This is a genomic window from Stenotrophomonas sp. 2YAF26, from assembly GCF_052114625.1.
Taxonomy (GTDB): domain Bacteria; phylum Pseudomonadota; class Gammaproteobacteria; order Xanthomonadales; family Xanthomonadaceae; genus Stenotrophomonas; species Stenotrophomonas indicatrix.
This window is the reverse complement of the sequence record NZ_JBFRFC010000001.1, coordinates 230,687-286,280: the sequence shown is the minus strand read 5'-3', so window position 1 is coordinate 286,280 and position 55,594 is coordinate 230,687. Positions and strand designations below refer to the sequence as shown.

At 64.2% G+C, this 55,594-nt stretch carries 56 protein-coding genes (2 of these 56 cut by a window edge); 38 read left to right on the top strand and 18 right to left on the bottom strand.

What is annotated here, in order from left to right:
- From AB4Y98_RS01265 to AB4Y98_RS01250, 4 genes are all read right to left on the bottom strand, one after another.
- A protein-coding gene (locus tag AB4Y98_RS01265; RefSeq protein WP_442243579.1) for an alkene reductase crosses the window boundary here: on the bottom strand, positions 1-799 show its 5' portion. 314 nt of this gene lie to the left of the window's left edge; 799 of the gene's 1,113 nt are visible here — the first part of the coding sequence; it begins with the start codon at positions 797-799; its stop codon lies beyond the left edge, outside the window.
- A 41-nt stretch (positions 800-840) separates the two neighbouring features.
- Entirely contained in the window at positions 841-1,425 is a 585-nt protein-coding gene (locus AB4Y98_RS01260) for a TetR/AcrR family transcriptional regulator (RefSeq protein WP_442243578.1), read from the bottom strand.
- Between the two features lie 128 nt (positions 1,426-1,553).
- Positions 1,554-2,240 (bottom strand): gamma-glutamylcyclotransferase, encoded by a 687-nt coding sequence (locus AB4Y98_RS01255; protein WP_442243577.1) that lies wholly within the window; start codon positions 2,238-2,240, stop codon positions 1,554-1,556.
- Positions 2,241-2,286: 46 nt separating this feature from the next.
- A complete protein-coding gene (locus AB4Y98_RS01250) occupies positions 2,287-2,934 on the bottom strand; it encodes a TetR/AcrR family transcriptional regulator (protein WP_442243576.1) in 648 nt (215 codons plus the stop codon).
- A 153-nt stretch (positions 2,935-3,087) separates the two neighbouring features.
- On the opposite strand from AB4Y98_RS01250, the gene AB4Y98_RS01245 reads away from it, so the two are divergent.
- From AB4Y98_RS01245 to AB4Y98_RS01210, 8 genes are all read left to right on the top strand, one after another.
- Entirely contained in the window at positions 3,088-3,738 is a 651-nt protein-coding gene (locus tag AB4Y98_RS01245; RefSeq protein WP_442243575.1) for a TVP38/TMEM64 family protein, read from the top strand.
- Positions 3,722-4,879 carry an NADH:flavin oxidoreductase/NADH oxidase gene (locus AB4Y98_RS01240; RefSeq protein ID WP_442243574.1) on the top strand — a complete coding sequence of 386 codons (1,158 nt, stop codon included), beginning with the start codon at positions 3,722-3,724 and terminating at the stop codon, positions 4,877-4,879. The genes AB4Y98_RS01245 and AB4Y98_RS01240 overlap by 17 nt, the downstream gene beginning before the upstream one ends.
- A 71-nt stretch (positions 4,880-4,950) precedes the next feature.
- Positions 4,951-5,334, top strand: coding sequence for a nuclear transport factor 2 family protein (locus AB4Y98_RS01235; protein WP_442243573.1), 384 nt, complete (start codon positions 4,951-4,953; stop codon positions 5,332-5,334).
- A 74-nt stretch (positions 5,335-5,408) separates the two neighbouring features.
- Positions 5,409-5,795, top strand: a complete 387-nt coding sequence (locus tag AB4Y98_RS01230) for a nuclear transport factor 2 family protein (protein ID WP_442243572.1) — start codon at positions 5,409-5,411, stop codon at positions 5,793-5,795.
- Between the two features lie 57 nt (positions 5,796-5,852).
- Entirely contained in the window at positions 5,853-6,539 is a 687-nt protein-coding gene (locus tag AB4Y98_RS01225; protein WP_442243571.1) for an NAD(P)-binding oxidoreductase, read from the top strand.
- 81 nt (positions 6,540-6,620) lie between these two features.
- Positions 6,621-7,166 carry an NAD-dependent dehydratase gene (locus tag AB4Y98_RS01220; protein WP_442243570.1) on the top strand — a complete coding sequence of 182 codons (546 nt, stop codon included), beginning with the start codon at positions 6,621-6,623 and terminating at the stop codon, positions 7,164-7,166.
- A 59-nt stretch (positions 7,167-7,225) separates the two neighbouring features.
- Positions 7,226-7,717 (top strand): SRPBCC family protein, encoded by a 492-nt coding sequence (locus AB4Y98_RS01215; protein WP_442243569.1) that lies wholly within the window; start codon positions 7,226-7,228, stop codon positions 7,715-7,717.
- 10 nt (positions 7,718-7,727) lie between these two features.
- Positions 7,728-8,351, top strand: coding sequence for a flavin reductase family protein (locus tag AB4Y98_RS01210; RefSeq protein WP_442243568.1), 624 nt, complete (start codon positions 7,728-7,730; stop codon positions 8,349-8,351).
- Positions 8,352-8,604: 253 nt separating this feature from the next.
- On the opposite strand, the gene AB4Y98_RS01205 is transcribed toward AB4Y98_RS01210, so the two are convergent.
- Positions 8,605-9,570, bottom strand: a complete 966-nt coding sequence (locus AB4Y98_RS01205) for an AraC family transcriptional regulator (RefSeq protein ID WP_442243567.1) — start codon at positions 9,568-9,570, stop codon at positions 8,605-8,607.
- A 104-nt stretch (positions 9,571-9,674) separates the two neighbouring features.
- On the opposite strand from AB4Y98_RS01205, the gene AB4Y98_RS01200 reads away from it, so the two are divergent.
- On the top strand, positions 9,675-10,919 hold the full coding sequence (locus AB4Y98_RS01200; RefSeq protein ID WP_442243566.1) for an MFS transporter: 1,245 nt from the start codon (positions 9,675-9,677) through the stop codon (positions 10,917-10,919).
- Between the two features lie 63 nt (positions 10,920-10,982).
- Positions 10,983-11,687, top strand: coding sequence for a thermonuclease family protein (locus tag AB4Y98_RS01195; protein ID WP_442243565.1), 705 nt, complete (start codon positions 10,983-10,985; stop codon positions 11,685-11,687).
- A gap of 4 nt (positions 11,688-11,691) precedes the next feature.
- Here the strand turns inward: AB4Y98_RS01195 and AB4Y98_RS01190 are convergent, their stop codons facing one another.
- The 4 genes from AB4Y98_RS01190 to AB4Y98_RS01175 all read right to left on the bottom strand — a co-directional run bounded on the left by AB4Y98_RS01190 (position 11,692) and on the right by AB4Y98_RS01175 (position 15,172).
- Positions 11,692-12,054: a hypothetical protein gene (locus AB4Y98_RS01190; RefSeq protein WP_442243564.1), complete on the bottom strand. Its 363-nt coding sequence runs from the start codon at positions 12,052-12,054 to the stop codon at positions 11,692-11,694.
- Positions 12,055-12,235: 181 nt separating this feature from the next.
- Positions 12,236-13,234 carry an NADP-dependent oxidoreductase gene (locus AB4Y98_RS01185; RefSeq protein WP_442243563.1) on the bottom strand — a complete coding sequence of 333 codons (999 nt, stop codon included), beginning with the start codon at positions 13,232-13,234 and terminating at the stop codon, positions 12,236-12,238.
- On the bottom strand, positions 13,231-14,013 hold the full coding sequence (locus AB4Y98_RS01180) for an SDR family NAD(P)-dependent oxidoreductase (protein WP_442243562.1): 783 nt from the start codon (positions 14,011-14,013) through the stop codon (positions 13,231-13,233). Before AB4Y98_RS01180 ends, AB4Y98_RS01185 begins: the two co-directional genes overlap by 4 nt.
- Before the next feature lie 61 nt (positions 14,014-14,074).
- On the bottom strand, positions 14,075-15,172 hold the full coding sequence (locus AB4Y98_RS01175; protein WP_229978848.1) for an alkene reductase: 1,098 nt from the start codon (positions 15,170-15,172) through the stop codon (positions 14,075-14,077).
- A 133-nt stretch (positions 15,173-15,305) separates the two neighbouring features.
- Between AB4Y98_RS01175 and AB4Y98_RS01170 the strand changes: the two genes are divergently transcribed.
- Positions 15,306-15,887, top strand: a complete 582-nt coding sequence (locus AB4Y98_RS01170; RefSeq protein ID WP_229978847.1) for a TetR/AcrR family transcriptional regulator — start codon at positions 15,306-15,308, stop codon at positions 15,885-15,887.
- 90 nt (positions 15,888-15,977) lie between these two features.
- Here AB4Y98_RS01170 and AB4Y98_RS01165 read toward each other — a convergent pair whose 3' ends face one another.
- Positions 15,978-16,871, bottom strand: a complete 894-nt coding sequence (locus AB4Y98_RS01165) for a LysR family transcriptional regulator (RefSeq protein WP_180167112.1) — start codon at positions 16,869-16,871, stop codon at positions 15,978-15,980.
- A 109-nt stretch (positions 16,872-16,980) separates the two neighbouring features.
- On the opposite strand from AB4Y98_RS01165, the gene AB4Y98_RS01160 reads away from it, so the two are divergent.
- From AB4Y98_RS01160 to AB4Y98_RS01110, 11 genes are all read left to right on the top strand, one after another.
- Positions 16,981-18,039: an alpha/beta hydrolase gene (locus AB4Y98_RS01160; protein WP_442243561.1), complete on the top strand. Its 1,059-nt coding sequence runs from the start codon at positions 16,981-16,983 to the stop codon at positions 18,037-18,039.
- Positions 18,036-19,238 carry an MFS transporter gene (locus AB4Y98_RS01155; protein WP_442243560.1) on the top strand — a complete coding sequence of 401 codons (1,203 nt, stop codon included), beginning with the start codon at positions 18,036-18,038 and terminating at the stop codon, positions 19,236-19,238. The genes AB4Y98_RS01160 and AB4Y98_RS01155 overlap by 4 nt, the downstream gene beginning before the upstream one ends.
- Before the next feature lie 5 nt (positions 19,239-19,243).
- Complete coding sequence (locus AB4Y98_RS01150; protein ID WP_442243559.1) at positions 19,244-19,729, top strand: cyclophilin-like fold protein; 486 nt, start codon at positions 19,244-19,246, stop codon at positions 19,727-19,729.
- 37 nt (positions 19,730-19,766) lie between these two features.
- Entirely contained in the window at positions 19,767-20,435 is a 669-nt protein-coding gene (locus AB4Y98_RS01145; protein ID WP_442243558.1) for a carboxymuconolactone decarboxylase family protein, read from the top strand.
- Positions 20,436-20,483: 48 nt separating this feature from the next.
- Positions 20,484-20,861 carry a putative quinol monooxygenase gene (locus tag AB4Y98_RS01140; protein ID WP_442243557.1) on the top strand — a complete coding sequence of 126 codons (378 nt, stop codon included), beginning with the start codon at positions 20,484-20,486 and terminating at the stop codon, positions 20,859-20,861.
- Positions 20,862-20,932: 71 nt separating this feature from the next.
- Positions 20,933-21,559, top strand: a complete 627-nt coding sequence (locus AB4Y98_RS01135; protein WP_312106675.1) for a TetR/AcrR family transcriptional regulator — start codon at positions 20,933-20,935, stop codon at positions 21,557-21,559.
- Positions 21,560-21,624: 65 nt separating this feature from the next.
- On the top strand, positions 21,625-22,737 hold the full coding sequence (locus AB4Y98_RS01130; RefSeq protein WP_363733304.1) for an efflux RND transporter periplasmic adaptor subunit: 1,113 nt from the start codon (positions 21,625-21,627) through the stop codon (positions 22,735-22,737).
- The gene (locus tag AB4Y98_RS01125; RefSeq protein ID WP_442243556.1) at positions 22,734-25,799 is read left to right on the top strand and encodes an efflux RND transporter permease subunit; all 3,066 of its coding nucleotides are present in this window, start codon (positions 22,734-22,736) and stop codon (positions 25,797-25,799) included. The genes AB4Y98_RS01130 and AB4Y98_RS01125 overlap by 4 nt, the downstream gene beginning before the upstream one ends.
- A gap of 36 nt (positions 25,800-25,835) precedes the next feature.
- Positions 25,836-27,113, top strand: a complete 1,278-nt coding sequence (gene fabF / locus AB4Y98_RS01120; RefSeq protein WP_442243555.1) for a beta-ketoacyl-ACP synthase II — start codon at positions 25,836-25,838, stop codon at positions 27,111-27,113.
- A 62-nt stretch (positions 27,114-27,175) separates the two neighbouring features.
- A complete protein-coding gene (locus tag AB4Y98_RS01115) occupies positions 27,176-27,751 on the top strand; it encodes a TetR/AcrR family transcriptional regulator (protein ID WP_312106683.1) in 576 nt (191 codons plus the stop codon).
- A gap of 85 nt (positions 27,752-27,836) precedes the next feature.
- Positions 27,837-29,024, top strand: a complete 1,188-nt coding sequence (locus AB4Y98_RS01110) for a serine hydrolase domain-containing protein (protein ID WP_312106685.1) — start codon at positions 27,837-27,839, stop codon at positions 29,022-29,024.
- Positions 29,025-29,036: 12 nt separating this feature from the next.
- Here the strand turns inward: AB4Y98_RS01110 and AB4Y98_RS01105 are convergent, their stop codons facing one another.
- The 4 genes from AB4Y98_RS01105 to AB4Y98_RS01090 form a co-directional block, all read right to left on the bottom strand.
- Complete coding sequence (locus AB4Y98_RS01105) at positions 29,037-30,632, bottom strand: phosphoethanolamine transferase (protein ID WP_442243691.1); 1,596 nt, start codon at positions 30,630-30,632, stop codon at positions 29,037-29,039.
- A 118-nt stretch (positions 30,633-30,750) separates the two neighbouring features.
- On the bottom strand, positions 30,751-31,143 hold the full coding sequence (locus AB4Y98_RS01100; RefSeq protein ID WP_312106689.1) for a diacylglycerol kinase: 393 nt from the start codon (positions 31,141-31,143) through the stop codon (positions 30,751-30,753).
- Positions 31,144-31,203: 60 nt separating this feature from the next.
- Positions 31,204-32,460, bottom strand: a complete 1,257-nt coding sequence (locus AB4Y98_RS01095; protein WP_442243554.1) for a HAMP domain-containing sensor histidine kinase — start codon at positions 32,458-32,460, stop codon at positions 31,204-31,206.
- 9 nt (positions 32,461-32,469) lie between these two features.
- Positions 32,470-33,165: a response regulator transcription factor gene (locus AB4Y98_RS01090; RefSeq protein ID WP_180167100.1), complete on the bottom strand. Its 696-nt coding sequence runs from the start codon at positions 33,163-33,165 to the stop codon at positions 32,470-32,472.
- A 123-nt stretch (positions 33,166-33,288) separates the two neighbouring features.
- On the opposite strand from AB4Y98_RS01090, the gene AB4Y98_RS01085 reads away from it, so the two are divergent.
- Positions 33,289-33,828 carry an NADPH-dependent FMN reductase gene (locus tag AB4Y98_RS01085; protein ID WP_442243553.1) on the top strand — a complete coding sequence of 180 codons (540 nt, stop codon included), beginning with the start codon at positions 33,289-33,291 and terminating at the stop codon, positions 33,826-33,828.
- 41 nt (positions 33,829-33,869) lie between these two features.
- Here AB4Y98_RS01085 and AB4Y98_RS01080 read toward each other — a convergent pair whose 3' ends face one another.
- Positions 33,870-34,325 carry a hypothetical protein gene (locus AB4Y98_RS01080; RefSeq protein ID WP_442243552.1) on the bottom strand — a complete coding sequence of 152 codons (456 nt, stop codon included), beginning with the start codon at positions 34,323-34,325 and terminating at the stop codon, positions 33,870-33,872.
- 94 nt (positions 34,326-34,419) lie between these two features.
- Between AB4Y98_RS01080 and AB4Y98_RS01075 the strand changes: the two genes are divergently transcribed.
- Positions 34,420-35,382 carry a GlxA family transcriptional regulator gene (locus AB4Y98_RS01075; RefSeq protein ID WP_428704533.1) on the top strand — a complete coding sequence of 321 codons (963 nt, stop codon included), beginning with the start codon at positions 34,420-34,422 and terminating at the stop codon, positions 35,380-35,382.
- A gap of 133 nt (positions 35,383-35,515) precedes the next feature.
- Positions 35,516-35,863 carry an RcnB family protein gene (locus AB4Y98_RS01070; protein ID WP_442243551.1) on the top strand — a complete coding sequence of 116 codons (348 nt, stop codon included), beginning with the start codon at positions 35,516-35,518 and terminating at the stop codon, positions 35,861-35,863.
- Between the two features lie 78 nt (positions 35,864-35,941).
- Here AB4Y98_RS01070 and AB4Y98_RS01065 read toward each other — a convergent pair whose 3' ends face one another.
- Complete coding sequence (locus AB4Y98_RS01065; protein ID WP_442243550.1) at positions 35,942-36,220, bottom strand: hypothetical protein; 279 nt, start codon at positions 36,218-36,220, stop codon at positions 35,942-35,944.
- Between the two features lie 142 nt (positions 36,221-36,362).
- Between AB4Y98_RS01065 and AB4Y98_RS01060 the strand changes: the two genes are divergently transcribed.
- The 3 genes from AB4Y98_RS01060 to arsN2 are packed head-to-tail and all read left to right on the top strand — an operon-like array spanning position 36,363 to position 37,956.
- The gene (locus AB4Y98_RS01060; RefSeq protein WP_442243549.1) at positions 36,363-37,013 is read left to right on the top strand and encodes a hypothetical protein; all 651 of its coding nucleotides are present in this window, start codon (positions 36,363-36,365) and stop codon (positions 37,011-37,013) included.
- Positions 37,014-37,064: 51 nt separating this feature from the next.
- Positions 37,065-37,478 (top strand): Rap1a/Tai family immunity protein, encoded by a 414-nt coding sequence (locus AB4Y98_RS01055; protein ID WP_442243548.1) that lies wholly within the window; start codon positions 37,065-37,067, stop codon positions 37,476-37,478.
- A 52-nt stretch (positions 37,479-37,530) separates the two neighbouring features.
- Complete coding sequence (gene arsN2 / locus AB4Y98_RS01050; RefSeq protein WP_442243547.1) at positions 37,531-37,956, top strand: arsenic resistance N-acetyltransferase ArsN2; 426 nt, start codon at positions 37,531-37,533, stop codon at positions 37,954-37,956.
- 24 nt (positions 37,957-37,980) lie between these two features.
- Here the strand turns inward: arsN2 and AB4Y98_RS01045 are convergent, their stop codons facing one another.
- Entirely contained in the window at positions 37,981-39,018 is a 1,038-nt protein-coding gene (locus tag AB4Y98_RS01045) for a LacI family DNA-binding transcriptional regulator (RefSeq protein WP_051501588.1), read from the bottom strand.
- Between the two features lie 15 nt (positions 39,019-39,033).
- Here AB4Y98_RS01045 and AB4Y98_RS01040 point away from each other — a divergent pair, with 15 nt between their 5' ends.
- The 9 genes from AB4Y98_RS01040 (at position 39,034) to AB4Y98_RS01000 (ending at position 52,899) form a co-directional block, all read left to right on the top strand.
- The gene (locus AB4Y98_RS01040; RefSeq protein WP_258954267.1) at positions 39,034-39,156 is read left to right on the top strand and encodes a hypothetical protein; all 123 of its coding nucleotides are present in this window, start codon (positions 39,034-39,036) and stop codon (positions 39,154-39,156) included.
- Positions 39,157-39,423: 267 nt separating this feature from the next.
- Positions 39,424-42,555 (top strand): TonB-dependent receptor, encoded by a 3,132-nt coding sequence (locus tag AB4Y98_RS01035; protein WP_301908437.1) that lies wholly within the window; start codon positions 39,424-39,426, stop codon positions 42,553-42,555.
- A gap of 65 nt (positions 42,556-42,620) precedes the next feature.
- On the top strand, positions 42,621-43,379 hold the full coding sequence (locus AB4Y98_RS01030) for a SapC family protein (RefSeq protein ID WP_025877142.1): 759 nt from the start codon (positions 42,621-42,623) through the stop codon (positions 43,377-43,379).
- A gap of 21 nt (positions 43,380-43,400) precedes the next feature.
- Complete coding sequence (locus AB4Y98_RS01025) at positions 43,401-44,402, top strand: cupin-like domain-containing protein (RefSeq protein ID WP_414716103.1); 1,002 nt, start codon at positions 43,401-43,403, stop codon at positions 44,400-44,402.
- Between the two features lie 13 nt (positions 44,403-44,415).
- On the top strand, positions 44,416-45,945 hold the full coding sequence (locus AB4Y98_RS01020; protein ID WP_442243546.1) for a tryptophan halogenase family protein: 1,530 nt from the start codon (positions 44,416-44,418) through the stop codon (positions 45,943-45,945).
- A 64-nt stretch (positions 45,946-46,009) separates the two neighbouring features.
- The gene (gene xylB / locus AB4Y98_RS01015; protein ID WP_442243545.1) at positions 46,010-47,503 is read left to right on the top strand and encodes a xylulokinase; all 1,494 of its coding nucleotides are present in this window, start codon (positions 46,010-46,012) and stop codon (positions 47,501-47,503) included.
- A 43-nt stretch (positions 47,504-47,546) separates the two neighbouring features.
- Positions 47,547-48,881, top strand: coding sequence for a xylose isomerase (gene xylA / locus AB4Y98_RS01010; protein ID WP_025877150.1), 1,335 nt, complete (start codon positions 47,547-47,549; stop codon positions 48,879-48,881).
- 47 nt (positions 48,882-48,928) lie between these two features.
- Positions 48,929-50,338: a sugar porter family MFS transporter gene (locus AB4Y98_RS01005; RefSeq protein ID WP_442243544.1), complete on the top strand. Its 1,410-nt coding sequence runs from the start codon at positions 48,929-48,931 to the stop codon at positions 50,336-50,338.
- A gap of 5 nt (positions 50,339-50,343) precedes the next feature.
- Positions 50,344-52,899: a glycoside hydrolase family 3 N-terminal domain-containing protein gene (locus tag AB4Y98_RS01000; RefSeq protein ID WP_442243543.1), complete on the top strand. Its 2,556-nt coding sequence runs from the start codon at positions 50,344-50,346 to the stop codon at positions 52,897-52,899.
- A gap of 20 nt (positions 52,900-52,919) precedes the next feature.
- On the opposite strand, the gene AB4Y98_RS00995 is transcribed toward AB4Y98_RS01000, so the two are convergent.
- Entirely contained in the window at positions 52,920-53,978 is a 1,059-nt protein-coding gene (locus AB4Y98_RS00995) for a LacI family DNA-binding transcriptional regulator (RefSeq protein ID WP_442243542.1), read from the bottom strand.
- Positions 53,979-54,089: 111 nt separating this feature from the next.
- On the opposite strand from AB4Y98_RS00995, the gene AB4Y98_RS00990 reads away from it, so the two are divergent.
- Positions 54,090-55,594, top strand: partial view of an alpha-glucuronidase family glycosyl hydrolase gene (locus tag AB4Y98_RS00990; protein ID WP_442243541.1) — the 5' portion only. It continues 610 nt past the right edge of the window; 1,505 of the gene's 2,115 nt are visible here — the first part of the coding sequence; the start codon lies at positions 54,090-54,092; its stop codon lies beyond the right edge, outside the window.

The following is a 55,594-nucleotide window of genomic DNA, read 5'->3' as shown; positions in this document are numbered from 1 at the left end:
TGAAAGCATTGAGCTTTTCGATGAGGTAGCCGTGCAGAGCCATGACATTGCTGTCCGGCCGAGTATTGCCGGCATCGGGGGTTACCGGAGAGAGGCGGATGCCCACGCGGTCACTGCCCCAGATCTTGACGATCTCCTCGGTGACTTCCAGCGTCAAGCGTGCGCGATTTTCGATGGATCCACCGTAGCGGTCCGTACGCTGATTGGTGGAGTCGCGCAGGAACTGGTCAAGCAGATAGCTGTTGGCCGAATGGACTTCCACGCCATCAAAGCCGGCGCGCTTGGCATTCTCCGCAGCCTTCTTGTACTGCTCGATGATGCCGGGGATCTCGTCGGTCTTCAGGGCGCGCGGCATGGAGACCGGGACGAAGCCTTCCGTCGTGTAGGTGTTGCCCTCTGCCTTGATCGCCGAAGGCGCAACCGGCGCGGCACCATCAGGCTGCAGTTCAACACTGGAGAAACGGCCAACGTGCCACAGCTGGCTCACGATCTTGCCGCCCGCGGCATGCACCGCATCGGTAACCTTTTTCCAGCCGGCAACTTGCTGCTCACTCCAGATGCCGGGGGTTGCAGCATAGCCGCGCCCTTGGGCAGAGATGTTGGTCGCCTCCGCAACGATCATGCCGGCACTGGCTCGCTGGGCGTAGTAGGTGGCATGGAGTTCGTTGGGGATGCCGTCTTCTTCATAGCGGCTGCGGGTAACCGGGGCCATGACGATGCGGTTCTTCAGTTCAATGCTGCCCACGCTGACCGCGTCGAAGAGGTCTGTGCGCTTGCCATTATCGATGGTGATGTTCATATAGTTGACCGGTCGTCTATAAAAATGGGAAAAAAATGGGGTTAGCTCAGCAGCTTGAGGGAAGAGGACAGGGCTCCCTCGAACGGAGATGCAGTGTGGGTGACCTTGGCCATCAAGGAAGCCCCCAGCCAAAGCTGATAGAGCCCTTCGGCTGTGGTTTGCGCCTGGACGGTAGCTGCAATGGAACCGTCGGCATGGCCCTGCTCGATACAGCGAACCAGCCTGCTGACAATGGCGCTTGTGCCCCTTTCAAGCACGCCACGCATGTCTTCAGAAAGGTCACAGACCTCCGGTCCAAGCTTCACTACCAGGCACTTTCCTTCGGGCAGAACCGAACCCTGTGTCTGGCTCCAGTACTCAAAGTAGGCAATCAGTCGTTCGCGAGCAGGGGACGCTGAGCCCAAGATCCCGTCAACACGGCCGAGGTACTCCGAGAAATACTCATCCAGAAGTGCCTGTCCAAATTCTTCCTTGGACTTGAAGTAGTAGTAGAAGGACCCTTTGGGAACGCCCGCGGCCGCGACCACCTCTGCCAGGCCCACTGCCGTATAGCCTTTGGCAGTCATGAGGGTGCGAGCGACATCCAGGATGTGCTGACGCGTATCGGTGGCTGGCTTCTTGGGCATGGGCGCTAGTGTGAGGCAAATACTGACCGGTCGTCTACTAACTATGTCCGGCCTGTTCAGTTCTCGGAGGGCTTTGTGGTGGGGTGCCTGTGGGCTTTACCAGTTCTGCCGGGTACCTGAGACGGCTACTACGCGCAGGCGCTTTCATCCAGCGCCTCATGCTCCCTGCCGGGCAGCAAGGCCAGGACTCGATTGACGTAGTCGTCGTTGAATCCTTCGCTGACCAACGCCGTGGCCAGAAGTCGAACGTAGTCGACGTTGGTACCTAGCGGGCCTGCCGCAGCTCCGATGGATGACGCTACAGCTTCGGGGCTTGAGTCGGGACACCAGTGCTGCGGCTGCGTGCTGGCGGTGAAAACAACTGCAGGCTGGATACGCCCGTCGTCCAGTTCTATATCCAGCCACTGTGGGACGTACGCACCGGTGATCATCTCCCGAAGCCAGATGGCTGCCAGCTCATCGTCACTGGCGTCCCGCGGTAGTCGATAGGCGATGCCCTCGACGTACCCGCCTGGTTCAAGAGAAAGCATGCGGCCGGGCTGCTCGAGCGTGGCGCGCCCCGCGATCAGATGCATACAGAAGCTTCGATGCCAGCCGCGGAGTTTGCCCTTGGCCCGCTCTTCAAACTGCAGGGTCGGGTTCCAGATGAGTGATCCATAGGCGAACAGCCAGATGTCCGCTGCCGACGCTGGACGGGCGGCCAGGAAAGCCTCTCTGGAAACAGCCAGCTCTTTGCCACTCCAGACCGCATCTGGTGGCAATGCCTTGAAGTGATCCAGATAGAGCCAGGAAACGAGCTCATCGCGCTTCAACATGCGAACGATCCGAGCCGGGCGGAAACTTCGGGCAGCAACGCCGGCATCATGCAACTCCGCCGCTCTCTGTGCGGTCCGGTAGCAAGCGAGCCGCCAGCGCCCCGATGGCGCGCATCTGCGCCAGTGACAACCCGTCTCTGGCTTGGATGGACATGCCCTCAAGCATGGTGTTCAGCCCGCCAGCCAGCGCCGTGCAGTCAGCGTCCAGGGGAAGCTGACCTTCCTTGACGGCACGCTCAAGTCGCGTGGCGAAGGCGAGCTTTCCTTCCAGGCGCAGAGCATCGATCGCGGACCGCACCTCTACCGATTCCTCAGAGACGTTGGTGGCTGCCAACGCGACCAGGCAGCCGCAAGGCGCCTGCGGGGAGAGCAGGATGTGTGCGGCCTCGTCAAAGAACTCGGCAATGCCCAGATGGATCTCCTGGCAGGTCTCCAAGCGCTGCCACGTCGCATCCCAATAGCGCGCCTCGTAGAAATCGACGGCTTCAAGGAACAGCTTCGCCTTGTTCCCGAATGCCGAGTAGAGGCTAGGGGGATTGATGCCCATAACCGCACACAGATCAGCCACCGAGGCCAATTCGTAGCCCCGGCGCCAAAACACATCCAGCGCCTGATTCAGCGCCTGATCTCGATCGAAGGCACGCGGACGGCCCTTTGTACGCGGGGGGAGGGCGGGAGATTTTTCACCGTTCATCGGGTGCTTCACCTGAGGGTCAATGGCCCACTTGACATCATCTGTAGCGGCCACTATACAATATCGCCATTGTGTAGTGGTCACTAACATATTGATGCAGGTGGTCCGTAGGGGCTGATCTACCGCCCCCCGCCAGCGCATAGGAATCGATAGGTGATTGAGTCTGTTTCCAACGAAGTGAGCCAGATAGTCGACGGGCTGCGCGGCCAAGGGCTTGTCGGTGCGGTCGCGTTTGGGCTGGTCTTCGTCCTGGCCGCGGCCGCACTGGTACCGGCTTCGCCGCTGACGGCGATCGCCGGCTATCTGTACGGACCGATCTGGGGGGCATTTTTGATCTCACCGGCAGGCATCGCATCGGCCGCGCTTGCCTTCTTGATCGGTCGGCACCTCGCTCGCCCTTGGGTGCGTCGGCGCCTGCACCGGAGTAGGCAGCTCAGCGCTGTAGATAAGGCGGTGGCAGGCCAAGGGCTCCGGCTGGTCCTCTTGCTGCGGCTTGCTTTGATCGTGCCCTTTGCGCCGCTGAGCTACGCCTTGGGCGCAAGTCGTGTCTCCAGCAAGGATTTCCTCTGGGCCTCTTGGCTGGGCCTTCTGCCCGGAACGTTCCTCTACGCCTACCTCGGCTCCCTTGCATCCAACGTGGAGCAAATCCTCCGGGGACGAGCGGGTCCGCCCTCCGAAATGCAGTGGCTGACCTGGCTGGGATTCGGCGCCGCGCTTGTGGCGATCGTTGTCGTGGCAGGTCTGGCGCGCCACGCAATCAGTAAATCAATCGAAGAAGAGATGAATGATGAGCAAGCTGTTTGAGCCCCTGACCCTACGCGGGGTAACGCTGCGAAACCGACTGGCACTGAGTCCAATGTGCCAATACACCGCAAAAGACGGCTTCGCCAATGACTATCACACCGTCCACTATGGTCGGTTTGCCCTCGGCGGCTTTGGCCTGGTGATGCTTGAGGCCACCGCTGTGCTGCCGGAAGGCCGCATCACCCATGGCGACCTGGGTATCTGGAGCGACGATCATGTGGAGGGCCTGAAGCGGATTGCAGATTTCGCCAAGTCCCACGGTGCTGTGTCGGGTATTCAGATAGGCCACGCCGGTCCCAAGGCCAGCATGCAGCGCGCCTTCCAGGGGAACGGCCCCATGGACGAAGGCGATGCGGCGCGTGGGGAGTATCCCTGGCCCGTTGTCTCACCCACCGATCGTCCGGTTGCTGATGGCTGGCTGACGCCCACGCCGCTGGATGCCAATGGAATCCAGCGGGTGAAGGACAGCTTCGTCAGTGCAGCCAAGCGCGCTGTAGAGGCAGGCTTCGAGGTGCTGGAGCTGCACTACGCACACGGCTTCCTGGTCAACGCGTTCATGTCTCCGCTCACCAACGATCGCAATGATTCGTACGGCGGATCCTATGAGAACCGGACGCGGCTTCCACTGGAGATCGCGCGCGAGGTCCGCGAGGTATGGCCGTCAGACAAACCCCTGTTTGTCCGGCTCTCGGCCGTGGACGGAAGTCGCCAGGGCTGGACCATTGAAGACAGCGTCGAGCTGGGCAAGCAGCTCAAGCATCTGGGCGTGGATGTCATTGACTGTTCTTCCGGCGGCTTCGGTATCTTCGAGTATCCCAACGGGTACGGCTTCCAGGCGCCATTCTCCGAGCGTATCCGTCACGACGCGGGCATGGAAACCATGGCCGTCGGCCTGATCGTTGACTGGCATCAAGCTGAAGATCTAATCGTCTCTGGACAAGCCGACATCGTCGCCATCGGGCGCGAAGCGCTGCGTAATCCCAGCTTCGCTCATCACGCGAAAAGGGCGTTGGGAGCAGTCGATCCGGAGCTTCCCTATTCCCACTGGCATGTCCAGGCGGGCTGGTGGCTCAACGGCCGAGAGGCCCGGCTTCGCCAGCTGGGACCGCGACAACCCGACGCGCAGACAGCAGCGGCCTGATCGCTTCATAGAAGTACCTCGGGCCGTAGTGGCCCTCACCCATCCCCATCGCATCCATCCAGGAGAAAGCAATGAGCAAGCCCACCTATGTGCAGGAATACCAGGCCATCGTCGAGGTGCTGAACAAGTACAACGAGGGTGGTAAGCAGGCCAAGAGCAGCGTCATGAAGCCCGCCTTCAGTGAGCAAGCCACCATCTTTGGCGTCGATGTCGAAAGCAAGCTGGTCGGTGGACCCATCCAGGGTCTGTTCGACACGATTGACACGGCCTTCCGGCCGTCGCCGGAAGCGCAGGGCGTGATCGTCAACATCGACATCGTCGGCACGGCTGCAAGTGCCCGCATCGATACCAATGACATCTCCGGCTTCTGCTTCACCGATTTCTTCAACCTGCTGAAGGTTGAAGGTCAATGGACTGTGGTCAGCAAGATCTACCACACCCACGTCGCTCCCTAATCACACCCGGCGCCACGAAGAACATCGTGGCGCCATCCACTCAAGTGCTTCGCACCGAAACATTGGAGAAGATCATGAGCAAGAACATCAAGGCTGTACCGACCAGCGAATACAACGCCGTCATCGCGGTCGCCCAGAAGTACGTTGACGGACTGCGTATTGGCAGCACTGAAGCGGTTGCCGAGGCATTCCACAAGAACGCAGTGATGTACGGCTTCACCAATGGCGAACTGCTGGGTGGGCCGATCTCCAACCTGTACGCCTTCGTTGAGAAGAATGGTCGGGCGCCCGACATCACCACTCGCTTGGACGTGCTTGCGATTACGCCAACCACTGCAGTTGTGCGCGTAGACATGGAGAAAGACGCTATCGGCGCTGACTACAACGACTATCTGACCCTGATCCGTATGGATGGGCAATGGCAGGTCATTGCAAAGGTCTATCACCAGTTCGAAGCCTGATTCGGCTCTACAGGGTTGATCTGCGCATTGCCCACTACCAGATGACGGAAGACGAAAATGACACGAGCATTCATTATCGGCGGCGCGGGAAAGGTCGGGCGTCGCCTGGCCCGCCAGCTAAGCACGCGTGGGCACGAGGTACTTTCACTGATCCGACATGTGGAGCAGGCAGCTGACTTGGAGCGGTTGGGCGCCAAGGCGGTACTGGGGAGTCTTACCGAGCTGAACGTCGCAGCCCTTTCTAAAATGATGGCGGGCAGCGATGTTGTGGTGTTCACTGCGGGGGCCGGTGGTCAAGGCGGGGCGGAGATGACCAACGCCATTGATGGCCGAGGGCTGGAGCTTGCGGTTGCCGCAGCCAAGCAGGCCGGCGTGATGCGCTTCATCCTCGTCTCCGCATTTCCGGAATCGTTCCGCGGCAAGGACGTATCGGAGACGTTCGAGAACTACATGGCGGTCAAAAAACTGGCTGACGTCCACCTTGCTGAGAGCGCACTGGACTGGGTAATCCTTCGCCCTGGCACGCTGCTTGACTCGCCGGGAACCGGCAAAGTCCGCACTGGCTTGGCTATCCCGTACGGGGATGTCAGTCGTGACGACGTTGCAGCGACGCTGCTGGAAATTATCGAGAACCCTTCGGTGTCGCGCATCATCATCGAGCTCACCCAGGGTTCGACACCCGTGGCCGAATCCGTCCGTCGTCTTGCCAACGAACGAACGGGCACGAACGCTCTGGGGGCGTGATGCGCCTGCTGTTGCTCGGCGCCACCGGGCACGTCGGCCGGCATGTGCTGCAGCAGGCACTGTCCGATCCCCGCATTGGACGTGTCGTCGCGCCCGTCAGGCGCGCCATTCCCCCACAAGTTGATCGCGCCAACTATCACCAACTTTGACGCGCTCGATGAGAAGGCCAGCTGGTGGGAAGTCGACGCAGTGATCTGTGCGTTGGGTACGACGATTCGTGCTGCGGGATCAAAGGCCGAGTTTCGAAAGGTTGATCACCACTATCCACTGAGCGTCGCGCGGTTCGCACGCGCGCACGGTGCGCCGGCATTCGTGCTCACCTCGGCAACAGGAGCCAACCGCAGGTCTCGCTTCTTCTACAACCGGGTGAAGGCTGAGCTGGAGCATGACCTGTCCACGTTGGGATTTGAGTCGCTCACCTATGTTCGGCCTGGAGTGATCGGCGGAGATCGCGAGGCATTTCGTTTGATCGAACGAGCCCTGGTGATGGCCTTGAAGCTTATCGGCCTAATTCTGCCCAAACGCCTGCGCCTGAATCTGCCACAGGCGATCGCAGCACAGCTGCTCAATGCAGCAGTAGGTCAGGTCCCGGGCACTCACATTGTCACTTCCGAGCAGATGATCTGAAGTCATCCGCTCAACCCAAACATTGCTGCAGGTGAGCCCTGTGCCACCAGGAGAAAAGAATGCCTCAGGTTCAATACAACGCCATTATCAACAGCAATTCGGATTCCGTCTGGAGTGTGCTCAAGCGCTTTGGTGCGATCAGTGATTGGCACCCCGCCATCCCCAGCAGTGAAATAGAGGGCGACGGGCCGGATGGGGTGGTCGGATGCATTCGCCGCCTGGTTCTGGCCGACGGGGCGATGCTTCGGGAGCAGCTTCTCATGATGGACGAGCGTCAGCAGAGCTTTTCCTATCGTTTCCTGGAGGCGCCGCTTGCAGTGGATAACTATGTGGCACATGTGAAGATCATTCCGCTGCACGGTCAGGAAAAGTCGGTGGTCCAGTGGACCGCCAGCTTTGAGAACCAGCAGCAAGATCCCCACGGCATGCAGACGGAGGCCATTCGTTCTCTTATTGTGGGTGGCCACGAAAGCCTGGCGGCGTTTCTGAGCGACCAAGGTGAGGCGGCCCCGATCCGCGCAATGCGTGCAGATACGTTGGAACGACAATAGGAGCATCGCGATGAGCACCGACATACGGCCAGTGCCGCTGGATAAGGCCTATAGACTGATCAATCACGGCCCGACTGTCCTGGTATCCGCTCGGCACGACGCCGTGGACAACGTCATGGCCGCAGCATGGGCCTGCGCCTTGGACTATGACCCGCCCAAGCTTACGGTTGTCCTGGACAAGATCGCGAAGACCCGGGAACTAGTCGAGCTCAGCGGCCGACTGGTCGTTCAGGTTCCCACGGTCGCTCAGGTAGAGCTGACCTACCAGGTCGGACATATGAGCCTGACGGAAGATCCGGATAAGTTGGCACGCTGCGGAGTTGAGCTGATGAACCTGGACGGACGAGACATGCCGTTCGTGTCCGGATGTGCTGCCTGGCTCGAATGTCGACTGATTCCGGAGCCGCAGATGCAGGGCCGCCACGATCTTTTCGTGGCGGAGGTAGTCGGAGCATGGGCTGATGCACGCGTGTTTGCAGAGGGCCATTGGCACTTTGCCGAAGCTCCCGACGATCTCAGAAGCGTCCACTACATTGCGGGTGCGCACTTCTACGCGATCGGCGAAGAGCACGTTGCGACCAAACGCAAACGCGTCAACCCCGCTAAAGAAGGGGACGGATCACCGGCCGACTGAGCAAAGGCTTGTGGTGACAGCCGTGAGAACTTCAGATTGTGCTTAGCCAAGGAGCGCATCACGGCCGCTGGATGTGGCTGGGATAGCCCACTCTAGTGCCATGTTTGGAGCTGCCAAAGACAATTGAACGCCGGTGACCTCACGGCACGCCCCATGGATGCAGCCGAGAGAGGTTGTTGATTCGACGGCAGCTCAGAAGATTAGGGATGTTCATCGCGGGTAGCGCTGATGTCCACTTCTGGCCGTGAGTGGACTATGGCGAGGCCAAGGGGCGCCCGCGCCGAGTCGCCCCAGGAGAGTGCCCCATGACGCGCTTGTAGGCGCGACTGAAGGCTGCCTGCGACGCGTAGCCGAGACGCTCTGCCACTACCTCGATGGAGAGGCTTTGGTGGGTCAGCCATTGACTCGCCAATTGCATTCGCAGCTCGGTCACGTACCGCAGGGGCGCGGTTCCAATAACGGTCTGGAACCGGTCTGCAAAGACAGAACGTGAGATGTTGGATTCTGCAGCCAACGCTTCGACGGTCCAGTCACGCCCAGGATCTTTGTGCAGGGCAAGCAACGACAGCGATAGACGAGGGTCGCGCATGGCCATGACCAAGCCGGATGCGCCGTCGCAACCGCGCTCGACCCAGTCGCGGACAATCATGGCGGCGACGGCATCCGCCAGTCGGGCGAGTATGCCTGCAAATCCAATACGTCCGGAGCACACCTCGCGCTTCATCGCGTCGACCATCGGCAACAGCCCGGGGAACTGAGTGCCGTTGCCATCGGCCAACATCACCGCCGGCATCACCTTGCTCAACCCTTGCATGCCACCCAGATCGAACACCATGCATCCGTGGAAAAGCACGGCGCTTGGCACGGCATGGGTGCTCGGGCACGTGTCTATCCCGCTCACCGTGTCACCCAGCGGGGCGGCGTCTATCGTTTCCAGGCACTGGACGGGATGGTCCTCGCCCGACAGCAACGCGTGTCCTTCTCCTCGGGGAAGAAGCACGACATCCCCGGCGGAGAGCAGGTGTTGGCTGCCGTCCTCGCCACGAAGAATCGCAGTGCCCACTGCCACGTAATGGAAGTAGGCATGCCCGGGCTTCGGGGTAAATCCAAGCCCAAAGGTCGGCCCGGTCTGAATGCGTCGGTATTGAACGCCATGCAGCCGCATGCCGGTCAGCAGCTCGCTGATCAGGTCGGAGGGCAGGTGTGGGGCGTGACTCATGGAGACGACTCGGGGTTTCGATCAAAAATACAGGCCGGACAATCATAGATCATCCTGCCATGCCTCCCTAGACTCTCGGCTGCACGAATGCACTGGGATCTTTGATGAGCAATAACGTAGTGGATACCGCGGTCGCGCCTGATTCTGTGACCCGGGATAGCGGGGAGCCGTCGTCATCGGCATGGGTGGCCGTGTTTTCGCTGGCCATGGGTGTCTTCGGGCTGCTCACGGCCGAATATCTGCCTGCCAGCCTGTTGACGCCAATGGCGGCGGACCTGGAGGTGTCGGAGGCGTTGGCGGGTCAAGCTGTGACGGTCACCGCGGTAGTGGCCCTGTTCGCCGGCCTGCTTGTGCCCCGGCTGACCCGTTCGATGGACAGGCGCTTGGTGCTGTTGAGTTTCACGGGTCTGATGATCCTCTCCAACGCCTTGGTCGCATTGTCGTCCAGCATGGGCGTCCTGCTGGTGATGCGCGTCCTTCTGGGCATCGCGCTGGGCGGTTTCTGGAGCATGGCAGCGGCCGTGGCCATGCGGTTGGTGCCGCCGCAGCGCGTGCCTCGCGCACTGTCCATCATCTTCAGCGGCATTGCGGTCGGCACGGTGGTGTCGGTTCCCTTGGGGAGCTACCTCGGTGGGCTGCTGGGCTGGCGCAGCGCCTTCTGGGCGGCGACGGCGGTAGGTGCACTCACGTTTGCGTTCCAGTGGTTCACGCTGCCCCGAATGGCCCCGCGCAAGGCTGCAGCCCCAGAGTCGGTGGTGGGACTCCTGCGCCGGCCAGGCGTTGCGGTCGGCATGTTGGGCTGCGTTCTGGCGCACACCGGTCAGTACTCGCTCTTCACCTATATCCGCCCGACGCTGGAGAGCCTGGGGCAGATGAGCGCCGATGGCCTGGCGCTGATTCTGCTCGGGTTCGGCGTGGCGAACTTTGTCGGCACACTACTGGCCGGCTGGCTCATGGAGCGCAGCTTGAAAGTCACGTTGGTGATCATGCCTGCCTTGGTTGGGGTAGCCGCGCTGGGCATGGTCCTGTTGCCGGTGGGCGTTGTCGGGCTGGCGATGCTGGTCGCGCTGTGGGGCCTGGCCTTCGGTGGCGTGCCGGTTGCGTGGTCGAGCTGGGTCGCGCGTGCGGTGCCTGACCAGGCCGAGAGTGCCGGCGGGATGGTGGTCGCCGCGGTGCAGTCCTCCATCGCGGCGGGGGCCGCCTTGGGCGGTCTGGTGTTCGGGCTGGGGGGCATTGTTGCTGTTCTCACCGTTGCAGCGGCGGTGATGCTGCTCGCCAGCCTGCTCATTGCGTTCCGTGTCAGGGTGAGCGCGGCGACGTTGTCGGCAGGTCCGGCGCTTCATATTTAGGCGACATCCGACCACTTCCGCTAGAGTGTCGCACCCCGTTTGAATTGGTGCTCGCACCCGAGCATGCGCTTAGAGGATGTCGTTGTTGTGTTGAAGGGTTTGGTGGTGTTGCTTCTGGTTTCTGCGTCGGTTCCTGGTGTGGCAGCAGAGCTGGTCGGCCGCGCGACGGTGACGGACGGGGACACCCTCACCGTGGCCAAGCAGCGCATCCGCCTCTGGGGCATCGATGCGCCGGAAAGCGCCCAGCAATGCACCGCCAAAGACGGACGTCCCTGGCCCTGTGGCCGGCGGTCCGCCGGCGTGCTGGACGCGTATCTGCTGGACAAGACCATTCGTTGCCAGCCCAAGGACACCGACCGCTACGGCAGGGTGGTGGCGGAGTGCTTTGTCCAAGGGACGTCGGTCAATCGGTGGATGGTGCGCTCCGGCTGGGCGGTCGCGTATCGCCAATACGCGACGGCATTCATCGCAGACGAAGCCGACGCGCGCCAGCATCAGCGGAACCTCTGGCAGGGGCCGTTCCAGATGCCAGCTGACTTTCGTCGCAGCAAGCGTGACCAGACGGTACGACAAGCCCCGGTGGCCGCGCAGCCGGCGCCGGGCGGATGCCGCATCAAGGGCAACATCTCCCGCCAGGGCAAGAAGATCTACCACGTGCCCGGCCAGCGGGACTACGAGCGCACCAGCATCGATCTGAGTCGCGGCGAGCGCATGTTCTGCAGCCCCGGGGATGCAATGCGAGCAGGGTGGCAGCCGGCGAGGCGCTGAGCTTTCAGACCCTGCCACGCAGGCGACGGCGCAGCGCCCCTGCCGCCGCCGCGACGACCATCGCAGGCAATGCCAGCACCAGTGCATATACCAGTCCGGCCAGCAACAACGGGCCAAAGCCCGAGACCACGGCCACCACCGGCACCTGCAGCACCATGAGCAACAGTCCCCAAAGCCACGCCCGCCGGGGAAAACAGGCGCCTAGAACGGCGGCGATGCCCAGTGCGATGGGATAGACGACGGTCCAGAATGCAGGCGCGTCCCAAGGCTCGCCACCTGGCGTCCGCCAGGCCACCAGTACCCAGAACACCACGCCGACCTTCAGCGTGACAGCCGTTGCTGCAAGAAGATGTCCCGTCGCCCGCATCGTTGTTCTCCTGCACGAACATGCAGGATGCCACGATCGCGTTTCTCTTCGCGGAAACCAACCAGCGTGCCGAGCTCATTGATGCGTTCGGCACGCTGTCTGGCAAGGGGTAGGAAGCGTTGCTCCTGAACGTACGGCGCAAGGCGAAGATGATATAGCGCGCGCCTGAGCTGCCCCGGCTTTACAGCTCCACCACCACTTTGCCCTTCGCCCGCCCGCTCTCCACATAAGCCAACGCGCCTTGGGTGTCCTGGAACGGAAACACCCGGTCAATGATCGGTGCGATCGCGCCGGATTCGACAAGCGATGTGATGGTGCTCAATTGCGCCCCATCGGCTCGCATGAAGACGAAGGTATACGTCACTCCCTTCTGCTTGGCCTTCCTGCGGATGCCACGGCTGAGCAGACGCATGACCTGCTTGAGCGGCCAGGCGAGCCCGCGCGTTGTCGCAAAGGCGGGCGTGGGCGGACCCGAAATGGAGATGAGATGTCCGCCCGGCTTGAGGATCTTCAGAGAGCGCTCCAGTTCATCCTTGCCCAGGCTGTTGAGCACCACATCGTAGTCGCGGAGTTCCGAGGCGAAATCTTGCCGCTTGTAATCGATGACGACATCCGCGCCCAGCTCCTTCACCCATGCGACATTGGCCGTGCTGGTCGTGGTCGCCACGAAGGCTCCCAGATGTTTGGCCAATTGGATGGCCACGGTGCCGACGCCGCCGGAGCCCGCCTGGATGAAGACCTTCTGTCCTGGCTTCAGCTGTGCGGTTTCCACAAGCGTCTGCCACGCGGTCAGTGCGACCAGCGGCAGCGAGGCGGCCTCCACCATGCTGAGGTTGCCGGGCTTTGGCGCCACAGAGCCCGCGTTGACCGCGATGAACTCGGCGAACGTGCCGATGCGATCATCGTCGGGACGTGCATATACCTCATCGCCCGGTTTGAACTGGGAAACGCCCGCGCCCACACGCTCCACCGTACCGGCCAGGTCGTTGCCCAGAATCAGCGGCAGGCGATACGGCAGGACCGCCTTGAACTCGCCACGCCGGATCTTCGTGTCCAGCGCGTTGACGCTGGCTGCGTGCACGCGGATGAGCACATCGCCGTCGCGCAGCGGTGGCGTTGGTACCTCACCGACGTGCCCCGTTTCCTTCTTGCCATACCGGTCAATGAGGAAGGCTTTCATGCGCGGTAACGCTCCGCAACCTGCGCCTGGCGGAGATCCGAGAGCAGGCCCTGGCGCGATGCCTCCAGCGTGTCCCAGCGTGCGGCCACATGCAGCGGCGGAATGGTCACGGTCTCGCGGCGATCAAAGCCGACCAGGGCTGCATCAACCAGTTCGCCAACGTCCATCACTTCGGGCAGCGTGTTGATGTCGATGCCGGCACGCTCCCAGATCTCGGTGCGGGTGGCCGCCGGCAGGACGGCCTGCACGTAGACGCCCTGGGGCGACAGTTCCAGGCTGAGACCCTGCGAGAGGAACAGCACGAAAGCCTTGGTCGCGCCGTAGACGGTCATGCCAAGCTCCGGTGCCAGGCCGACGACCGAGCCGATGTTGACGATCGCGCCTTCGCCGGCGGTGGCCAATCGCGGTGCAATGGCAGCGGCCAGGCGCGTCAGGGCGAGGGTGTTCAGTGTCACCAGTTGGTCGATGCTGTCGGCCGATTGCGCGGTGAAGCCACCGGACTGCGCGATGCCTGCGTTGTTGATCAGGATGCCGATACGGGCATCGTCACGCAGGCGGGCTTCCACGGCGGCCAGATCGCTGCGCTGGGTGAGGTCGGCCGGCAGGACGTCTACGGCGACCCCGGTGTCCTGGCGCAGGCGCGCGGCCAGTGTTTCCAGGCGCGTCTTGTCGCGCGCAACCAGCACCAGGTCGTGGCCGCGGCGTGCGAAGCGTTCGGCGTAAACGGTGCCGATGCCGCTGGAGGCGCCGGTGATGAGGACGGTGGGAAGCTGGCTCATGGTGTGTCTCGTGGAATTGGAAGGGGCGAACGGCGTGTGCAGCGCGGCGCTGTCGAACGGGTTACTGCGGCGCCGTATCGGTCAATGCGGGGTAGTCGGTGTAACCCTCCGCACCGCCGCCGTACAACGTCGCTGGATTCAACGCGTTCAACGGCGCGCCGGTTTTCAGGCGTTCGACCAGATCGGGATTGCTGATGAAGCCGCGGCCAAACGCGATCAGGTCTGCATTGCCAGCGGCAAGGCGTGCGTTGGCCAGTTCAAGGTCGTAGCCATTGTTGGCCAGGTAAGTGCCGGTGAAACGTCGGCGCAGGCTGTCAAAGTCGAACGGCGCTACGTCGCGCGGGCCGCCGGTAGCACCTTCCACCACGTGCAGGTACACGATGCCCAGTGCGCTGAGCTGATCGACGATGTAGTCGTACTGGGGCTGCGGGTCGCTGACGGTGGAAATCGCGTTGGCTGGAGAAACCGGCGAGATGCGCACACCGGTGCGATCGGCACCGATCTCCTCGGCCACGGCGGCGGTGACTTCCAGCAGCAGGCGTGCGCGGTTCTCGACCGAACCGCCGTACGCATCGGTGCGCTGGTTGGCGCCGTCCTTGATGAACTGTTCCAGCAGGTAGCCGTTCGCACCGTGGATTTCGACCCCATCGAAGCCGGCGGCGATGGCATTGGCGGCGGCCTGGCGGAAGTCGTTGACGATGGCCGGCAGTTCGTCGATCTCCAATGCGCGCGGCTCGGACACATCAACAAAGCCGTTGTGCACGAACGTCTTGGTCTGCGCACGGATGGCCGAGGCGGAGACGGGTGCGGCGTGGCCGGGCTGCAGATCCACGTGCGAGATGCGGCCCACGTGCCAGAGCTGCACGAAGATGTGCCCGCCACGTGCGTGTACGGCGTCGGTGACCTGGCGCCAGCCGTCGATCTGATCCTGCGTGTAGAGCCCGGGCGTGTCCTGGTAGCCCTGGGCCTGGGCCGAGATCTGGGTGGCCTCGGTGATGATCAGGCCGGCCGAGGCCCGTTGGGCGTAGTAGGTGGGCGCCAGCGGGCTGGGCACCAGGCCGGCATCGGCGCGGTTGCGCGTCAGCGGTGCCATCACGATACGGTTGGCCAGCGTCAGTGGGCCAAGGGGGTAGGGCTGGAACAATGTCGTGGTCGTCATCTGATGTGGGGCTGGTGGTCGTTGCCACAATGATGATGACCGTAATCCATGATGTCAATGGTTTGATGATGAACGTAATCCATATGTGCTAGACTGCCGTCCTTCCGCAGCACAGCCCCTGGGGCATCGGGTCATGAAGGTCACCAAGGCACAAGCGCAGGCCAACCGGGCGCACATTGTCGAAACCGCATCCACGCTCTTCAGGGAGCGGGGCTACGACGGTGTGGGCGTTGCAGACCTGATGGCGGCTGCAGGGTTTACCCACGGTGGCTTCTACAAGCATTTCGGCTCCAAGACCGACCTCATGGCCGAAGCCTCCATCTGCGGCCTGGCGCAATCTGCCGACGCTGCGGCGGGCATGGATCTGGCTGGATTTCTTGGCTACTACCTTTCCCGGGAGCATCGGGATGACCCAGGCCACGGCTGCACGATGGCCGCGTTGAGTGCAGACGCCGCGCGCCAGCCGGCAACGGTCAAGGCAGCCTTTGCCGCCGGCATTGAAGCCCAGATAGGGCGCCCTGCCGGCGAGGATGAGCCGATGGGCGAGCACGCCAGCCCGGAGGCGCGTGCGCGCCGGATAGCCCTGATGGCCATGGCCGTGGGCGCGGTGGTGCTGTCCAGGTCCTGTCCGGATGATTCGCCGCTGGCAGACGAAATCCTGGATGCGTGCCGGGCGGCTGTGATGGCGCGCCTGTCGGATGTGCCCGATCGCTGAGTCGCGCCTGCGCGCGTGCGTCTGGGCCGTCAGCCGGCGCGCGCGATGCAGGCCGCCGTGCTTCAGTCCGACCTGGCACCACCGCGGACCTTAAGCGTCCCGCTTCAGCCAGCCCACCAGCGCCGAAAATGCCGGCGAGGGCTGCCGGCGGTTCGGGTAGTACAGGTGATAGCCCGGAAAAGGCACGCACCATTTGTCGAGCACGGCAAGCAGCCGGCCCTCGGCAATGTGATCGGCCACCATCGGCTCAGGCACGTACGCCAGGCCCAGGCCGTCCAGGGCGGCATTGATCACGTGGATCATGCTGTTGAACACCAGTGGTCCGTCGCCGCGCACGGTGAACTCCTTGCCCTTCTCCTCGAACTCCCACGCATAGATCGCGCCATTCGGGCGATGCCGGATGTGCACGCAGCGATGTTGCGTGATATCGGCGGGCTTCCTTGGCTTGGCATGCTTCTGGAAGTAGTCGGGCGATCCCACCACCACCAGCCGCCAATCCGGCCCGACCCTGACCGCGATCATGTCCTTGCTGAGCGCCTCGCCCAGCCGGATGCCGGCGTCGAAGCGCTGTTCCACCACGTTGGTGAAGCCGTAATCGACGTAGAACTCCAGTGTGATGTCCGGATACTCGGCGAGGAATCCGGCAAGGCGAGGGCGGATGATGGTCTCCATTGAATCGTCCGTGCAGGAGATCCGCAGGGTTCCGGCCGGGCGATCGCGCAGATCCCCCAATGCCTCCACACTGGCGCCGATGGCCTCGAAGTGCGGTGCGATGGAGCGCATCAGGCGCTCGCCCGCCTCGGTCGGGGAGACGTTGCGCGTGGTCCGGGCCAGCAGCCGGATGCCCAGGCGCTCCTCCAGCAGCCGCATGGAGTGGCTGAGCGCCGAGGGTGTCACCCCCAGGCGAACAGCAGCCTTGGTGAAGCTCTGCTCCTGTGCCACCACCAGGAAGGCCTGCAGGTCGTTGGTCTTCACGCTGCTCATGGGTCAATTGTGAGCTCAACTCAGTAATGCATCAACTTTCAGCCGGCTTATCGCGGTAGCAGGCGCCGCCTATCGTGGCGACCTGAGTTCCCACTGAGGCCGTCCGCACATGAAACCCACCACGCTGCTGCTGGCACTCATTGCCAGCCATTTCGTTCCGCAGTCGGCCGTGGCCGCCGAGGCACCGGTCGCCGCAAGAACCGCCGGCGCCGACAATTTCTACAGAAGCGCCAGCGTAAAGGGCGAGCGCGTCAGCTTCCGCAACCAGTACCAGATGGAGGTGGTCGGAACGCTGTACCGGCCTCAGGGGCAGGTGCAGGGTGCCCGCGCGCCAGCCGTGGTAGTCGGTCATCCGATGGGCGCAGTGAAGGAGCAGAGTTCACAGTTGTACGCGCAGAAGCTGGCTGAGCAGGGCTTCGTTACGCTGGCGATCGATCTTTCCTTCTGGGGAGAGAGCGCCGGTACCCCGCGGCACCTGGTGTCGCCGGAAATCTATTCGGACGACGTCAGCGCGGCGGTTGACTTCCTGAGCACGCAGTCGTTCGTGGATCCGCAGCGGATTGGTGGCCTGGGTATCTGTGGCAGTGGCAGTTTCGTGATCAGCGCAGCCAAGATCGACCCGCGCATCAAGGCAATCGCTACGGTCAGCATGTATGACATGGGCGCCGCCGCGCGCCAAGGGCTGAACCACGCGCAATCGCTGGAGCAGCGCAGGCAGATGATCAAGGCTGCAACGGATCAGCGTCTGGTCGAGTTCAACGGTGGGCCGGCAGTCCATGTACCTGGCACCGTGAACAAGCTCGAGGCCGATACGTCCGAAGTGCAGCGCGAGTTCTTTGATTTCTACCGCACCTCGCGTGGCGCTTACACTGCCGAAGGCGAGCGCAGCGACTTGACCACCCAGCCGCTGTTCAGCAGCTTGGTCAAGTTCGTCAATTTCTACCCCTTCAACGATATCGAGACCATCTCGCCCAGACCGATGCTGTTCATCTCTGGCGACCACGCCCACTCGCGTGAGTTCAGCGAGGACGCGTACCGCAGGGCAGGGCAGCCGAAGGAGCGCTACTGGGTGAAGGATGCCGGTCATGTAGACCTGTATGACCGCACCGACCTGATTCCCTTCGCAAGGTTGGCGACGTTCTTCCAGCAAGGTCTCGCTGGGAAATGAGCAGCAACGACGCGACGGCCGACCGGGCCAACTGGGGCGGGGTGCTGGCAATGACGCTGTGCGTGTTCGCACTGATCGCCTCTGAATTCATGCCGGTGAGCCTGCTTACGCCCTTGGCGGCTGACCTTGGCGTGAGCGAAGGGCTGGCCGGGTATGGGATTGCCATCTCTGGTGCCTTCGCCGTGCTGACCAGCCTGTCGATCTCCCGCTTGGCCGGGAGCATCAACCGGAAGACAGTGCTGCTGACGCTCACCGCATTGATGGCGGTATCCGGCGTGGTGGTGGCATTGGCTCCCAGCTACCCGATCTACATGATGGGCCGGGCATTGATCGGCGTGGTGATCGGTGGCTTCTGGTCCTTGTCTGCGGCCACGGCCATGCGGCTGGTGCCAGCAGCGCAGGTGCCGCGAGCACTGGCGATCTTCAATGGCGGCAACGCGCTGGCAACGGTAGTGGCTGCCCCCTTGGGCAGCTACCTTGGCGGCGTGATCGGATGGCGTGGGGCATTCCTGTGCCTCCTGCCTGTGGCCGCCATCGCGCTGGCATGGCAGTGGCTGTGTCTTCCTTCCATGGCCGCGGAACGACGGCAATCCCGGGGCGGGGTACTGGCCCTGCTGCGGCGGCGGGTGGTGATGTTGGGAATGGCGGCGTGCGGCATCTTCTTCATGGGGCAGTTTGCCTTGTTCACCTATGTGCGCCCGTTCCTGGAAAAGGTCACGGGTGCAGGGGAATCCGCCGTTCCGCTGGTGCTGCTGGCCATTGGTGCAAGCGGCGTTGTGGGCACGCTCGCGATCGGGGCATTCATCAGGCGTGGTCTTTATCGCACACTGGTGGCCGTCCCGATCCTGATGGCGGTGATTGCCGCGGCGCTCGTGGCGCTGGGGCCTCAACTCTGGCCGACGGCCGTACTGTTTTCGGTATGGGGTCTGCTGGCCACGGCTGCGCCGGTGGGTTGGTGGAGCTGGCTGGCACGCACGTTCACCAACAATGCTGAAGCGGGCGGCGGGCTGATGGTAGCGGTGGTGCAGTGCTCGATCGCGCTGGGTTCCAGCCTTGGCGGCGTGCTGTTGGACAGTGTTGGTTTCGCCTGCACATTCCTGGCCAGTGCGGGCTTGCTGCTGTTCGCGGCATTGCTCGCCTATGTCACGGCCGCCGATGCTGCGTCCGCATCCGGCTCGGCGGTCGCCGTAGAGGCATGAGGCTGATGAGGCGCGCGACGAGGATCATTGGTCAGCTGCTTTCGCTTTGCCTTGCCTTCGCGGCGGTGTCCGCATGCTCTGCCGAGCAGAAGCATCACACCGTCGCGCCCATGAAAAACGCATCCAACCCGGAGGTGCCCTCAGTGAAGGTTCGACTGATCATCAACAACCAGACGTTGTCGGCCATGCTGGAGGACAGCGTTCCCGCACGCGAGTTCGCCGCCCAGTTGCCGATTACCCTTCAGCTTGAGGACTATGCTGCTACGGAGAAGATCGCGCAGCTCCCGCGCCGCCTCAGCATTGCCGGTGAACCTGACGGGATCACGCCACTGGCTGGCGATATCGCCTTCTACGCGCCGTGGGGGAACCTGGCGATCTTCCACAGGCCGTTCCGTTACTCGAAGGGTTTGGTGCGGTTGGGCCGCATCGAGGGGGACTTAAAGGCGCTTCGCGCGGAGGGACCGGTGGAAGCGCGGATCGAGTTCGAGTAGACGTCTGGCTACGTCCCCTGCACACGAAGGAGCAGCTATGAACAGCAACTACAGCCGGTTCTCTGTCACCGGGCTGAATGCCCACCAGCAAGCCATCATTCCAATCAGCGCCTGCGCAGCGGCGGGCAACATGAGTGCCCTTGATCAGGCGTTGAATCAAGCTCTGGACGCGGGCCTGAGCGTGGCAGAGGTGCGCGAGATCCTCGTGCAGGTCTATGCCTATGCAGGTTTCCCACGGAGCCTGAACGCGTTGAGCGAACTGATGAGGGTGGTGCAGGCGCGCAGGCAGCGGGGCATCCAGGATGAAGCTGGCCGCGAGCCGGGCAGGCCGATCCCCAAAGGAGACGCACTGCTCGCCGCAGGCACGGCCAATCAGACCAGGCTGGCTGGCGGCCCGGTCTCAGGGCCTTTGTTCGATTTCGCACCCCAGGCAAATGAGTACCTGCGTACGCATCTGTTTGGCGACATCTTCGAGCGCGACAACCTTGATTGGCAAATCCGCGAGTTGGCCACGGTCAGCATGCTGGCTGCAATGTCCGGGGTGGAGCCGCAGTTGCAGTCTCACATTGGCATCAGCATGAACATAGGGCTGCGCCCAGAGCAGCTGTACGCGCTGGCTGCTGTTCTCGAAGCGCGCTTCGGCCTGGAGGCCGCGGAACGTGTTCGTGTCGGTATTCAATGCCAGCTGGACGTTCGGCACGAATGATGTTCAGACGAGAGATTCCGTCGCATGGCGCACGCATTGGAGGATTGAATGAAAAAGATGATCATCGGAACGTTGATCAGCATGCTGGCAGGACCCTTCAGTGTTGGAGCGCAGGAGGCACAGATGACAAGGCTCTCGAAGATCACCGTCAATGCAGACCATCTGCCCGCCTATAGAGGCGCCTTGGCTGAGGAGGTTCGCGCTTCAATGGAGCTGGAGCCCGGCGTGCTGTCGTTGTATGCGGTCTTTGACAAGGAAGATCCGACCCGGCTGACAATCCTTGAAATCTATGCGAGCCGGCAGGCTTACGAACAGCATGTGAAGAGCTCGCATTTCCTCAAGTACAAAAACGGCACGCTGCACATGGTCAAGTCACTGGAACTGGTTGATGTTGATCCTCTTCTGCCGGAGCTGAAAATCAAATAATCGCCGGGTGGCGGGCGATACCCAAACGGTCACCATTTGCCGGCGTGACGGCGCGGCGCTACGCTTCCACGATGTCAACTTCGACCTCCGCAGCACTCGACGCCGGACGCGGCCCCGCCGAGCACGACGTGCGCACCCAGATCATCGAGGCTGCCACCGCGCATTTCAGCCACTACGGCTATGACAAGACGACGGTGTCCGACCTCGCCAAGGCCATCGGCTTCTCGAAGGCGTACGTCTACAAGTTCTTTTCCTCCAAGCAGGCCATTGGCGAGGTGATCTGCGCCAATTGCCTCAGTCAGATCGAAAGCGAGGTTCATCAGGCCCTGCAAGGCGTGCAAGCGCCTGCCGAGAGGCTGCGGTTGTTGTTCACCGTCATTGTGGAGGCCGGTCTTCGCCTGTTTCTGCAGGATCGGCGCCTGTATGAAATTGCCGTTGCGGCCGCGACGGATCAATGGCCTTCAGCGCAGGCGTATGAAGGGCGCATCAGGCAGCTTGTTGAAGACATCATCAAGGATGGACGCGCTTCCGGCGCATTTGAGTGCACGACGCCGCTCGAGGACACCAGCCGTGCGGTCTACCAGGTCCTGCTTCCTTATCTGAATCCGGTGACGCTGCCGCACCTGGCGCACCTGCACAAAGAAGCGCCAAGTGCCTTGCAGGAGTTGGTCCTCCGGAGCCTTGAGCCATGCCCGTAGTGACCATTGACTATATTAGTCACTAGGAACAGAATTCCTCCGGATACCCCACTCCGGAAGGCCGCATGCGTCGCCGTTTTGTACTCCCAGCCATTTCCTGTGTTGTTCCGTTGTTCCTTGTGGCCTGCGGAAAGTCGGATGACGTCGATCCCCGGACCGCTCCGCCCATCGTCCGGATTGCCCAAGTGCAACCGGGGGCGGGAGGCGCGCGCACGTTCACAGGAACCGTCGCCGCACGCGTACAGAGTGATCTGGCCTTTCGGGTGGGTGGCAAGGTCACCGAGCGCCTGGTTGAGACGGGGCAGACGGTAAAGCGCGGCGACGTGCTCTATCGGATTGATCCCGTCGACCTGAATCTGGCAGCGGCGTCCCAGCTGCAGGCCGTCATCGCGGCCCGAGCGCAAAGCGCGCAAGCCACCGCAGACGAAGCGCGATACCGCGATCTGGCAGCCAAGGGCGTCGTTTCACGGTCGGCCTACGATCAGATCAAAGCGGCGGCGGACGCAGCATCGGCACAGCTCAAGGCGGCCGACGCGCAAGCCCGGGTTGCACGTAATGCCAGTCAATACACGGCGCTCGTCGCCGATGCCGACGGAGTGGTCATGACCATCTCCGCTGAGCCCGGTCAGGTCGTGGCGGCGGGGCAGATCGTCGCCCGGCTTGCCCGTGCAGGCAGTCGGGAGGCCGTGGTCCAGTTGCCCGAGACGCTGCGACCCCAGATCGGCTCCGTGGGCTCAGCGTCCCCGTTCGGGGCAAGCGGCAAGATCCCCGCACGGTTGCGCGTGCTCTCGGAATCGGCCGACCCCGCCACCCGGACCTTCGAAGCTCGCTACACCCTGGAAGAGGGCAGCACGGCGCTGCCGCTGGGTTCCACGGTGGCGGTCGAACTTTCAGGCGCAGCACCTGCCGGTGCGTCGGCCGGCGTCGAGGTGCCGTTGGGCGCGCTGTTCGATCCTGGTACCGGTCCCGGCGTCTGGGTGATCGGTGGTGAGCCGCTCAAAGCCCATTGGACGCCGGTCGCCGTCAAGCAGTTGGGTGATGACCGGGTAGTGGTTGAGGGGGCCCTGAACGCATCGGATCGCGTGGCTGCCCTCGGCGCCCATCTACTTCGCGAAGGGCAGGTGGTTCGCATCGCTGAGACCGCCAGGAACGCCGCTGCAAACGGAGCCCACCAGTGAGTGGGTTCAATCTGTCGGCACTTGCGGTGCGCGAGCGTGCCATCACGGTTTTCCTGATCTTTCTGGTCTCCGTTGCCGGCATTGTTTCCTTCTTCCAGCTCGGCCGCGCTGAGGACCCTGCGTTCACTGTCAAGGTCATGACCATCGTGACGGCCTGGCCTGGCGCTACGCCAACAGAAATGCAGGACCAGGTCGCCGAGAAGCTGGAAAAGCGCCTGCAGGAACTGCGCTGGTATGACCGCAGCGAAACCTACACCCGGCCTGGCCTGTCCTTCACTACGCTGACATTGCAGGATGGCACGCCACCGTCGGAGGTGCAGGAGGAGTTCTACCAGGCGCGCAAGAAGATGGCAGACGAAGCCGCAAATCTGCCCACGGGCGTGATCGGCCCGATGGTCAACGACGAGTACGCGGATGTCACGTTTGCTCTCTTCGCACTGAAAGCGAAGGGTGAACCGTTCCGCCTGCTCGCGCGTGATGCCGAGACGCTGCGTCAGCGATTGCTGCACGTACCTGGCGTGAAGAAGGTCAACATCATTGGTGAGCAATCCGAGCGCATCTATGTGGAGCTGTCGCACGAACGCCTGTCGAATCTCGGCATCACGCCACAGGAGGTGTTCGGGGCGCTGAACGGGCAGAACGCCCTGACGCCGGCAGGATCGGTCGAGGCCAAGGGCCCGCAGATCTTCATTCGCCTCGACGGGGCGCTCGATCAGCTGGACAAGATCCGCGATACACCCATCGTTGCACAGGGCAGGACCCTCAAATTACGGGACATCGCCATCGTCAAGCGTGGCTATGAGGACCCGTCGACCTTCATGATCCGCAACGGTGGCGAGCCAGCCATGCTGCTGGGCATCGTCATGCGCGACGGCTGGAATGGCCTGGATCTTGGCGCCTCACTCGACGCGGAAGTCAGGAAGATCAATGACGGGCTTCCTGTCGGGATGGCGCTGGACAAGGTCACCGATCAGGCCGTGAACATCAGCTCGTCGGTCGACGAGTTCATGATGAAGTTCTTTGCCGCGCTGCTGGTGGTGATGCTGGTCTGCTTTGTCAGCATGGGCTGGCGGGTGGGTGTCGTGGTGGCTGCGGCCGTTCCGCTGACCCTCGCTGCCGTGTTCATGGTGATGGCTGCGACCGGCAAGAACTTTGACCGCATCACGCTCGGCTCGCTGATTCTTGCGCTCGGTCTGCTGGTGGACGACGCCATCATTGCCATCGAAATGATGGTGGTGAAGATGGAAGAGGGCTATAGCCGGGTCAAGGCATCGGCCTACGCGTGGAGCCATACGGCAGCGCCCATGCTGGCCGGCACCCTGGTCACTGCGGTGGGCTTCATGCCCAACGGTTTCGCCCGGTCCACTGCGGGCGAATACACCAGCAACATGTTCTGGATCGTGGGCATTGCGCTGATCGTGTCGTGGGTGGTCGCGGTGTTCTTTACGCCTTACCTCGGGGTGAAGCTCCTCCCTGAACTCAAGACCGTCGAAGGCGGGCACAGCAGTCTCTACGACACGCCGCGCTACAACCGCTTCCGGTCGATCCTGGCGCGCGTGATCGCGCGCAAGTGGCTTGCCGCAGGTTCGGTGATCGGCCTGTTCGTGCTTGCTGTGGTGGGCATGGGGCTGGTGAAAAAGCAGTTCTTCCCCATTTCCGATCGCCCGGAGGTGTTGGTCGAAGTGCAGATGCCCTACGGCACGGCCATCGAACAGACCAACCTGGCCACTAGGAAGGTGGAGCAGTGGCTCGCTGGGCAGGAAGAAGCGAAGATCGTCACGGCATACATCGGTCAGGGTGCGCCCCGGTTCTACCTCGCCATTTCCCCGGAACTGCCCGATCCGGCGTTTGCCAAGATCGTGGTGCGTACCGACAGCCAGGAACAGCGCGATGCCTTGAAAGCAAAGCTGCGCCAGGCGGTGGCTGAGGGATTGGCACCAGAGGCGCGTGTGCGTGTGACGCAGCTGGTGTTCGGGCCATACTCGCCCTATCCGGTGGCCTACCGTGTCAGCGGTCCGGATACGGATGTCATCCGTGGCATTGCGGCCAAGGTGGAGCAGACCATGCACGCCAGCCCGATGATGCGCACGGTCAACACCGATTGGGGCGTGCGCACGCCAACGCTGCACTTCACGCTGGATCAGGACCGCTTGCAGGCCATGGGCATGACCTCGGCGTCCGTCTCGCAGCAGTTGCAGTTCTTCCTGAGCGGCGTGCCGGTCACTGCCGTTCGTGAGGATATCCGCACCGTTGAGGTTGTCGCTCGATCTGGTGGAGAAACGCGTTTGGATCCTGCGCGCATCGCAGACTTCACCCTGGTCGGTGCTGCTGGCCAGCGAGTGCCGCTGTCGCAGATCGGCTCGGTCGAGGTTCGGATGGAAGAGCCGGTGCTGCGCCGCCGCGATCGGGTACCCACCATCACCGTGCGCGGTGACATTGACGATGCACTGCAGCCACCGGATGTATCCACCGCTATCAGCAAGCAGCTTGCGCCGCTCATTGCCTCGCTGCCCGAGGGCTACGCGATTAACCAGGCCGGTTCCATCGAGGAATCGGGCAAGGCGATGAGCGCGATGCTGCCGCTGTTCCCGATCATGCTGGCGGTGACCCTGCTGATCATCATCCTGCAGGTACGTTCCATCTCCGCGATGATCATGGTCTTCATGACCAGTCCGTTGGGGCTGATCGGCGTGGTGCCGACCCTGCTGCTGTTCCAGCAGCCGTTTGGCATCAACGCGCTGGTTGGATTGATCGCATTGTCGGGCATCCTGATGCGCAACACGCTCATCCTCATCGGCCAGATCCACGAGAACGAAGAGGCGGGGATGGATACCTTCCACGCCATCATCGAGGCGACAGTTCACCGCGCCCGCCCAGTGATCCTCACTTCTCTGGCAGCGGTGCTTGCGTTCATTCCGCTGACGCATTCGGTGTTCTGGGGAACGCTTGCCTACACGCTGATTGGCGGCACCATTGCCGGCACCGTCATGACACTGGTGTTCCTGCCGGCGATGTATGCCATCTGGTTCAAGGTCCGAGCGGAAAAGACCCGCGTTGCCTGACGTTGGCCCGGACCTCTTCCATATGAGAGATAAGCTATGAAAATCGCCGACAAAGATCGCATCGTGGTGACCGGAATGGGCGTCGTGAGTCCACTCGGCTGCGGGGTGGAAACCGTCTGGTCGCGCCTCCTGGCGGGACGCTCCGGAATCGGGTCGCTTGGTCCTGATCTCGCGGCGGGAACCGGATGCGAAGTCGGCGGGCGCGTGCCTGATCGCATTCAAGATCCTGAGGCGGGTTTCGATTCGACCGGCATCATCGCGCCGAAAGACCTCAAGAAGATGGACCGGTTTGTTGAGTTCGCGCTGGTCGCTGCCCACGAAGCCCTTGAGCAGGCCGGTTGGCGGGAAGCCGATGAGCGTGGGCGGCTGCGAACGGCAACCGTGATTGCCACCGGGATCGGCGGGTTTGGATCCATCGTCAATGCGGTCCACAYCACCGAAAGCCGAGGGCCTGGCCGGTTGTCGCCCTTCACTGCACCCACCTTCCTGGCGAATATGGCGGCTGGGCAGGCATCGATCCGTTACGGGTTCAAAGGTCCGCAGGGCGCTCCCGTCACGGCCTGCGCGGCGGGTGTCCAAGCCATTGGTGATGCGGCGCGTCTCATCCGATCCGGCGAGGCGGACATCGCGTTGTGCGGTGGTGCGGAGGCGGCGATGCACCGGGTCAGCCTGGGCGGCTTCGCCGCTGCCAAGGCACTGAGTACGTCGTTCAACGGCTCACCCCAGGCAGCCTCTCGCCCGTTTGATGAGCAGCGGGACGGCTTTGTCATGTCCGAAGGGGCGGGGCTGCTGGTGATCGAGCGGCTGGATCACGCGCGCTCGCGTGGTGCCACCCCGCTGGCCGAGCTGGTCGGCTATGGCACCACTTCGGATGCCTACCATTTGACTGCGGGACCCGACGACGGCAGTGGCGCCCGCAGGGCGATGGAGATCGCGCTGGCGCAGGCGGGCATTTCCGCTGAGCAGATCGACCACATCAATGCGCACGCGACTTCGACCCAGGTGGGGGACCGGGCAGAGCTCGCGGCCATGCGTGCCTTGTTCGGCGCCCGTCCAGATCTTCTCATCTCTGCCACCAAGTCCAGCACCGGGCACCTGCTCGGGGCGGCTGGCGGCATCGAAGCAATCTTTACGGTGCTTGCCTTGCGCGACCAGGTCGCGCCGGCGACGCTCAACCTCGGCCGCCCGGATCCGTTGGCAGACGGGCTTTCGATCGTCGCCGGCGGGCCGCGGAAGGCGGAGATCGAGTTCGCGTTGACCAATGGATTTGGCTTTGGCGGCGTGAATGCCAGTGCATTGTTCAGGCGGATGTGAGCGTGGTTCGCTCCAGCGGCCTCCCAAGCAAAACCGCCCTGCGCTGGGAAGGAGCACGGGCGTTGAGCCGACGTTGGATACTGGATGCAGCCGGCACTGTGTTTGCGGAAGAGGGGTTTGAGAACGCGACGATGAAGCGCATCGCTGAGGCCTGCGACGTCAGCAAGGTCACGATCTATGCCCACTATCGTGACAAGGCGCAGCTCTACGGGGCGGTCATGGACAGCCATCTTGCATCCTTGCCGGTTGCTGGGCTCCACATGCGTGGAACGTTGGATCTTGGCGATGCGCTGATGCGGATCACCGATGGCATCGGACGGTTGGCGGCAAACCCTTCATGCCAGGCTTTCTGCAGGGCGCTTTCGCGTTCAGATCATGCCCGTGCTGTCTACATGGAGCACTGGCGTGCGGTGCTCCAGCCGTACTTCGATCTCGCCGAACAGGCGATGGCGACGGCCTCCGCAGGGTCGCTGCATTCCAGTGACAGCGAGAAGTTCCTCAGGCTCATCCTTGCAGAGCATGGCCTGCCAGATGCGGCAACGCCCATGTCCGGAAGCCATGCCACGGTCGCGCTCTTCGTGCGCGCCTATGCACAAAGGCCGTCGGACGCCTGGAATGCGCCGCCCGGGCGCGGGTGAAGGCACCCGATCGCGCATGACTTCATGCACTGCACGATGACTACAAATGTAGTCATCCTGTACCTGCCCAATGGAGGAGCCCGCCATGAGAGCCTGTTTATTCGTCTGCATAGTCTTCCTCGCGTTGCGCCCCTGGGTGGCCGGCGCCAACACGCCTGACGCCCTTGCAGCGATCGAGCAGAATGCCCGCAATGCGCATTCCGACGCGCTCTTCGTTGAGCGAGAAGGCGCTGTCCTGCTGCAGATCGCACCCGCCGCCGGTGAAGAACGGATTCACCTCATGTCGGCGACCAAGTCCGTCGTCGCCCTGGCCATCGGGCTGCTGCTCGATGACGGCAAGCTCGCTTCCATCGACGAGCCGGTCAGCACTGTTTACCCGGAATGGCGGCAGGGAAGTAAGCGGGACATCACGATCAGGATGTTGATGGACCACACCTCCGGACTGCAGAACGTAGCCAACGCCGGTGTGGAACTGGAGGGCGCACCGGATCTGGTGAAGCTGGCGCTGGCGGCCGAGGTGTCCACCGATCCAGGCACCACGTTCGCTTACAACAACAAGGCCACCAATCTCCTGCCGGGCATCGTCGAACGGCTTGCCGGCAAGCCGCTGGATGTCTACCTGGACGAGCGGCTGTTCAAGCCACTCGGCATCTCCCGCCATGCATGGATGAAGGATCAGGCCGGCACGCCCTTGGGCATGGCCGGGCTATCGCTGTCAGCCCCTGATCTGGCGGCGATCGGACGACTGATGCTGGCCGGTGGCGTCGCCCCGGACGGCAAGCGGTTGCTGAGCGAACGCTCGGTGGCGTTGATGACCGCCGAGAGCGCACGCTCCCCCGATGTCGGCCTGCTGTGGTGGCGCATCCCCGCTTGGGAGCACTACCGGCTGAAATCAGCGGCAGCAGCCCTCCTGTCTGCCCGCAGCGTGGACGCTGGGACGCAGGAGGTGCTGCTGGCCACCGAGGGCCGTCTGTTCGACAGCAAGGCAGCGCTGATCAGCTTCCTGGCCGAACGCCTGGGACCTGCCTGGCCACAGCGCTACGCTGCCGAAATCAGCGGGCGCGGATTGAGACTCAGCGACATCTTCGACATCGACCGGGGGCCTGTAGCGGCATACGCAGCCAACGGCTATCTCGGCCAGCACCTGGTCATTGTTCCCGACAAGGGCGTGGTCGCGGTCAGGCAGATTCACCGGCGGGACAGCCACAGCGCTCCGCTCGACGATTACGCCGCGTTTCCCATGGACGTACTGCGTTTGGCGGAGACACTGTGACAGTCGACGGCGCTAGGGGAGGCGGCAGCCCGCGAACACATCCAGGCCCGGCTCGTAAACCCCGCTGCTGATATCGAACAGCCCCAGCAGGGAGTGGAAGAGATTGTCGTGGCTGTAGGATCTGGTGCCCGCAGCATGACGCAGGCAGGCAACCTCAAGTCGTGCATGGGTCGCGAAGGCGGGAGAGAACCACATCACCAGCGGCACCTGGGTCTGCTCCCGTGGCGCGATGAAGTAGGGCGTCCCGTGCAGATACAGGCCGTGCTCGCCAAGCGACTCGCCATGGTCGGAAACATAGATCAGGGCCACATCGCGCTGGTCCGCGTAGGTCTGCAGCAGGTCGATGGCCTTGCCCAGCAGTCGGTCGGTATAGACCAGCGTATTGTCGTAGGTGTTGACCAGCGCTTCATTGCTGCATTTCTGGATCTGGTTGCTGGCGCAGGTGGGGCTGAATGTCCTGGCATCGGCCGGATAGCGTTCAAAGTACGTGGGCCCATGGCTGCCCAGCTGATGCAGCACGATCAGCCCATCACCCGGCATCGCCTCGATGCGCGCGCCCAGCTGGTGCAGCAGGATTTCGTCATGGCAGGTGCCATCCCGGTTGACACACAATTCCGGCACTTTCAGTGGAGGCATGTCTTCGGTGGGCACGCGCTCGCACACGCCCTTGCATCCGCCATTGTTGTTGTCGCGCCAAAGCACGCTGACACCAGTCCGCTGCAGGATGTCGAGCACGTTCTCTTCCGATGCCGCAGCCATACCGTCGTACTGCGACCGCGTCATCTGCGAGAACATGCAGGGCAGTGACACCGCCGTTGCGGTACCGCAGGAGGAGACGTCGCGGAAGCTGATGACGTTGTCTTTGCGTGACAGGTACGGGTTGGTCTGGCGCGGGTAGCCGTTGAGCTGGAAGTTCTGTGCTCGTGCCGTCTCGCCAGCCACCACGACCACCAGGCGGGGCCTTTTTCCGGGGATGCGGGTGGCATCCTCGCCGACAGCCCGCAATGGCTGCGCCTTGGCGCTGTAGCTGCTCCTGAGATAACCATAGGTGTGGCGGACCACATTCAGCGGCAGCACCTGTTCACGGATGTAGCGATTGTTGCGCAGCAGCGACGAGTACTCCTTGTAGAACGCAAACGTCACCGCCGCCAGCACCATCAACGTCGCCAGCACATTTCCCAGCCATACCAGCGCCGGCCGCAAGGGGCGACCGCCGTTTCCACTGCGCATGACCAGCAGCACGCACGAGGGCAGGGCGCCCAGCAACAGCACTGTCAGCAGCAGCGGCACCGAGAGATAGGACGTCATCTCGGCCTGGTTGGTCTCCAGCGCGTTCTGCACCATGTCGCGGTCGATCAGCACGCCGTAATGAAGCATGAAGTAGCTGCACGCGGCACTGATGAGAACCAGAAGCGCCAGTACCGGCTTGCGGACATAGGGAAGGATGCCGATCGGCGTGAACAACAGATTGAACAGGCAGAACAGCAGCACCGGCAGGCTGAAGAAGAACAGGGTGCTGCGCAGGTCATGGATGTCCATGACGGACCACAGTGTTTTCCAGAGGGCGATGTTTCCCAGCGTGGCGAAGAACAACGCGGTGCACCACACAAGCACGATCGGATGATGAGGGGAAAGTCTGAAGCATGGACGCACGTGCACAATCCGTTGTACGAGAAGTGCGCGCAGTATCTGGATGCGTTTATCAGGAAGTTGTCAGCTTTCGTGCTCAGCCCAGCAGAACTACGGCCCATACCGTAGCGACCATCAACAGCGCCGTGGTCTGCGCCGCACTGCCCATGTCCTTCGCATTCTTGGAAAGCGGGTGATGTTCCAGCGAGATGCGGTCGACCACCGCTTCGATGGCCGAGTTCAGCAGTTCCACCATCAGGCTGATGAAGCAGACCATCAGCATCACGGCGCGCTCGCTTCGGCCGACCTCCAGCAGGAAGGCGACGACCGCAAGCGCGCCATGCACCAACAGCAGCTGGCGGAAGGCCGCCTCTCCGCGGAAGGTAGCGATGAAGCCGTCGCGCGAATGGATCAGGGTATGGAAGATGCGGCGCAGGCCGGTCTTTCCGTGCGGGTACTTGCCGCTGCCTTGTCGATGCCCTGGCTGCATTTCGGTCCTGCCTTCACGTGGAGATCCGGCAAGGATGTGCAGGCCTGTGTCAGGAAGCTGTCAGGTGCCGGGCGTGGCTGGGAGCATCTGCAGGGTGAATCGACAGCCCTGCGCCGAAGTCTCGACCGTCATCTGCCACCCCATGTGCTCGACCGCACGCTGCACGATGGACAGGCCCAGGCCTTCGCCACTCTGCCGGGCGCTGGGCATGAAACGCTGGAACTGCTGCGCATCAATGCTGGGCGGCAACCCCGGGCCGGTATCGGCGATTCGCAGCGTGTCGCCCCGCAGCTCGACCCTTACTTCGCCCTCGTCGGTGTACTGGCAGGCATTGCGCAGCAGGTTCCAGATCACACTACGGGCCAGCTCTGCATTGGTCAGCACCTGCTGGTCCTGCGGCGCATCCAGAACCAAGCGCACCGGCTTTCCCGAAAGCCACGGCGCACATCGCTCCCTGCATTCCTCGATCAGCGCCCGCACGGGCACGACGCTGCGCGGAACCGTCCTGGGGTCACGCGAAAGCAGCAGCAGGCAGGTCAACTGCCGCTGCATTTCCTGGGTGGTGCGCATGATGCGATCGGCGCTGGCCACCAGGTGGCTGTCGGCGGGCAGCTGGTGCACCAGTGTCTCGGCCGCGCCACCGATGATCGCCAGGGGCGTGCGCAGCTCATGACTGGCATCGCCCGCAAAGCACTGTTCGCGTTGCAGGAACTGCTCAAGCTCGTCGCTGTGCTGGGCGAAAGCGCGCGCCAGCACACCTATCTCATCGCGTGCATCCTGGTAGGGGAAGGGCTTGTGCTTGTTCTGCACCGCCTCGGCCAGACGGGTGATGGGCGCGATGACATGGGTCGCGGTTCGGCGGCCGATCCAGAACGCGCAAAGCACGCAGGTGAGGATGACCAGCGTCGCAAAGGCATTGATCAGATGCTCCAGGTAGGCATAGTGCTCGCCATCCTGCAGCAGGTAGTAGCGCTGTCCGTTGCTTTCGAAGACCCGCAGATGCCATTCGTTCGGGCCTTCTTCACCGTGGTAGCCCGGCCCGTACCTGCGCAGCACCTGAGGAGCCGAGCGCGCGTCATACAGCTGGCTGCCTTTCGTCAGTTCCGGTTGCTCGCCACTGGCCAGTGCGGCCTGCAGCCGATGGACCTCGCGGTCCTGGGTCATCGAAACGACGGAGGCTCTTACCTCGTCGTAGTCCACCAGTTCAACCAGCACAATGAAGCCCATGGCACCGGCCATCAGCAGCACGAACGACACCGTGATGCGCGTTCTCAGTGTCAGGCTTCGATAAAGCGACTTCAGCGAGCGGGTAGTCATCGGCAGCAACTACTCGGCAGGTGCCAGTGCGGGCCTGTCCAGCCGCCAGCCAACGCTGTGCACCGTGGCAATGAGTGCAGGGTTGAACGGCCTGTCCACCTGCAGGCGCAGCTCATGGATGTGCGTGCGCAGTGCACCGCTCTCCGGCGGCTCGTCGCCCCAGATCAGGTATTCCATCTCCTGCTTGCGCACCACCGCGGGGGCAGCCCGCACCAGGCACATCAGCAGCTTGTGCGCTGTCGGGGTCAGATTGAGGGTGTGGCCCTGGCGCCACGCCTGCGGTGAACGGGTGTCGACGCGCAGATCGCCCCAGTCCAACACACTCTGGACCTGCCGGCCCTGGGCGCGGCGGACCAGCGCCTTGATGCGTGCGTCCAGCTCCTTCAGGGAGAAAGGCTTGACCAGGTAATCATCCGCACCCAACGCGAGCCCCTGCACGCGGTCCTCCACCGGATCCCGGGCGGTCAGCATCAGGATCGGCACCGGGTTCTGGAACTCCTGACGGAGCGCCTGGCACAGTGCCATGCCATCGAGGCGGGGCAGCATCAGGTCAAGCAGAATGGCGTCGTAATCGTTCTGCGTTGCCCTGCGCAGGCCGGTGGCACCATCCCGCGCATCGTCAAGCACGTAGCCCAGTGGCTCGAAGAAGGCGTAGAGATTTGCAACCAGCTCGGGGTTGTCTTCAATGATGAGCAGACGTGTCATGGGCTATGCGCATCCGTGCATGATCAATGGACGTTGAACGACCACCGCTAGTTTGCCACGTGCAAGGGCGCGCTGCGGGTCATTGCCGGACACGGCGGCAGGTGCCTGTGATAGCGTGCCGTGATGAAGATCCTTGCCCTATCCGGTAGCGCTCGCCGGCTGTCCACCAACACCGCATTGCTGAGGGCGCTGGAAGAACTCGCGCCACCGGATATCGCACTGAGTACCTACGCCGACCTCGGCGGACTGCCCGTTTTTTCTCCCGATCTTGAAGATCTGCCCTTGCCTGACAGCGTTGTGCACTTCAAGCGCTGCATTGAAGCCTGCGATGGCATTCTGATTTCGAGCCCCGAGTACGCACGAGGCATTCCGGGCGGCCTGAAGAACGCCATCGATTGGCTCGTATCGGGCGACCTTGTGATTGCAAAGCCCATCGCGCTCGTGCACGCATCCCATCGCGGCGACGACATGCTCGCGTCTCTGCGGCTTGTGCTGTCGACAATCAGCTCCCGCTTCAACGAAGAACTGTTCCTGCGCTTCCCCTTCATGAAGATGGAGCCGGAGGCCATTGCCGATGCCGTAAGGCAGCCGGCCAATCGCGGACCGGCGGAGGCCTTTCTTCAGGAATTTTCCCGCTACTGCCAGCGACCAGAGGGCGATTGAACATGATCGTTGGTGCAGTCTGCTGACAAGGGCTTGTGGCGTCAGCGGTTCACCGGTGCTTGCAGATGGGAATACCCCGCGGCCTCCACGAACTGCGGCAGTGTCCACAGCTGGCCGTTGGGCCCCCACGTGCCATCGGTGACATCGCTCACCGTGATCGAAGCAGCCAGCCGCTGCGTATCCGGCAGGGCCAGCGATTCCAGAATGGCCTGGTGCACAACCGCCGCGTAACGGGACCGGTGCTGTTCGTCGAGTACGCCGGCGGGTGCGAGGACGTGGACCAGGCACGGAATGACGTGGAGGAAGTCGGCACTGCCGCCACAGCGCCAGAAGCCGGCCGGCACCTCCTCGGCAATCACCCAGCACAGGCTGCGTTGGCGGGGATCAGGCCCCAGGCCGCTGCATTGCGTTGCAGCGGTATTCACCGCGGCGATCATCCGCTCGCGCTGAAGAGCGGTCAGTGCGTCGGCGGGTGTCTTGATGAGGATGGTGGGCATGGATAGCGCTCGTGGGTGAGGGAGCGCCCATTCAACCGCGCTGCGGCTCGGGTCTTAAGTGGCCGATTTGCCAACAATCGCGCAGAATCAGCCAATGCATGATTTCGTCCTGGTGGTGCCGCGCGCACCCTTTGCCTCCAGCGTCACCCTCACCCTTGATCTTCTGACCACCGCGGCCAAGCTGGCGTGCCGGGTCGGGGTTGCACCGCCGCGTTGGCGGGTCTGCGCGGTGACGCCAGGAAGCATTCCGCTTGGCAACGGCCTGCACCTGCAGGTGGACACGTTGCCTGCGCGCTCCTCTGCGCATGAATGCTGGATCCTGCCGGGCCTGGACATCGACGATGCCAGCCAACTCGACGCGCGCTTGGCCCAGCCGGACATTCCGCCTTTGGTCGCTGCGCTGCGTCGCCATGCCAGAGCGGGCGGCACGATTGCAGGCTCCTGTTCGTCCGTGTTTCTGCTCAACGCAGCCGGATTGCTGGAGGGACGCTGCGTGACCACAACGTGGTGGTTGGCCTCTGCGCTGCGGCGCGTGGCGCCAACCACCCGCGTCGAACCCGATCGCATGGTGCATGCGGATGGCACGCTGGTCACTGCCGGCGCCGCGATGGCACACATGGACCTGGTGCTTTACGTGCTGCGCCAGCGCTTCGGCGAGCAACTCACGGCCATGCTGGGCCAGGCGCTGCTGGTCGAGCAGCGTCGCCTGCAGTCGCTGTATATGTCGCCGGCGATGATGGTGCCCGAGAACAACCTGATTGCGCTGTTGACCCGCCACATCGCAGAGACGCTCCCGGAACCAGTCACCGTGGGCACGCTTGCCGCGCGGGCCAACATGTCCACACGCACCCTCAACCGCCAAGTGAACAAGGTGCTCGGCTACGGGCCGCAGCAGTTGATCCAGTCGGTGCGCTTGAACCGGGCGCGGGTGCTGCTGGAAAGTGGCGGGCTTTCGGTGGAAGAGGTGACCGCGCAGGTGGGCTTGGGTGATTCTGCGACGCTCAGGCGATTGCTGCGCAGGCGACTGGGCCTGAATCCTACCCAGGTTCGAGGGTGAGGGAGCTGCATTGCTGACTGCGGGCTTGCGGACGCCCATCGGGTCCGGTCCGGGCGCACGGATTCATTCACAGGCGCTGCTCTATATTCAGGGCCACAACGCCGCATACTGCGGCTGGACCGGGAGTATCCCCATGAAAACCGGACGTTTGCTTGGCATTGCCCTGGGTGCGGCAGTGACCCTGGTTGCTGCGCCTGCCTGGGCCGATCCGCCGCATCATGCACGGGGCAACGGACCGCCGCCCCATGCAGGCGGCCCGCACAACCGCGACGCACCCCCGCCGGGCTGGCAGAAAAAGGCATGGCGCCGCGGTGACCGCTTGCCTTGGGCCGAGGTTGACCGGCGCTACTGGGTGGACGACTACGCGCATTACCGTCTGCGCGACCCCGGCCGCGGTCAGCGCTGGGTGCGGCAGTCGGATACGGAATACCTGCTGGTGGAGATCGCCAACGGCGTGATCATCGACGCCCTGCGTCGCTAGGGATTCCGGCATGGGCCCCGGGCGGCGCGCAGCCGCCGCGGGGGTACTGCAGGCACGGCCGCCGGTGGCATTGCGCGCTTACCCCGGCAACTCGCACTTCATCCTGCCGTCCAGGTAATACGGCTTCGGTACGTTCGGGTTGTCGCTGGTCTTTTCAAAGACCACTTCGAACGACGCCGCGTCGGGCGAACCTTTGCGATCGGTGCAGGCGTCCTGCAACTTCTTCTTGACCGCGGCAATGCCGGCCTCGCGGTTGGCACCGTCGGCGCTGTTGGTCAGGTTTACGGTTTCAGCCAGGGCCAGTGGGCTGAAGGCACACAGGCAGCTGGCGATCATCAGGGCATGCAGCTTGGTCAAGGGGCGCGCCTCGCGGAAATCCAATGAGGCAGTCAGCATAATGCGGGAGCGTTAACAGCATGTGCCCGGTTGCGGCAGTTGGCTTGGCTGACGTTGTTTGGTACAAGCCTCGCTGTCGAAGATCAGAGAATGGGTACGAGCCATGTCCGAACCCTATTCGGCCCTGCTCAGGCTGCGGCTGCCACGCGAGCGTCTTGCACGCTGGTTGGCCGCGCCGGTGCCTGCGGCATCGAGGTGGAAGGACTGGCGATCGATCGCCGGCCGGTGGCGCCTGCCCGGCGGCGCCGATCTGGCTGCGTCCACTGATGTGGAGCTGGGTGAATTCCTCGCCGATTGCAATGCAATGCTGGCCCGGCATGCGGACAATCGCGCAGCGTTGGCCGCCATCCTGCAATCCGCGCAGGCGGAGAACATCAAGCTTGCGGCCTACGATCAGGCAGGGGCGTACTTCGTTGCAGGGTCACTGACGTATTCCGAGAACCTCTATGATCTGGTCGTGTTCCTGGCGATGGCGCGGGGCGCCGCCGATTTCCTTGAGCCTGGCGAGCACGGCGTGGCACTGGTGCACGACTACCTATGGGCCGAGGACGGTGAGCGGGAGACGGTTGCTGCGGTCCACCTCGCCGGCAAGGGCGATTCGGGCTTCATGACGCCGGCGCAGGCCGGCGAGACCGCTGCGACCTTCGATGCAATGGTCGAGCTCATGCTGGACGGAGCGGACGACCCGCAGTTCACTCCACGCAATCAGTTCGACTGTATCCAGGAGCGCGGCCATGCGGCCCAGGAGAACTAGATGACAAGCACAGGCACCCGCAGGGATCCAGTCAGCAGGAGAGCACGCTGCGTGCCCGCCGCCTTTGTGCTCTGCCTATGCCTGTTGGCGGGGTCCGCGCTGGCCGAGACGGCACCGGCTGCGCGCACGTGGTTCGTGAGCGGAGCAGAGCTGGCCAGGCTCCTGCAGGGCAAGGGCGAAAGCGGATTCTGCAGCAGTGATCAGTGCCGGGACCTGTCGAGCGCCCGCGCGAGCGCCTATATCCAGGGTATTGCGGACGCAGGCCGAGGGCAGTGGTGCGGCCAGGGGCAGATCCTTCCCCATGAACTGGTCGACCGTGTGTCTTCGCACATCCGGCAGCTACCCGCCGAACGACTGCATCAGGATGCCGCATCTCTGGTCATTGAAGCGCTGGAGACTGCGCTTCCCTGCCAGCAGGCGGCGTCCACCAGCGACCGCGCCCACGCCGCGCGGAGTGGGCGATGAGCCCCTGTCGCCGCTGCAGGTCGCCTGGCCGGAACAAAGCGAGAGCTGCCGCATGCGAGTGATGGAGACAGCGCTGTCTGCCGACGTGCTGGCCCTGCTGGAGACCAGCGGCCTGCCTACGGAGGATCTGCGTGCAGGCAGGCCGATCACCCTTCTGGCAGCGTCGTTGAATGGAGAGCTGCTCGGTTGCGTGGGCTATGAATCGAGCCGCGACGTCGTGCTCCTGCGCTCGTTGGCGATCCAGCCGATGTCGCAGGGCAGGGGCCTGGGGCGGCAACTGGTGGTGGAACTGGAGCAGCATGCCAAGGCGGCGGGTGGCAGGACCGTGTTCCTTCTCACGACCACGGCAGCACCGTTCTTCGAGCAGCTTGGCTATGTGCGCGTCGCGCGCGATGCAGCACCGGGATTCATCGCTGCGTCGACGCAGTTCAGTGAACTGTGCCCAGGCTCGGCCCAGCTGATGATGCGTCGGCTGTAGGCCGGCCGGGACCCGGCGGGTGCTTCAGCCCCCTTGTCCATCGATGTCCGGGGCTTGCCGCGTTGCGATCCGGGGTGCCCGGAGTCCAGAGGACAGCTGCGGTGCCGATACCGAGGCGCGCGTGATCAACTGGTGCGCAAGCACGTGGTTGACAGTGGCGCGCCTTGAAGACGCGGGGCGGCGCATTTCCCGCAGCAGGATGTCTATCGCGTTGTCCGCCATCTCTGCGACCGGCTGATGGATGGTGGTCAGTTCCGGCCACACCATTGTCGCGGCGGAGGTGTCGTCGAAGCCCACCACCGAAAGATCCCCCGGCACCTGCAGGCCGCGGCGGTGGGCCACTGAAACAACCGCCGATGCCATGTCATCGTTGCTGGCGAAGATCGCACTGGGTGGGGGGCCCTGGGACAGCAGCCGCTCGGCTGCCTCCAGGCCGGAACGGTAGGTGAAGCAGCCGGGTTGCACGAGCGCGTCGTCGTAGCCGATGCCGGCATTGGCCAGTGCATCCCGGTAGCCCTGCCAGCGGTGCGCGCTGGCGGTCTGGTTCGGGTCGCCCTTGATATAGCCGATGCGGGTATGCCCGTGGGCGATGAGGTGCGACACCATGTCATGGCTGGCCTGGCGGTCGTCGATGCGCACGCAGGAGATCCTGTCGCTGAAGCGGCTGGAGGCGATGGAGACGACGGGAATGCCCGCGTTGACGAATACCTCGACGATGTCCTTCGATTCACACAGCGGCGGCGGAAGAATCACGCCTGCCACGGTGGTGGCGAGTTGCCGTGCCGCCTCGCGACGCGCCGGGGTGCCCAGCTCATCCCAGGCAGCGATGACCAGCTGCGCCGCCGACCGGGTGGAACCGCGCAGCGCGCCGACCAGCAGTTCGCGCAGGTAGCTGGAGCTGGGGTTGGTGTAGATCAGGGCGATGCAGGTGTGCTGCGCCGCAGCCAGGGCGGAGGCAGCAGGGTTGGGCCGGTAGTCCAGCGCCAGTACGCTGCGCAGGACGCGTTCGCGGTTGCCTTCGCGTACCCCGGCATGGCCGTTGATGACGCGTGACACCGTCATGGCGGAAACACCGGCATGGGCAGCGACGTCATCGATGGTGACGGCGCTTGCTTTTCGACGGACCGCTTTATGGCCGTTTTTCAAGGCTGGATTCCTTTGCTGCGCTGCATGATGACAAGCGCGATTGCGGATGAGTAGTCTGCGCCGTGACGCGATGGTAGCGCTACCACTGAGCCGGTGTAAGGCCAGCGGATGCCCCCCCTTTACCGCGCGGCTGTTCCGGCAAGTCTGAAAGCGAGTTTGAGTCGCAGTGGGTGCAAAGCGCACTGCGATGTTCGGTGTGGAAGACGGGCGTCGCCCGTACGTGCCCCCAGGAGGGGCGGTACATCCATTCGATCGTATGTCAGAGGGGAGAGTCATGAGCGCTGCTACTTTCCGTCGTACCCCAGGCCGGAGGGCTCGTCGATGAGCCGGACGCTGGCGAAGTTCACTTCCAGGGCCATGTTCACCTTTGTCGGTGGCGTCCTGGTCATCAATCCCGCATTCGCACAAGAGGCGTCAACGCCGGCACCCGTCGCCGGGCAGCAGAATCCGCCCAGCCCGACACAGCTGGACACCGTGCAGGTCACCGGCATCCGCAACAGCCTCAGCCAGGCCATGGACATCAAGCGTGATTCGGCCGGCGTGGTGGATGCGATCAGTGCGGAGGACATCGGCAAGTTCCCCGATACCAACTTGGCCGAATCCCTGCAGCGCATCACCGGCATCTCGATCGAGCGCCGTGACGGTGAGGGCGCACAGGTAACGGCACGTGGTTTCGGCCCTCAGTTCAACATGGTGACGCTCAACGGGCGGCAGATGCCCGGCGCCGATGCGTTCGGTGCGTCGGGGCAGGTCGCCATCGGTGGTGTCGACGGCGGCACCCGTGCCTTCAACTTCGCCCAGCTGGCCGCTGAAGCCATCAATGGCATCGAGGTCTACAAGACCAGCCAGGCCAATGTCCCCAGCGGTGGCATCGGTGCCACCATCAACATCCTGACCTCGCGGCCGTTCGACCACGAGGGCATCGTCGCCAGTGCCGGGGCGAAGGCCGTCTCCGACCGCAGCCAGCCGTTCGGCGACGACCTGACGCCGGAACTGTCCGGCATCTTCAGTTACACCAATCCCGACAAGACCTTCGGCGTGGGCGTGAGCGCCAGCTACCAGAAACGCAAGGGCGGTTCGGTGCAGGCCACCGACAACTACTGGAACGTGCAGCCGTGGACCGGCACGATGCCGGGCAACCCGAGGGTGGTCAATGCACCGGCGATCGGTGCGCTGTATGCGCGGCCGAACGACCTGCGCTATGCCTTCTCCGAATTCGAGCGTGAGCGCATCAACGGCCAGGCCGTGCTGCAGTTCGCGCCGACCGATGCGGTGACCTTGACCCTGGATTACACCTATTCGACCAACGAGATCACTGAAAATCGTGGCGAGCAGGGCATGTGGCTGCAGAACAGCAACTACACCGACGTCGAGTTCGATACCAGCGGTGCGGTTGCCACGCCGATCTACATCCGTGAAATCGCCGGCACCAAGGATTTCGGCCTTGAGCAGCAGCGCAGCATGCAGAAGTACAAGCTGGGTTCGCTCGGCCTGAACGCGGTCTGGAATGTGACCGACCGCTTCAAGCTCAGCTTCGATGCGCACAACTCGAAGAACGAAAGCCGCCCGAACGATCCGCTCACTGGTGGCGGCTCCATCTTCAGCAGCATCGCCGGCACCAACAACTGCACCGCCGGACCGCATTGCGGTGGGTCATGGGTGCAGGAAATGGTCTTCAACAGCGGCCTGCCGGTGGGCACCCAGGTCTGGTACCCGAGCACGGCCGATGCCATCGCCAACACCAACGGCGTGGTCAATCCGGGTTTCGCGCCGGGCGAGATCGGTTCGCAGGTGCTGCGCATCAACTCGCAGACACAGATCAGCGAGATCAAGCAGGGGCGTGTCGACGGTGAGTGGAGCTTCGACAAGGGGCGCTTCCAGTTTGGCGTGGACTCGAGCAAGCAGACCACCCACCGCATCCAGGCAGCGGAGAATTACAACACCCTGGGCGATTGGGGCGTGGCCAACGTTGACGGGGATGTTGCCAACGGGCTGATGGACCTGCTGCAGCCGGTCAACATCGTCGGGCTGTTCAACGACTTCAATGCCAACAGCTTCACGGCCTGGCGCGGCGATGCCGGTCGCCTTGCGCAGTGGGCGGCGGACAACTATGGCGCCAATCTCGGCGTGAGCCCGCAGCGCGCCGCCGATAACCTGGTGGAAGAGAAGACGAAGTCGGCCTACTTCCAGGTGGAGCTGGATGGCGAGCTGGGCGGCATGCGTACCAATACCCGCCTGGGTGTGCGCTATGAAACCACCGATGTTGTCTCCACCTCGAACATCGCCATCCCGGAAGCCATCGAGTGGCAATCCAACAATGACTTCCGCGTGGTGTTGTCCGACGAACAACAGCCGTTCACCGAGAAGAACAGCTACAGCTACATCCTGCCCAATCTGGATTTCAGCATCGATCTTCGTGAGGACCTGAAGGGGCGTGTCTCATTCGGCAAGAGCATCGCACGCGCGCCGATCGGCAACCTGTATGCCGGCCCGACCGCCCAGCAGCCGTTCGGCTCGGTCCTCATCGACCCGTCCTCGCGGGCCAGCGGTACCGCACAGAACCCGCAGCTGAAACCGCTGGAATCGGACAACCTGGATCTGGCGCTGGAGTGGTACTTCGCCGATGCGAGCTACGTCTCGCTGACCTACTGGAACAAATCGGTCGACAATTTCGTCGGCAACACCATTGTCCAGGAGAATCTGTACGGCCTGCGCGATCCTACCGCCGGTCCGGATGCGCAGGCGGCGCTGGCGTTCCTCACCAGCGGTGCCTGCGTCACACAGGTCGGCGCTGCCAATGCAGCGGCGTGCTCGGCCAATGACACCTCGCTGTTCACCGCCCTGGCCCTGCTGCGCAACAATCCCGCCGGGTTGGGCGCCTACAACGGTACCGACGCCCAGGTGCTGGCCACTGAAGCAGCCTACGACCTGTACGGTACGGCCGGCGATCCGCTGTACCAGTTCAACGTCAATCGTCCCATCAACCAGAACAAGGCCAAGCTCCACGGCTGGGAACTGGGTGGGCAATACTTCTTCGGCGATACCGGCTTCGGCATCTTGGCCAACTACACCCTGGTCAATGGGGATGTGGGATTCAACAACGCAGGCGACCCGGGCATCGACCAGTTCTCGCTCACGGGACTGAGCGACACGGCCAATGCGATGCTGATGTACGAGAAGTACGGTTGGTCGGTACGACTGGCGTGGAACTGGCGTGACCAGTACCTGATCCTGGCCAACCAGGGGGCCAGCCGCAATCCGTATTATGTGGAGGCGTACGAACAGTGGGATCTCAGCGTGAACTACACCCTGGATGACCACTGGTCGTTTGGCCTGGAGGCGATCAACCTGACCGGTGAGGATGTGCGTTGGCGTTCGCGCACCTCGCAGATGATCGTGAAGCTGGCCGACCAGAGCCCGCGTTACATGCTGGGCGTGCGTTACAGGTTCTGAACCGTGGGGTGCCGCTGCCACGGCAGCGGCACCCGTTCCAGGCTGCTGACGGATTGGACAACACCATGTCGCGTTACGAAATGCTCAACAACATTGCCCATCGGGACCTGCGTGTGGCCACCGGCTTCGGCGCCGAGTTCGGCGATGCGGTGGGCATGGTGCCGGCCTATCCGAGCGAGTTCGCCGAACTGCAGCGTGAATATCCCATCTTCCTGCGCAAGGACCCCGCCACGGGCGGCTGGCAGGCGGTGGCCCTGCTGGGGTTCGAACAGCACGAGAACCTGTTCCTGCAGGACGGTCGCTGGAACGCCTCCTACCTGCCCGGTGCCGCGGCGAAAGGGCCATTCCTGATCGGCTTCCAGGAAGGCCACATCGATGGTGCGCTTACCCGGGAAGCGGTGTTGCACGTGGATCTGGATCATCCGCGCGTGACCGCAATGCACGGCGAGCCGGTGTTCCTGCCACAGGGCGGTAACTCGCCCTATCTGGACCATATCGCCGGGGTGCTGCGCGGCATCCACGACGGCCATGCCTTTGCCGCGGACATGTTCGCCACGCTCGACGCGAAAGGGTTGATCCAACCGATCACGCTGGACGTGCGGATCGACGCGGAGCATCGGGTCGGCGTCAACGGCCTGCATGCGGTCGACCGTGACCGCCTCGCGCTGCTGGAGGGTGCGGCGCTGGCCGAACTCAACCGCGCCGGCTACCTGGAGGGCGCCTATCTGATGCTGGCATCGCTGCACAACATGCGCCGCCTGATCGCCGAGAAGCAGCGACGCCTGCGCGCAGCGGATACCGCCGTCGCGGGCGGCAGGAACTGACCGGTGCTGGACGGCGTCGCCATGCGCACACTGGAAGGCCTGGATTCCACGGCGCTGCCGCTGCAGGCGCTGGTGGCAGCCGGCGAGCCAGTGGTGCTGCGCGGCATCGCGCGCGACTGGGCATTGGTGCAGGCCGGGTCGCGTTCCCTGCAGGAGGCCATGGCCTACCTGCGCGGGTTCGAAGCAGGCGTGCCTGTTCCCTATTCCTTCGGCGGCCCCGAGATCGAAGGGCGTCCGTTCTACAACGCGGACTTCACCCGCTTGAACTTCGAGGTCCGGCGTGGCCTGCTGACAGAGGTGCTGGACGCAATCGCCGACCACCTCGATTCGCCGAGCCCGCCCACCTATTACGTCGCTTCGCTGCTGATCGCGCGTGCGCTGCCCGGGTTCGCCCAGCACAACGACGCCGGACTGGCGGGGCAGGGCATCGATGCTTCGGCCAGCATCTGGGTCGGCAACCGGGTGACGGCTTCCTGCCATTACGACATTCCGGACAACCTGGCGTGCTGCGCGGTGGGCCGGCGCCGCTTCACCCTGTTTCCGCCGGAGCAGATCGACAACCTCTACCCGGGGCCGATGGAGCCCACCCCGGGGGGGCAGGTGGTCAGCGTGGTGGATTTCGACCAACCGGATTTCGACCGCCATCCGCGCTTCCGTGATGCCCTCGCAAGCGCGCAGACCGCCACGCTTGAGCCCGGTGATGCCATCTTCATCCCAGGCCTGTGGTGGCACCACGTGCGCAGCCTGGAACCGTTCAACGTGCTGGTGAACTACTGGTGGCGCAGTGCGCCTGGCTATCTCGGCTCACCCCTGCCGGCGCTGCAGCATGCAATGTGGGCCCTGCGCGATCTACCGGCGCGCGAGAAGCAGGCGTGGGCAAAGATCTTCCAGTACTACGTGTTTGGTCCCGGCGAGCAGGCAGGGCAACACCTGCCCGAAGCGGCCCAGGGAGAGCTGGCACCGTTCGACGAGACGCAGGCGCGGCGCATGCGCGCCCAGCTGCTGGGTCGACTCAACCGCTGATGGGAGCATCGCATTGAACGCTGCGGACACTACACAAGGGCCGATCCGGAGAGTGGTGATCGCCGGTGGCGGCACCGCCGGCTGGCTGGCCGGCTGCGCACTGGCGCACCAGTTCCGCCAACAGCTGGACATCACCCTGGTGGAGTCCGAGCAGATCGGTACCGTGGGTGTGGGCGAATCCACCGTGCCGCCCATCCGCACGTTCCACCGTTTCCTTCAGATCGATGAGCAGGAGTTCCTGCGTGCGGTCGCCGGCACGTTCAAGCTGTCGATCTCGTTCGAGAACTGGCGTCGCCCCGGTGAACGCTTCATCCATCCTTTCGGCACGATCGGGCAGGGCACCTGGGCCACGCCGTTCCATCACTTCTGGCTGGACAGCCTGCGCCGCGGCATGCACTCCGAGCTGGGCGACTTCTGCCTGGAAAGCGCCGCTTCCCTGGCCGACAGGTTCTCGCTGCAGACCCAACCCCAGGTCAACTACGCCTACCATTTCGACGCCGGGCTCTATGCCAGGTTCCTGCGCGGCAAGGCCGAAGCAAACGGCCTGCGGCGGGTGGAAGGCAAGATCCGCGAAGTCCGCCAGCATCCCCACGACGGCTCGGTTGTGTCGCTGGTGCTGGACGACGGGCAGGTCATCGAAGGCGATCTGTTCATCGACTGCACCGGCTTCTGCGGCCTGTTGACCGAGCAGACCCTGCATACCGGCTATGAAGACTGGAACGAATGGTTGCCCAGTGATCGCGCCGTTGCCGTGCAGACCGACTCGCCCGCGCCGCCGGTGCCCTACACCCGTGCCATCGCGCACGAGGCCGGGTGGCGCTGGCACATCGCGCTGCAGCACCGGGTCGGCTGCGGGCTGGTCTTCTCCAGCCGCCACATGTCCGATGACGAGGCGCAGGCCAAGCTGCTGCGTGATGTCGACGGACGGCCCCTGCGCGATCCGTGGCTGGTGCCGTTCCGCAGCGGGCGCCGGTTGCAGGCCTGGAACAGGAACGTGGTGGCGCTCGGGCTGGCCAGTGGCTTCATCGAGCCGCTGGAATCGACCAGCATCCACCTGACCATCAGCGCCGTGGTGCGCCTGATCCAGCTGTTCCCGTCCGACGGCATCACCCCTTCGCTGGTGGCGCTGTACAACGACGTGAGCCGCCAGGAGATGGAGCACGTGCGCGATTTCATCATCCTGCATTACCACGCCAACCAGCGCGACGAGCCGATGTGGAAGGCCTGCCGCGAGATGGCGCTGCCTGAATCGCTGCAGGTCCGCCTGCGCTCGTGGCGCGAGCGTGCCCATGCCTGGCAGGACCCTGGCGAGCTGTTCCGGGTCGACTCCTGGACCAGCGTCCTGATGGGCCAGGGTATCCAGCCCGGACCGCCGCACCCGCTTGCGCGGGCCATCGGCGATGCGGACCTGCGCACCCTGTTGCATCGCATCCGGCAGCCAGTGCAGGAAACGGTGGCGAAGATGCCGACGCAGGCAGAGTTCATCGAGCGCTACTGCAAGGCGGCGCCGGACGCATGGCAAAGGGGCAGGGCCGTGGCGTAGCCGCAGTGCGCGCTGTTGCATTGAATTGGTAGCGCTACCTTCAAACCACTACGGGGTGCAGTGAATGGAATTGGTTGCGGGAATCGACGCTGGTACGCAAAGCCTGAAGGTGGTCGTCTACGATCCTGAAGGGCGCAGTCTCGTGGCCAGCGCCAGCGCGCCATTGCAGCTGACCAGCGCTGCAGACGGCAGCCGGGAACAGCGGCCGGCCGATTGGGTGACGGCACTGCACGCCTGCTTTGCTGCGATCGATCCGGCGGTGCGCTCCCGGATTGCCGCGCTGGCAGTCTCAGGACAGCAGCATGGGTTCGTGCCGGTCGATGCGGCCGGGGAGGTGCTGGCTCCGGCCAAGCTGTGGTGCGACACCAGCACCTCGGCCGAATGCGTGCAGATCATGGACGCCGCAGGCGGCATGGCGCGCACCATCGCGTTGACCGGCAACCCGGTGCTTGCCGGTTACACCGCCTCCAAGCTGCCGTGGACGAAAACGCACCGGCCCGACGCCTACGCGCGGCTTGCCACCATCCTGCTGCCGCACGATTACCTCAATTTCGTGTTGACCGGCGAGCGCTTCTGCGAATACGGCGATGCGTCGGGCACCGGCTGGCTGGATGTGCGCACCCGAACCTGGTCGGCCGAGCTGCTGCACGCGACCGATCCGCAGCGCGATCTCGCCGACTGCCTGCCACGCATCGCCGCAACCGAAGAGATGTTCGGCATCACCCCCGCCGCGGCGGCGGCGTTGGGCCTTCCCGCATCGGTGAAGGTGGCCGTCGGCGGTGGCGACAACATGATGGCGGCCGTGGGTACCGGCTGCGTCGTACCCGGTCGCCTGGTGATGAGCCTGGGTACGTCCGGCACCCTGTTTGCCTTCTCGGACACGCCCGTGGTCGACCCGGGCGGGGCATGGGCCGCGTTCTGCTCGTCGACCGGCGGCTGGCTGCCGCTGATCTGCACGATGAACTGCACCGTAGTGACCGGACAGGTCGCCGACGCCTTCGGCTTCAGCAGCCGCGAGGGCGACCGGCACCTGCAGGCCACGCCGCCCGGTGCCGACGGCCTGGTGATGCTGCCGTTCCTCAACGGCGAACGCACGCCGGACCTGCCGCAGGGCAAGGGGGTGCTGGCGGGCCTGGACACGACCAACATGACGCCGGCGCACATCTACCGCGCGGCCATGGAAGGGGCCACCTACGCCCTGAAGTATGGCTACGACGCATTCGTCGGCGCGGGCATGCAGTTCGAACGCATCGTGCTGACCGGCGGCGGCAGCAACAGCGCGCAGTGGCGGCAACTGGTTGCCGATGTGTTCGGCCTGCCGGTGGACGTGCCGGCCCAGTCCGAAGGCGCGGCATTCGGTGCGGCATTGCAGGCCCTGTGGGCGTTGGGCCACGGCCGCGGCGATGCCGCCTCCATCGCCGACGTCGCCGACCGCCACGTTGCGCTTGACCCGCTGCGTTCGGCACGCCCGGACACGGCGCGCGCCGAAGCCTACGCCACGGCCTACGCCCGTTTCCTTCGACATCTCGACGCCATCACGCCGCTGTACCGCGGCTGATCTCCTTTCCGCGACACCTCGCACAACGACAGGAAGACGCACCATGAGCACGCAACCTTTCATCGGCGCCAAGGAATACTTCCCCGGCATCGGCCGCATTCCCTTCGAAGGCCGGGGCTCGGACAACCCGCTCGCGTTCAAGGTCTACGACGCGGACAAGGTCATCGGCGGCAGGACCATGCAGGAACATCTGCGCTTTGCAGTCTGTTACTGGCACACCTTCTGCAATGCCGGGCACGATCCGTTCGGTCCGGGTACCCGTCATTTCCCCTGGGAGGCCGGCTCGCCGATGGCGACCGCCGAGGCGAAGGTGGACGCGGCATTCGAGTTCTTCACCAAGCTGGGCGTGCCGTACTGGTGTTTCCACGATATCGACCTGGCGCCGGACGCCGAGGATGTCGGGCAGTACGAAAAGAACCTGAAGCACATGGTGGGCCTGGCCAAGGCGCGCCAGGATGCAACCGGCATGAAGCTGCTGTGGGGCACGGCCAACCTGTTCTCGCACCCGCGCTACATGAACGGTGCGTCCACCAACCCGGATTTCGCAGTGGTGGCGCGTGCCGCCGTGCAGGTAAAGGCGGCGCTGGAGGCCACCGTTGAACTGGGCGGCGAGCATTACGTGTTCTGGGGCGGCCGCGAAGGCTATGCCGCGCTGGCCAATACCCAGATGAAGCGCGAAGTCGACCACCTCGCGCGGTTCCTGACCATGGCGCGCGACCATGGCCGCAGCATCGGCCTGAAGGGCAACTTCCTGATCGAGCCCAAGCCGATGGAACCGATGAAGCACCAGTACGACTTCGACAGCGCCACCGTGGTGGGGTTCCTGAAGGAACATGGCCTGGACAAGGATTTCAAGCTCAACATCGAGGCCAACCACGCGACGCTGTCCGGCCACACCTTCGAACACGATCTGCAGGTCGCCTCGGACCACGGCCTGCTCGGCAGCATCGATGCCAACCGCGGCAACGCCCAGAACGGCTGGGATACCGACCAGTTCCCCACCGACCTGTACGACACCGTGGGCGCGATGCTGGTGGTGCTGCGCCAGGGCGGTCTGGAAGGCGGCTTGAACTTCGACGCCAAGGTGCGCCGTGAATCGACCGACCTGGAAGATCTGTTCATTGCCCATGTCGGCGGCATGGATGCCTTCGCCCGCGGGCTGGAAGTGGCCCATGCGCTGCTGAACGACTCGCCGCTGGAGCAGTGGCGCAAGGAGCGTTACGCCAGCTTCGACAGTGGTGCCGGCAAGGACTTCGCGGGCGGCGCGCTCAGTCTCGCAGAGCTGGCTGCGCTGGGTGCAAAGGGCGGCGAGCCCAGGCAGATCAGCGGCAAGCAGGAGCGCTACGAGAACCTGATCAACCAGTACCTGCTGCGTTGAGCACAGCGGCTCGCATCGATGACACCGAACCGGGGAGGGACACGGCAATGCAGCAGGCAATGAGCGGTGGAGAGAACACCCGGCTGATCGTACTGATCAGCGTGGTGGCGACGATTGGCGGATTCCTGTTCGGGTTCGACAGCGGCGTGATCAACGGCACCCAGGACGGCCTGCACCAGGCGTTCAGATCCGGCGAGTGGATGCAGGGGTTCGAGATCGCCTCGATGTTGCTGGGCTGCGCCGTGGGTGCCTTCAGCGCCGGCCGGCTGGCCGACCGTCTCGGCCGCCGCAACGTGCTGATCGTCTCGGCAGTGTTGTTCCTGCTGTCGGCGATCGGCGCCGGCGCCGCATCCTCCTCGGCGATGTTCATCGTCGCGCGGGTGTTGGGGGGCTTTGCGGTGGGGGCCGCCAGTGTCATCTCCCCGGCCTACATCGCCGAAGTCGCGCCGGCGCGCTACCGTGGCCGGCTCGCCACGGTCCAGCAGATCGCCATCATCAGCGGGCTGACCGTCGCGTTCCTGTCCAACTATCTGTTGGCAGCCACCGCCGGTGCGTCCACCGAGGCACTGTGGGGCGGGCATGCAGCGTGGCGCTGGATGTTCTGGATGCAGGCCGTGCCCTCGCTGCTGTTCCTGGCACTGCTGCTGACCATTCCGGAAAGCCCGCGCTACCTGATGGTGAAGCGCCGCAAGGACGAGGCGCTGCAGGTGCTTGCGCGGCTGTACGGCGGTGTCGAGGCGCAGGCGAAGCTTGCCGAGATCGACGCTTCGCTGTCGACCGACCACCATCGGCCGCGGCTGTCGGACCTGCGCAACAAGGCCACCGGCAGGATCCGCCCGATTGTCTGGGTCGGCATCGGCCTGGCCACCTTCCAGCAGCTGGTCGGCATCAACGTAGTGTTCTACTACGGTGCCGTACTCTGGCAGGCCGTCGGCTTCTCCGAGAACGACGCGCTGCTGATCAACGTGCTGTCCGGTGCGCTCAGCATCGGCGCCTGCATCGTCACCGTGCTGCTGATCGATCGCATCGGGCGCAAGCCATTGCTGTGGGTTGGCTCGGCCGGCATGGCGGTGTCACTGGCACTGCTGGTGGCCGCATTCGCCAGTGGCTCGCTGGTCGATACGCACCTGCAGCTGCCTGCGGGCATGGGCACGCTGGCGCTGGTAGCGGCCAATGCCTATGTCGTGTTCTTCAACATCTCGTGGGGCCCGGTGATGTGGGTGATGCTGGGCGAGATGTTCCCCAACCAGATCCGCGGTTCGGGCCTGGCGGTGGCCGGTGCGGCGCAGTGGACCGCCAATTTCGCCGTCACCGTGACCTTCCCGATTCTGCTGGCCGTCACCGGGCTGGCAGCCACGTACAGCATCTATCTGGTGGCGGCGGTCATTTCGGTGTTCTTCGTGCTCAGGTACGTGCACGAAACCAAGGGCAAGGAACTGGAGCAGATGGAAGGATGAACGCGATGACCCATCGACACGTTGGCCGCGCCCACGCTGGCGTGCTGCTGACCACGCTGCTGCTGGCACTGGCGGCCTGCGGCAAGGATGAAAACGTTGCCGCAACTGCAGCCGCGACGCCGGACCCGTGGCCGCAGGTCGCCTGGCCACTGGCCGAGGACCCCGCGCTGGAAAAGCGCATCACCGACCTGATGGCCACCATGACGGTGGAGGAAAAGGTCGGCCAGCTGGTGCAGGGCGATATCGCCAGCATCACGCCCGACGACGTGCGCCGCTATCGGTTGGGCTCGGTCCTGGCCGGCGGCAATTCCGATCCCGGTGGCCGTTACGATGCCGCGCCGGCCGAATGGCTGGCGCTGGCCGATGCGTTCTACGCGGCGTCGATGGACACCTCCACCGGCGGCAAAGCGATTCCGGTGCTGTTCGGCATCGATGCCGTGCATGGGCAGAGCAACATCATCGGCGCGACGCTGTTCCCGCACAACATCGGCCTGGGCGCCGCCCGCAACCCGGATCTGCTGCGCCGGATCGGCGAGGTGACCGCGCTGGAGACCCGTGCCACCGGGATGGAGTGGGCGTTCGCACCAACCGTGGCGGTACCGCAGGACGACCGCTGGGGGCGCACCTATGAGGGCTATTCCGAATCGCCCGAGGTGGTGGCCAGCTATGCCGGTGCAATGGTCGAAGGCCTGCAGGGCAAAGTGGGTACGCCCGCGTTCCTCGATGGTCGTCATGTGATCGCCTCGGTGAAGCACTTCCTCGGCGACGGTGGCACTACCGATGGCAAGGACCAGGGGGATACCCGGATCAGCGAAGCGGACCTGGTGCGCATCCACGCGGCCGGGTATCCGCCGGCGATCGCTGCAGGCGCACAGACCGTCATGGCCTCCTTCAACAGCGTCAACGGCGAAAAAATGCATGGTCACAGGCAGTACCTGACCGATGCGTTGAAGGGCCGCATGCACTTCGGTGGGTTCGTGGTGGGCGACTGGAACGGCCACGGGCAGGTCAAGGGCTGCACGACCACCGATTGCCCGGCCACCATCAATGCGGGCCTGGACATGGCCATGGCCTCGGACAGCTGGAAGGGCTTCTACGAGACCACGCTGGCCGCCGTGAAGAACGGCACCATCAGCCAGCAACGGCTGGACGAGGCGGTGCGCCGGATCCTGCGCGTCAAGATGCGGCTGGGTCTGTTCGAGGCCGGCAAGCCGTCCACACGTGCGGTCGGCGGCCAGTTCGCCCTCATCGGCGCACCGGAACATCGTGCGCTGGCACGGCAGGCGGTGCGCGAATCCCTGGTACTGCTGAAGAACCAGGGGGGCGTGTTGCCACTGTCGCCCAAGCAACGGATCCTGGTCGCCGGTGACGGTGCCAACGACGTGGGCAAGCAGGCCGGCGGCTGGACGCTGAACTGGCAGGGCACCGGCACGACCCGCAAGGACTTCCCCAATGCGGACACGATCTACGAGGGCATCGCCCAGCAGGCGTCGGCCGCGGGTGGCGAGGCAGTGCTGGCGGTCGATGGGAAATATGTAACGAAGCCGGATGTGGCCGTGGTGGTATTCGGCGAAAGCCCGTATGCCGAGTTCCAGGGCGATCTGCCGACGCTGGCCTACAAGCCGGGGGACGATGCCGACCTTGACCTGATCAAGCGGCTGAAGGCCGACGGCATTCCGGTGGTGGCCGTGTTCCTGAGCGGACGCCCGCTGTGGGTCAACCGCGAGATCAACGCCGCTGATGCGTTCGTGGCGGCGTGGCTGCCCGGCTCGGAAGGTGCTGGCGTTGCCGACGTGCTGCTGCGCACGCCTGATGGCAGCGTGCAGCACGATTTCAAGGGCAGGTTGAGCTTCAGCTGGCCGCGCACGGCGACGCAGTACGCCAACAATGTGGGGCAGAAGGATTACGACCCGCAGTTCGCCTTCGGCTTCGGCCTGTCCTACGCCGACAACGGCGATCTGGCGGCGCTGCCGGAAGTCTCCGGGGTAACCGGCAATGAAGGTGCCAGCGGCGTGTTCTTCGCGCGCGGCGAAGCCGGTTCAGGCATGGCCCTGCGCCTGCAGAACAGCACGGGGCAGGGCGTCACGGTCACCAAGGTGCCGGAGGCCCTGGAGGGCGATCTGCTCAAGGTCACCGGCGTGGACCACCTGGCACAGGAAGATGGCCGCCGCCTGGCCTGGTCGGGCAAGGCTGAGGCAGTTGCCGCGCTGCAGTCACACACGGCACTGGACCTGCAGCGCGAAAGCAACGGCGACCTGATGCTGCTGACCACGTTGCGGGTGGAGTCTGCACCCCGTGGCGAGGCCTGGTTGGCGGTGGACTGCGGCACGGGCTGCTCGGCCCGCATTGCGCTCACGCCGACGCTTGCAAAACTGCCGGTGGGCCAATGGACGCGCGTGGGCGTGCCGCTGAAGTGCCTTGCAGCCGCAGGTGCGGACGTCGGCAAGCTGGATCGCCCGTGGTCGATCGGAACGGCGGGGGCGATGACACTGTCGGTGTCACGTGTCGCGCTGGGCGCCCTGAACGAGGCGGAGACCAGCATCGGGTGCGCAGGCGCGTGACCGTGACGCTGCGTCCTGCGCTATCGGGAACCGGGTGGGCGCGTGACCGAATCGCGCACCACCAGCCGGTGCGGCACCACGTGGTCGGTCAACACGTGCACGCCCTCGCTGCGGCGGCGGATGGTACGCAGCAGGATCTCGATGGCGGCATCGGCCATCGAGGCGATGGGCTGATGGATGGTGGTGAGCTCGGGCCAGACCGTCGTGGCGGCGGAGCTGTCATCGAAGCCGACCACCGACAGGTCGCGGGGCACCTCCAGGCCACGCCGGTGCGCGACGGAGATCGCCGCCGCGCCCATATCGTCGTTGCTGGCCAGGATTGCGGTGGGCGGCCTGGGCTGGCACAGCAGTTTCTCGGCAGCGGCCAGCCCGGAGCGGTAGGTGTAGTCGCCCTGTTCGACCAGGGCGGGGTCGACCTCCAGCCCGGCGTCGTGCAGCGCGCTGACAAAGCCGTCATAGCGCCGCGCGCTGGCACTGAGGTCGGTGCGCCCGCAGATGAAGCCGATGCGGCGGTGGCCCTGCTGGATCAGGTGTTCAGCCAATTCCCTGCCGGCGTGGAAGTCATCGATGCGCACGCAGGAAATGTCATTGCCGAGGTGACCCGGCGCGATCGCCACCACCGGGATGCCGGCCTTGACCAGCTCGGTCACCACGGGCTTCGATTCGCACAGCGGCGGCGGCAGGATGACGCCGTCCACCCGCCCGGCCAGGGCACGCGCGGCCTTGCGCTGGGCCGCCGGGCCCGGCTCGTCCCAGTAGTCGATGACCAGCTGGATGGCAGCGTTGGACGCTACGCGCAGCAGGCCGACCAGCAGTTCGCGCAGGTAGGCACCGCTGGGGTCGGTGTAGATCAGTGCAATACGCGTGTGCTGCGCGGCGGCCAGCGAACTGGCGGCGAGGTTGGGCGTATAGCCCAGTTCACGCACTGCGCGCATCACGCGCTCGCGGGTGACGTCGCGCACCTTGCCCTGGTTGATCGCCCGCGACACCGTCATCGGCGACACTCCGGCCAGGGCCGCCACCTCGTCGATCGTCACGCCACTGTTTTTGCGGCGGACCGATTTCTTCGGCTTGTCCAATACGCGCTCCCGTTCTTCTCTGTGACGCTGCCGAAGCCCGCGCACGTTTGGAGCTTACAAGGTTTGCCGGCCGCCCAACGGTCCGGTCCGGATGGCGAGCGGTGTCATTGGATGTTCGCTGCCGTGCTGGCGCTGCTGGCCTGCATCGGCGACGCGCGCGCAGAGGATGGCCATGCCCTGTGGATGCGCTACGTTCCGCTCGAACCGGCCCTCGCTGCCGACTACCGCACCCGCCTGGGGCAGGTGGTGGCCCCTGATCACACAGCCACGCAGCGCGCCGCGCGCGATGAACTGCAGCGTGGACTGGCCGGGCTGCTCGGCAGCGCTCCGCAGTTGCCGGGTACGGCAGCCACCGGCCCCATGCTGGTGCTGGGTACGCCGCAGTCGTCGGCGTTGATCGCGCCGTTTCGTGCGCAGATGCAGCCGCTGGGCGAGGAAGGCTACCTGCTCAAGCGCACACGGGTGGGCGGACGCGATGTGCTGCTGGTCGCCGCACCGCGGGATATCGGCGTGCTGTACGGGGTGTTCCATCTGCTGCGGCTGCTGCAGACCGGCGCGGCACTGGACGCTCTCGATGTGCGTCAATCGCCACGGCTCCGGCTGCGCGTGCTCAATCACTGGGACAACCTGGATGGCCATGTCGAACGTGGCTACGCAGGCCGTTCGCTGTGGGACTGGCAGACGTTGCCGGAGTGGCGCGACCCGCGCTACACCGACTATGCACGCGCCAACGCATCCGTAGGCATCAACGGCACCGTGCTCAACAACGTGAATGCAAATGCGCAGAGTCTTGCGCCTGACTATCTCGACAAAGCGGCAACACTGGCCGATCTGTTCCGTCCGTACGGCATCCGTGTCTACCTGAGTGCACGCTTCAGCGCACCCATCGAGCTGGGCGGGCTCGACACCGCCGATCCGCTCGACCCGGCCGTGCAACGCTGGTGGCGCGACAAAGCCGACCAGATCTACGCGCGCATTCCCGATTTCGGTGGCTTCCTGGTGAAGGCCAATTCGGAAGGGCAGCCCGGCCCGCAGGACTACGGCCGCTCGCACGCCGACGGCGCCAACCTGCTGGCCGATGCGCTGGCCCCGCACGGCGGCGTGGTGATGTGGCGCGCCTTCGTCTATGCGCACGACGTTCCTGCGGACCGCGCCACGCAGGCCTACAGCGAATTCGCCGGCCTGGATGGTGCGTTCCGCCCGAACGTGGTGCTGCAGGTGAAGAACGGGCCCATCGACTTCCAGCCGCGTGAGCCGTTCCATCCGCTGTTCGGAGCCATGCCGCGCACGCCGCTGGTGATGGAAGTGCAGATCACCAAGGAGTACCTGGGCTTTGCCACGCATCTGGTTTACCTGGGGCCGTTGTACGAGGAAGTGCTGCGGGCCGACACCCGCACACGCGGCAAGGGGGCCACCGTGGCGCAGTCCCTGGCCGGCATGGCCGGGGTCGCCAACATCGGCACCGACCGCACCTGGAGTGGATCGCACTTCGACCAGGCCAACTGGTACGCCTTCGGCCGTCTTGCGTGGGATCCGCGGCAATCGGCCCAGGACATCGCGGCGGACTGGGCGGCGCTGACGTTCTCGGCCGATCCCGGCGCGGTGCAGCCCATCGT

Bases quoted from the DNA above. Each gene is read 5' to 3' on its own strand.
- AB4Y98_RS01260 (WP_442243578.1), bottom strand. From the start codon at position 1,425: ATGCCCAAGAAGCCAGCCACCGATACGCGTCAGCACATCCTGGATGTC.
- AB4Y98_RS01255 (WP_442243577.1), bottom strand. From the start codon at position 2,240: ATGTTGAAGCGCGATGAGCTCGTTTCCTGGCTCTATCTGGATCACTTC.
- AB4Y98_RS01250 (WP_442243576.1), bottom strand. From the start codon at position 2,934: ATGAACGGTGAAAAATCTCCCGCCCTCCCCCCGCGTACAAAGGGCCGT.
- AB4Y98_RS01240 (WP_442243574.1), top strand. From the start codon at position 3,722: ATGAGCAAGCTGTTTGAGCCCCTGACCCTACGCGGGGTAACGCTGCGA.
- AB4Y98_RS01235 (WP_442243573.1), top strand. From the start codon at position 4,951: ATGAGCAAGCCCACCTATGTGCAGGAATACCAGGCCATCGTCGAGGTG.
- AB4Y98_RS01230 (WP_442243572.1), top strand. From the start codon at position 5,409: ATGAGCAAGAACATCAAGGCTGTACCGACCAGCGAATACAACGCCGTC.
- AB4Y98_RS01225 (WP_442243571.1), top strand. From the start codon at position 5,853: ATGACACGAGCATTCATTATCGGCGGCGCGGGAAAGGTCGGGCGTCGC.
- AB4Y98_RS01215 (WP_442243569.1), top strand. From the start codon at position 7,226: ATGCCTCAGGTTCAATACAACGCCATTATCAACAGCAATTCGGATTCC.
- AB4Y98_RS01210 (WP_442243568.1), top strand. From the start codon at position 7,728: ATGAGCACCGACATACGGCCAGTGCCGCTGGATAAGGCCTATAGACTG.
- AB4Y98_RS01205 (WP_442243567.1), bottom strand. From the start codon at position 9,570: ATGAGTCACGCCCCACACCTGCCCTCCGACCTGATCAGCGAGCTGCTG.
- AB4Y98_RS01200 (WP_442243566.1), top strand. From the start codon at position 9,675: ATGAGCAATAACGTAGTGGATACCGCGGTCGCGCCTGATTCTGTGACC.
- AB4Y98_RS01195 (WP_442243565.1), top strand. From the start codon at position 10,983: ATGCGCTTAGAGGATGTCGTTGTTGTGTTGAAGGGTTTGGTGGTGTTG.
- AB4Y98_RS01190 (WP_442243564.1), bottom strand. From the start codon at position 12,054: ATGCGGGCGACGGGACATCTTCTTGCAGCAACGGCTGTCACGCTGAAG.
- AB4Y98_RS01185 (WP_442243563.1), bottom strand. From the start codon at position 13,234: ATGAAAGCCTTCCTCATTGACCGGTATGGCAAGAAGGAAACGGGGCAC.
- AB4Y98_RS01180 (WP_442243562.1), bottom strand. From the start codon at position 14,013: ATGAGCCAGCTTCCCACCGTCCTCATCACCGGCGCCTCCAGCGGCATC.
- AB4Y98_RS01175 (WP_229978848.1), bottom strand. From the start codon at position 15,172: ATGACGACCACGACATTGTTCCAGCCCTACCCCCTTGGCCCACTGACG.
- AB4Y98_RS01170 (WP_229978847.1), top strand. From the start codon at position 15,306: ATGAAGGTCACCAAGGCACAAGCGCAGGCCAACCGGGCGCACATTGTC.
- AB4Y98_RS01165 (WP_180167112.1), bottom strand. From the start codon at position 16,871: ATGAGCAGCGTGAAGACCAACGACCTGCAGGCCTTCCTGGTGGTGGCA.
- AB4Y98_RS01160 (WP_442243561.1), top strand. From the start codon at position 16,981: ATGAAACCCACCACGCTGCTGCTGGCACTCATTGCCAGCCATTTCGTT.
- AB4Y98_RS01155 (WP_442243560.1), top strand. From the start codon at position 18,036: ATGAGCAGCAACGACGCGACGGCCGACCGGGCCAACTGGGGCGGGGTG.
- AB4Y98_RS01150 (WP_442243559.1), top strand. From the start codon at position 19,244: ATGAGGCGCGCGACGAGGATCATTGGTCAGCTGCTTTCGCTTTGCCTT.
- AB4Y98_RS01145 (WP_442243558.1), top strand. From the start codon at position 19,767: ATGAACAGCAACTACAGCCGGTTCTCTGTCACCGGGCTGAATGCCCAC.
- AB4Y98_RS01140 (WP_442243557.1), top strand. From the start codon at position 20,484: ATGAAAAAGATGATCATCGGAACGTTGATCAGCATGCTGGCAGGACCC.
- AB4Y98_RS01135 (WP_312106675.1), top strand. From the start codon at position 20,933: ATGTCAACTTCGACCTCCGCAGCACTCGACGCCGGACGCGGCCCCGCC.
- AB4Y98_RS01130 (WP_363733304.1), top strand. From the start codon at position 21,625: ATGCGTCGCCGTTTTGTACTCCCAGCCATTTCCTGTGTTGTTCCGTTG.
- AB4Y98_RS01110 (WP_312106685.1), top strand. From the start codon at position 27,837: ATGAGAGCCTGTTTATTCGTCTGCATAGTCTTCCTCGCGTTGCGCCCC.
- AB4Y98_RS01100 (WP_312106689.1), bottom strand. From the start codon at position 31,143: ATGCAGCCAGGGCATCGACAAGGCAGCGGCAAGTACCCGCACGGAAAG.
- AB4Y98_RS01095 (WP_442243554.1), bottom strand. From the start codon at position 32,460: ATGACTACCCGCTCGCTGAAGTCGCTTTATCGAAGCCTGACACTGAGA.
- AB4Y98_RS01090 (WP_180167100.1), bottom strand. From the start codon at position 33,165: ATGACACGTCTGCTCATCATTGAAGACAACCCCGAGCTGGTTGCAAAT.
- AB4Y98_RS01085 (WP_442243553.1), top strand. From the start codon at position 33,289: ATGAAGATCCTTGCCCTATCCGGTAGCGCTCGCCGGCTGTCCACCAAC.
- AB4Y98_RS01080 (WP_442243552.1), bottom strand. From the start codon at position 34,325: ATGCCCACCATCCTCATCAAGACACCCGCCGACGCACTGACCGCTCTT.
- AB4Y98_RS01075 (WP_428704533.1), top strand. From the start codon at position 34,420: ATGCATGATTTCGTCCTGGTGGTGCCGCGCGCACCCTTTGCCTCCAGC.
- AB4Y98_RS01070 (WP_442243551.1), top strand. From the start codon at position 35,516: ATGAAAACCGGACGTTTGCTTGGCATTGCCCTGGGTGCGGCAGTGACC.
- AB4Y98_RS01060 (WP_442243549.1), top strand. From the start codon at position 36,363: ATGTCCGAACCCTATTCGGCCCTGCTCAGGCTGCGGCTGCCACGCGAG.
- arsN2 (WP_442243547.1), top strand. From the start codon at position 37,531: ATGCGAGTGATGGAGACAGCGCTGTCTGCCGACGTGCTGGCCCTGCTG.
- AB4Y98_RS01045 (WP_051501588.1), bottom strand. From the start codon at position 39,018: ATGACGGTGTCACGCGTCATCAACGGCCATGCCGGGGTACGCGAAGGC.
- AB4Y98_RS01040 (WP_258954267.1), top strand. From the start codon at position 39,034: ATGGGCAGCGACGTCATCGATGGTGACGGCGCTTGCTTTTCGACGGAC.
- AB4Y98_RS01035 (WP_301908437.1), top strand. From the start codon at position 39,424: ATGAGCCGGACGCTGGCGAAGTTCACTTCCAGGGCCATGTTCACCTTT.
- AB4Y98_RS01030 (WP_025877142.1), top strand. From the start codon at position 42,621: ATGTCGCGTTACGAAATGCTCAACAACATTGCCCATCGGGACCTGCGT.
- AB4Y98_RS01025 (WP_414716103.1), top strand. From the start codon at position 43,401: ATGCGCACACTGGAAGGCCTGGATTCCACGGCGCTGCCGCTGCAGGCG.
- xylB (WP_442243545.1), top strand. From the start codon at position 46,010: ATGGAATTGGTTGCGGGAATCGACGCTGGTACGCAAAGCCTGAAGGTG.
- xylA (WP_025877150.1), top strand. From the start codon at position 47,547: ATGAGCACGCAACCTTTCATCGGCGCCAAGGAATACTTCCCCGGCATC.
- AB4Y98_RS01005 (WP_442243544.1), top strand. From the start codon at position 48,929: ATGCAGCAGGCAATGAGCGGTGGAGAGAACACCCGGCTGATCGTACTG.
- AB4Y98_RS01000 (WP_442243543.1), top strand. From the start codon at position 50,344: ATGACCCATCGACACGTTGGCCGCGCCCACGCTGGCGTGCTGCTGACC.